We start from the raw sequence: 57,671 nt of genomic DNA on the forward strand, positions 1-57,671 counted from the left end.
GATCCATTCTCCGGCCATGAACCAGATGGAACCGCAGGAATTCATGGGCAATCTCGTGCTGCTGATCGTCGGTGGCAACGACACCACGCGCAACACCATGTCCGGGATCATCCATGCCTTCGACCGCTTCCCGGATCAGCGCAAGCTGTTCGAGGAACAGCCCGATCTGATCCCGAACGCGGTGCAGGAGTGCATCCGCTACCAGACGCCACTCGCCCACATGCGCCGCACCGCCAAGGAGGATGCCGAACTGTTCGGCCAGCAGATCCGGCGCGGCGACAAGCTCGTGCTGTGGTATCTGTCGGCCAATCGCGACGAGGAGGTGTTCGACGAGCCGGACCGGCTCGACATCACCCGCGAGAACGCGCGGCGGCATCTCGCCTTCGGATACGGAATTCACCGCTGCGTGGGCGCGCGGCTGGCCGAACTGCAATTGCGCATCCTGCTGGAAGAGATGCACGCCCGGCGGCTCAGGGTCCATGTCGCCGGCGATGTCGAGCGGGTCCGTGCGAATTTCGTCCATGGGTTCCGGCGGCTGGAGGTGGAGGTGACGCGCTTCTGACCGCCTCCCGCCGGCGGCGCATCCTCAGCCTTCGCGAAAGCGGTGGGCACCTGCACCGGCTGGTTTGACCGCACTGCCATCCATTCCGGTCCGCCTGACAGGCAGCGGCGGGTGCACTTCGCGCGATTGGGACGCGTCGGGAACTACGGCCGCGCCGCAGGCGCCGACGCGCGCCGCCAGAGCGTGAACGGCGGCGCCACGTCCACGCGCTCCCAACCCGGCGGGGTTCGGCTGTGATGGACCATGGCTGCCAGCGAGTCCGCGTGCCCGTTCGTGAGGTAGATCTGCATTTCGGTCATGGGCATGCAGGCCAGCACGTAGTGTGCGCCTGTTGTTGCAAGGCGGCTTGCTCCTTCTGAACCGGGATCAGTAAAGGTGCGGATGACGGCGTGCATCCCGGCATCCCCGCGGTGGTGCCCGGTCGCCATGACATCGTGGCGTGTGTGCGCGAGGACGTGGGGCCCCAGGTCGATCTGCGCCAGCACCATGCCGGGCGGCAGGCGGTTCAGCGTCGCGGCGATGGCGGTCACGTCACACCCCTTCTCCAGCTCTTCGCGGTTCTGGTGCTGCTGGTTCGACGCGGCGAGCACCGGTTCCGCCATCGCGACCGGTAGGGCGGGGAGGAGGATCAGCGGCACGACCGCCGTGCAGGCGAGTTTCGGCACCGGGCGCTTGATCTCGGCCGCGGCGAGAAAGGCCCGCGACGCCAGCCACCCGACCGGCACCGCCGCCAGCACGGAGGCATAGAGGATCGACCGCGACGTCAGCAGACCCGCCACCGTCGCCATGACGAGCACGAACAGGTATTCGCTCCACCACCGCCGCAGCCAATCGCGCGACCGCGCCGCCAGCATGGCGCATCCGGCGATGCCAAGGATGACGGGCGGTAGCGCCAGGAGCACGAACTTGGCCGGCTGCTCCCACAGCGGCATGCCTTCCTTGACGTTGAGGTACCAGTAGCGGTGCACGAGAGGGTCGAGCTGTCCGAACGGAGAGCCGACGCACTGAGGCGCGGCGGCGGCGAACACCGCGCCTGCGGCCGCAGCCGTGAGTGCAAGCGCGCCGACCTGTCCTGCGAGCGCGAGGTGCTTGAGGCGGACCACCACGCCGACGCCGAGCGCCACGACGCTGAACAGCGCGAGATGCGGTGGGGCGATGGCATCGCAATGCGGAGCAAGGTCGGCAACGCCGCGTGTCAGCAGGAACAGCAGCACCAGTCCGGCGGCAAGCGTCTGCAGATAGGCCAGCAGGTGTGCGCCGTCGCGCCGGGAGCACATCCACCGGCATGCGAACACGGCGCCCACGACAGCAGCCATGGGAAGAAGTTCAAGCGAGATGCTCGTTCCGGCCGCCATCGCCGCACCGGCGGCGAAGGCGCCGCGTGCCGCGTTGCGCCAGGAGAGCGCCCACGTCGCGGCCAGGAGGAGAAGCGCCTGCCAGCCATGGTGGTCGATGCGCAGCGGTCCGAACTGCAGGAAGACGATGGGCATGGCGGCCAGGGCAATCGCGGCGGCGACAGCGGCCGCGGTGTCGAGGAACTGCGAGGCAATCCGCGCCGCGATCGCCATCGTGGCGAACAGCAGCAGCAGCGGCACGAGCGTCGCAGCCATTCGTTCAGCCCCCCCGGCGCCGAGGAGTGGCGTCAGGCCGGCCACGGACGCGGCGAGCGGCAGGTCGACCAGTCGCGACCAGTGCATCGGCCCGTCGCCAAGGCCCACGATGCGCGTCTGCCGCAGATCGAACCACGCTTGCCCGGACAGCAGATCGCGGACCTGCACCATGCGCAAGGCATCATCCGTGTCGAAGAACCGGAGCGAGCCGATCGCCTCCCAGCGAAGCAGGGCATAGGCGAGGGCGGCAGCAACCCAGACCACGCAGACGGCCAACCACGGCATCTGCCGCCACCGGATCCGCCGCTCGATCATGCACGCTGACGGTCGGAGAAGACGAAAACGGCGCGCAGGAGATAGGTCGCGCAGAAGCTGACGGCCACCGCCACCGCCTTCGCGGCCAGTGGCGCCCATCCGGCCCACTCCGCCAGAACCAGGACGCACGCGGTCAGCGCCAGCCCGATCAGGGCCGACAGCAGGAAGAGGCTCATCTGGACGATCCGCTGCGCCGGTTCGCGCGACACGCGGTCGGCCCACACAAGGCGGCTCGAGAGCTGCCAGTGCGCGGCGATGCCGGCGCTGTAGGACAGGACGCCGGCAGCCGGAGCGGAACCGAGCACCTCGACCAGCACGACGAAGCCGGCCAGATCAACGCCGAGCGCCGCCACGCTGGCAAGAAGGTAAGGCGCCGTCCGGGGCAACCGCAGCATGGCAGGCACGTCCGGCAGGCGCACCATCATGCCGCCTTTCGCGCCGGATCGACGCGCGCGGGCACATCGCGAACCGACGCAAGCGCGGCGACCTGGTCGGCATCAAGGCGTGCCCGCGCGGGAATCCGCACGTCACCCCCTTCCGACCCTTCCTCGTGATATTCGGCATCTTCGTTGACACACCACGTGTCGTAGATGCGCTCGCCGGCGATGATGTTCTCCACCGTCAGCATGGCGGTCATCATGGCGTGGTCCTGATTGTTGTACCGATGCATGCCGTTGCGGCCGACGAGGTGCAGGGTCGGATGCTTTTCTTCCAGCTCGCGGCGCATCGCATCGACATTCGACGCATACTCCTCGTCGTAGACCGGATAGGCCTTCTCCTGGCGCACGACGAAGCCGCCCTCCACATCGTCGCGCCGGCACAGGCCGAGGATCTCCATCTCCCTGGTGGCAAGCGCTACGAGTTCGGCGTCTGTGGAGGTCCACAGATCGTCCCCCTCGAAGCAGAAATACTCGAGGCCGACGCAGGCGAGGTTCTGATCCGGCACCATCTCCGGCGACCAGGAGCGGAAGTTCTGGATCCGGCCGACCTTCACCTTGCTGTCGTGAATGTAGATCCAGTTGTCGGGAAACAGATCGGCAGAGCGGATCTTGAGTGCGACGGTCAGGAAGTCGCGGTAGCGCAGGCGATCGGCCTGCATGGTGCTTTGCGGCAGCGGATGCAGCCGGAGCGCAAGGTCGCGCATGGGTGCCGAGCTGATCACATGATCCGAGCGGATCGTGATCACGCCCGCGCCGGAGCGCGCCTGAAGGCGCCACGCCGCGCCGTCGGCGGAGAGCCGTTCGAGCGCAGTTCCCATGTGGATCTGCCCCCTGCCGCTCGCCAGGACACGGTCGCGCGCCGCTTCCCACATCATGCCCGGTCCCAGCCGCGGATAGCGGAACGTCTCCAGCAGCGTCTTGACGGCCTGTCCGTCATTGGGGCGCCTGTTCAGACCGAGCGAGCGCTTCAGCCCGTCGACGACCGCGCCCCACAGCGACAGCCCCTTGATCCGCTGCGCCGCCCAGTCGGCGCTCATCTCGTCGCAGGGCATTCCCCACACCTTCTCGGTGTAGGTCTTGAAGAAGATGGAATAGAGCGTGCGGCCGAACTGGTTGACGGTCCAGTCCTCGAACGAGCGCACGTCCCGGACCGGGCGCACGCGGTAGCGAAGGTAGCTCGCCATGCAGGCGACCGATCGCAGAACACCGAGGTTCCGGAGAGCCTCGAACGCCCGCAAGGGGTAGGAGTAGAACTTCCCCTCGTAATAGATGCGGCTCATGCGCGGCCGCTGGATGAAGTCGTCGGGCAGGATCTCGTTCCACAGGTCCACGACGGCCTTGGACTTCGAGAAGAACCGGTGGCCGCCGATGTCGAACCGGAACCCTTCGTGTTCGACCGTGCGGCTGATGCCGCCGACATAGGTGGCATCCTGCTCGATGATGGCGACACTGCGCCCCGCCTTGGTCAGCAGATAGGCTGCCGTGAGGCCGGCGGGGCCGGCTCCGATGATGGCGACATCCACGTCCGCATCCACGCCCGTCCCGCTGTTCACGATCGCAATCCCCCTACTGGCCTGAGGACTGTGTGGCGCCGAATGGTTAACAAAGCGCCAAGGCGCGGCTCGGCGGACCTCGGAGAGGTCAGACGATCTCCGGGCACTGCACGCGCGCCGCGAGCAGGGCGATCTCGGCCAGGCTGAAGGTGTTCTCGAACACGAGCCCCGAATGCCCGTCCCGGTGCCAGCGCACCTTGGCCATGATCACGCCAAGCTCCGCACCCTCGATCCGCAGCAGCTGGTCCACCGCGAAGTCGCGGTCGAGAACAAGCCGCGCGCCTTGCTGGGAGATGTTGTCGAGCCTAGCTGACCAGCACTCCGCGGCGCGGAAGACCTCGACCGGCAGGGTCATGTTGAGGCGGAACTGCCGCTTGGGATGCGTCCAGTGTTCCCGGATCAGCCGTTCCACCGCCACCGGGGCATTGAAGGCGAAGCTTGCCTCTCCCTCGCCATGGCGCACGAGGCGGAGCGCGAACCGCTCGCCGTTCTGGAGTTCCAGTGCGGGCGCTCTGGTCCCGAGACGCGGTGGAAGCGGGTGGAACAGCTTCACCTTCACCCCCGTCTGCGAGACGTCGCGCACCACGCAGACGAATTCTCCTGCCTCGGTAACGAGTTTCGCCGCGCGGATCAGCGAAACGTAGCGCGGCGCGGCGCGCTGGTTCGGGCGTGGATCGCCGGCCGGTCCGGCTTCCGTTCGGTCATGAGCTGAGTGCGCCACCGCGTGCGGATCCCCTGATGCTGCAAAGCCGGATGGATGACTGGCGGCGTCGGTCATGCTGACACCTGAATAGAAATCTACGCGTTAATGCGAAGATAAAGCCGCGCGGCTCCTGACCTGTGTGCCACGCGGGCGGTTCGGCACTTGGGACATCTCCCTAGGCGGCTGTTCGTTCCTGATGAAAACCTGATCGCGCACCCTTCTCCCGAACACACCTGGCAATCCAGCCGGGCAGGAGGTGCGGCGACATGATCACGATGCGCGGTCTGGGCTGCTCCATTCTCGGCGGTGGAGCGGTTCTGAGCCTGACAGCCTGCGGCGCGAGCCCTGCGCCGCCTGCCACCGCGGCACCGCCGCCGCCGCTGGCCGTTGTGCCCCCGCCTGCGGTCCTGGCCACCCCGCCGCCACGGTCCGGTGCGCCGCTTGTGACGCCCGAGGCGCAGCAGCCGAGCCGGTCGCGCGAGGACGACGCCGAATACCGCAGCAACTATGTCGCGGCCGAAACGATCGGGCTTCTGTGGGCGCGGGAGAATGGCCTTGGCGGGCGGGGCGTGCGCGTGGGCGTCATGGACGGCGGGGTGGCCGAGATCCCGGAACTGGCCGGCAAGGTGCTGACATGGGGCGGCCACGCCGCGACGGCCAGTGCCACCGGACAGGCGCATCCGCACGCGCCACCAGCACCGAACGGCGATGAGGCGTCAGCCCGGGACCACGGCACCCGGATCGCGGCGGTCATCGCCGCGCGGCGGAACGGCACGGGGGTCCAGGGCATCGCGCCCGAGGCGCAGATCGTGTCCCTGCCCGTGCCATATGGCGGCACCCCCGCGGCTTCCGGCCTCGACGCCGTCATGGCGGCGCAGTTCACCCGCGCCGCCGACGCGCGTCTGCCGGTCGTCACCCGCGCCATCGGCCGCTCTGTTGCCGCCGACCAGGCTTCGCTGCTTGCCCATGCGGTCGCCGCCTACGGGTTGACCGGCGGCCTTGTCGTCCAGTCGGCCGGCAATGCCGGCGCTGACGCGCCGGGGGAGAGCGGCGAGGTGACTCCCGCCAACAGGGCGGCGTGGCTGTTCGTGTCCGCGGTCGAGTGGCAGGGCGGCGCCCTCCTCCCCGCGCCCTACGCCAACCACTGCGGCTCCCTGGCCGACCGGTGCGTCGTGGCCCCCGGATCGGTCGTCACCCACGATGCCACCGGGAGCGCCGTCACCTTTTCCGGGACGAGCGCCGCGGCGGCTCAGGTCGGCGGGCTCGCGGCGCTGATCCTCGAGCGGTGGCCGCACCTGAGCGGACAGGACGCCGGCCGCATCATCCTTGCGAGCAGCCGCGATCTGGGTACGCCGGGGCCGGATCCGGTCTTCGGCATGGGCCTCATCGACGTGCAGGCGGCGCTGTCCCCAGCCGCACCGAAGCTGCACACCGCCCGGCACGCGACGGCGCTCGCCGGCGCACACATGATCATCGGCGACCTGTTCCCCGCCGACCGCCTGCGCCAATCGTTGAGCGGGCTGACGGTCGTGGACAGATGGGGGCGCGACTTCACTCTTGGCGACGAGGCGCTTGGCCTTCTGACGCCGCAGACATCAAACCGCTTCGCACATGACTGGCATCGAAGCCTGTCGCTGTCAGGCACCATGCACATGGATGGCAGCGGGGCCGGGCTTGCCGATGCCCTTGACACGCTGATGCCGCCACACACCGGCGGCGGAGAAGGAACCGTGACGCGCACAGCGGGCGCCTGGCACCTCGATGTCCGCGCACCAGCGGCACCCGGCTCCGCATCGACGGCCTTCGGATTGACGCGCACCGGCGCCGGCGGGGCGCTCGGCCTTGCCCTGATCGACGAGGACGGCCGCGTGCTGGGCACCCCGGCGGGGGCGGGAGCCCTGCGGCTCGCCACAGGGGCGCGCACGGCCGTGTTCGACGCGAGGCTCCAAGGCGCGCGAGGAAGGCTCGCTGTGCGCGGCTATGCCACACTGGCGCTTGCCCGGCTTCGCCTCGCCCCCGACCAGCTGGTGCAGAAGGCCACCCTTCTCGTCGGTGCACGGGGCGGAGCGGAGGTGCGCGTCACGCACGGCCAGGATGTCCTCGTGGTCCGGGTGGACCATCCCTTCACCCTGATTGGCGGGTCGCTCGCCATGGAGGTTCCGGTCGGGTTCGACCGCTCGACCGGCGCGGTGCGCGTGACGCGGCGGACCGTTCCGCTCGGCGGCGACTTCGCTCCGCGCCTCGGCTTCGGCTGGGAGCGGGTCGGTTGGCACGGCGGGCTGCGCTTCGACGCCGCCGGCGGGCCGGAAGACGGGGAGTTCAGCTCTTCCTTGCGGTGGTGGACCCGCCTCGGGCCGCGCCGTGCGGCCGGGTCGCGGTTCCCGATCAGCGAATGACGGCCCGGAACTCCAGCCGCAGTGTGCCGCCGGGCGCCAGCTCCCCCTGCGGCGCGATCCGGATGGCGCCAACCTCGGGGTCCGCGTCCGGGGACGGCACGTAGGTGAAGGCGCCGCCCGAACGCCGCCGGTAGCTCAGCCCGGCCGCCGTCAGCGTGGTGCCGCCGGCGCTCACCACCTTGACCGGCAGGGTCGTCGTGCCGTCGAACGGCTGATTGAGGAAATTGACCTGCACGGGCAACACGTCCGCGAGCGTCAGGGAGGAAGCGTCCACCGGGCTCCCTCCCGAATTGGTGACGATCAGCGCGTAGGTGACCTGTGCGCCCGGCAAATTGTAGGCGCCCAGCCCGCCGTTCACCGCCGTCGACGTCTTGGTCACCGTCAGGGCCGGCATGGGGCAGTAGGCGATCCCGCTGATCCCCACCGCCTGCTGACTTGTCTGCGTCTCGCCTGCGGTGAGGGGCGCGTTGCCATAGGCCAAGATCACCTGCGTCACCGGCTGCGCGAACGCGACGTTGATCGTGCCGGTGTCCGAACTGTTGGGCGAATCGGCGTTGCCGAACGCCTGCGCCGCCAGGGTGCCGGCCGGCTGGAAGGTGACGCTCGACCCGGCGGCGGTCGCCGGCTGGCCGGTCTGGTTGCCGTTGCCCGCTGGCGAGACCAGGGCCGGCGTGTACCTGCTCCCGCCGGCATCCGTGCCCCAGATCCCGATCCAGTCGCGGAACTGGTCGGGTGCCGCATCGACATCGAACAGGGTCATCGAAAAGCTGCGGACCGGCTGGGAAAAGGTGAATACGGCGCGGATCACCCGGCTCGAGCCGGTGATGTCGCCCGTGCGTCCCACGAAGACGCCGCCCAGATTCAGTGCGTTCTGCATCGCGGGTCCGGTCACGACGGTGCCGATCCGCGGCATGGTCTGCCCTCCCGCGGCCGTGCTGCTCAGCCCGTCCTGCGACAGGGCCATGGTGAACGTCTGCTGCGTGCCGCCTGTCGTCCGCGCGCTGTAGGGATAGGTCGAGCCGTAGCTCAGCTGCTGGGTGGCATAGCTGGCGAAGCTGAAGCGGAACTCGTTGGCCGCGGGACAGGTGGCCATCGCCGGTCCGGCCGCGCCAAGCGCCGCCGCTCCCGCTGCCAGCGCCGCGCAGACGAGCCGGCGCCCGCTCACCGCTGTCCCAGTCCCAGAAAGCCGAACGTGCCGGTGTCGAGCGTCATCTTGGCCGATGCGAACAGTCCTTCTTGCGTGACCCGGGCGGCGGCGAAGTCGCGGTCGGTGAAGCCGGCCAGATTGTAGCCGACCAGCAGCAGGATGCCGCCGCCGGGCGTGAAGCCGATCTGCGGACCCACGGCATAGACCAGCGTGCCATTCTCCAGATCGCCCCGCACTGTCGCGACGCCGCCGATCTCGACCCGTTCGGCGAGCGAGAAGCGCAGGTCGAGACCGGCAAGCAGGCTGCTGCCCTCCAGCGATGTGCCGCCCTGCTGCTCCAGCGCGTACCGCCCGCCCACGAACAGGCCGATCTCCGCCTCGCGCGCGGCGCCGCTGCTGCCCGGCTGGCGCGACCAGTTGGCCGAGAGGCTGGCAATCAGCCGCCGCGACAGCGCGTCTCCGTCGATGGTCAGCGCAGTGATGTCGGGCGAAGGCGTTCCGGGGACCGCGCGGACCTCGTCGCTGCGGAAGGCAAGCTTGCCGAGAAGGGCAAGAGACGAATCGGCCGGACGCAGCGCGCCGGCCGCGCTGATGTCGAGAATGGCCGCCACCGCACCCGTGTCCGCCGACGCACGGGTCCACAGCAGACCTCCGCCCAGCACCCGCCCCTCTCCCAATTGCCGCAGAATGCCCGCCGTGACCGCGCTGCGGTCGGCGTCCTCGCCGGCGCGATGCTCGGCGCGGACCGATGCGGTCCACCGCTCGTGGTGCCAGGTGGCTCCGAGCGTTGCGGCCGTGAAGGTCTCGAAGAGCGCACCGTCCGCACCCAGATGACCGCCACTGGCGACCGGATGCAGCGGCTCGGGCACAGCGGCGTCGCGACCGCCAAGCGCGCGGTTGTGGTCAAGCGTCGCGTCGAGCGTGAGTGCCGGGGTGACGGCGAGGGTCTGCGCCAGACCGAAGGCGGCAAACTGCCGCGCGCCCGTGTCGTCGGCACCCTGCGTGCCGAAGGTCGACAGCAGGCGTGCGCCACGCCACGGCGTGACCTCCACCCCCGCCCGCAGCGTGCGGGCGGAAATCGCCTCCCCCTCGGCAAGTTCGTAGCTGGCCACCAGCCGCACGTCCGGCAGCAGGGCAAAGCGCGCGCCAAGGCGGTACTGCGCCGGAAGGTCGATCGCCTCCGCTTCGCCGAGGGCCACCGACGCGCTGGCGTCCAGCTCCAGCCGGTTGCCGAGCAGGCGGCGTGTCGCCCCGGCCTCCACCACCGTCGAGCGGGCCGTGTCACCCGTCGCCAGCCGGTCCTCTAGCCGCGCAAGGCCGAGCCGGACGTCGTTGTCTCCGGTCCGCCACACCAGCCCGAGGCGGGCGGCGCGCCGCCGGGCCGCGCCGGACAGCTCGTCCGCCTGCCACAGGCTGCCGACGAGCGACACGGAGTCACTCGCGGAGAGGCGGGCATCGAGGCCGATCCTGCGCCAGCCCAGTTCGGCGCCGTTCTGCTGACCGACACCGTATGCGGCGTCCACGGACCGGACATAGCCGAGCAGGTCCATGCTGCCCGTCCGGTGCTCCACCTCCGCCAGCCAGGCCGACGCCGTCTCGGCCCCGCGCGCGGTGACGCCGAATTCGGCCCGCACTTCGGTCGCATCGCCGAGCGATGCCCGCAGGTCGGCGGCGGCGAGGCGCACGTTCTCTGCCCCGTCGCTCTCGCTGAGGACGGTGACGCCGAGACGCACATCATCGACCGGCGCGATCGTCGCCCTGGCGCCGCCGGTCCAGTCACCCGATCCCGCCAGCGTGTCCACCTCGTAGTCGACCACCAGGAACTGCGGGTTGAGATCCGCGTCGCGCGACAGCAGGGGAGCGGCGAGACGCAGCGTGCCGGCCGCAAGGTCGATGGAATAATCGGCAAAGCGCACCAGCTCGCGCCGGGCGATGACGATCTCGGGCCGGATCCGGTCGCGCACCTCAATCACCACCCGTTCGCTGTTGGCAAGGATGGCGCGGCTGCCGAGCCGGTAGGGACCGGACAGGCCGTTGCCTTGAATGTCCTCGCGCCGGGCGCGGCTCTGCGCCTCGGCGGCGAAGGCCTGGACCTGCGCGTCACCGACCAGCGCCTCGGCCTTGACGCCCGTCAGCGTGCGCACATAGCGGCCGAGCAGCGTCTGGTCGAAGGCAGCGACAAAGTCGCCATACAGGGCATAGAAGGTGCGCCCCTCCAGCCGCACGTACAGCTTCTCGCGGGATGGTGCGTCGAAGCCGCGTCCCGAGCCGTCGGCGTAGACGGTGTAGTAGGCCTTGGGATCGATGCTGCCGAGCAGGCGTCGATCGGCGGCCCTGCCCGCGCTGTCGAAGGCCGCGGTCAGCAGCAGCGAGCCGAGCACCCGCCCCTTGGCGTAGAAGGCGATCCGTCCGTGGTTCTCGCCCACGGCGCCAAGGTGCCCGGTCTGCGCCCCGCCATCGAGAGCGTCCGCGTGCAGCGTCCCTTCGGCCAGCCCGACAAGGGTCCATTCCTGTTCCCCCGGAACGATCCACCCCTCAAGCTGCTGCTGACGCGACATGTCGCCGTCGACGAAGGTGAAGCGAAGGTGCAGCGGGCCGCTGACCATCGTCGGCGCAAGCTCGATCAGGGCCACGCCGTCGTCGTCCGCAACCGACCAGGTCGGCGCAGCCGCACCGTGCATGGCAGGACCGATGCCGGCGCTGCTTGCCCTGTCGAGCGCGGCGGCGCTTTCATACGGCGCGTTGATCGCCACGGTGCCCGACACGCCGGCGCGGACGGGGCGTCCCTGCCGGTCGGTCAGCTTGACCGCGATCACCGGGCGGCTGGCGCCGTCGGCGATCAGGCGCGAACGGCCGGGCAGAAGCGCGGCACGCCACGGGCCGCCGGTGTAGAACACCTCCCGCTCAAGCGTCGTGACCGCTGTTCCATCGGCGGCGCGGATGCGCGCGGACAGCGCCGTGCGCCCCGCTGCGAGCGGCACGCCGCGCCAGACGCTCACCGCGAAGGTGTCGTCTGCCGCCGCCACCGTCCCGTCGAAGGCGAGGGCGTCGACCGGACGCCCGTTCGCCAGCAGCTGCACCGATTCGCGCGGACCGTGCCGGACCGCGACGCGGATCGCGGGCGCACGCGGATTGTGGCCGGCATCCGGGAACAGGAACGCCGGCGGTCCGGCGCCGGCGGCCAGCCAGTCGGCGTCGGCTCCGGCGGCTTCGCGCGCGGCGGCGCGCTGGCTTTCGGCATCGGCCTCGGCCGCATCGGCCGTGGGCGGTGTCCAGCCGGGCACCTCGGCAACGAAGTCGGCCACCACCAGGCTTCCGCCCTGACCCGTCACCAGGCGTGATGCGGACTGGCCGGCGGTGCGGGTGGAGGAGGCGCACTCCACGAACCGGCCGGCGACGGGCAGCGTCTGCACTTGCGGCTGCACGACATGGGTGCCCGGCTCCAGCCCATCGAAATGATACCGGCCGTCTCGGTCGGTCACGGCGAAGCTGCCGTCCTGCAGGACGACCCTGACATTCGGAATGCCCGCGCCGGTCCTCGACTCACCGCAGGCTCCGGCAGTGATGCGCCCGATCACCGTCATCCGGCTCGCGATGGTGTCGCGTTCGATCATGAGCGCGTGCGTTGCGGCGGCCGCCGGCGCGCGTCCATCGTCCGCCGTCGCCGTGTTGACCGCCTCGCCCGCCGGCGCACCCGGCTGCACGCTCATGGCGTAGGTCACACGCGCCCGCGCCCGGCCCGGCAGCGGCGGGAGAGCCAGCCGGAAGCCGGGACCGCTCCGATCCAGTGTCAGCGCACCGGGCGCCAGCGTCTGCCCGTCGAGCCGCAGGGTTTCTGCGCGCAGCCGCAGCGCGGGGCCGGCCGCGTCCGTCAACACGATGCCGCGACGCTCGGCAGCGTCGGGGTTGCTGATCTCCACCGTGTAGAACACCGCATCGCCCGGCGCGGCGCGGGCGCGGGATGCCGATTTGCTGATCCGCAGCCCTGCCTGCTGACGATCGAGCGGCACGTCGAGCAGCAAGGCCTGCCCCGCTGCAAGGGTGAAGGCCGCACCCCACGACCCGTCCGCCAGATGCAGCGGACCGCCGTAGGGGTGCTCGAGCCGCGCGAGGTCGGCCGCGCGCGCGCGCGAGGGCGCGGCATAGCCTGCGGGCGGCTCGACGCGGAGCCGGTAGGCACCGGCCGGCAGCTGCGGAAAGCTGAACTCGCCTGGCCGCATCGCGACCGGTCGGCCGGCGCCGTCCGTCACCTCCCGCCCCGTGACGACGGTGCTCGGCCAAGGGGTGACGCCGTCCTGCGCGAACACGGCCGCCGGCTGTCCGGTGGCGGCGTCCACCACGGTGATCCTGGCACCGTCCACGGGTGCGCCGGTGGCGCTGTCGAAGGCGATCGCCGGCATGGGCGTGTCGGCGAAGGCGATGGCCGCGCTCAGCACCGTCGTGCCGCCCCCCCGGGCGAGCGCGGCCAGCCGGACGATCTCGCCCGCCCCGACCGCCAGACGGCAATCCCCGGACACCGCCGGCGGCGGTGCGGTCGCGATGGCGCCGATGAACACGCCGCTGTTCACGGTGGTCTCGAAGACGGAAAGCGTCTCGCGATCGCCGCCCCCGCCGGTGAGGGAGACGTCCACCACGTCGATGGCGTTCGGGTCGATGTTGGCCTGCGGCAGGGTCAGGGTGAAGTAGAGGGTCTCGCCGACGCGGTAGCCACGCGTCTGCGCGAGGGTGATGGAGGCGGCGCTGTGCGCGGCGATGTCCGGCAGGCCGACCGCCCCGCCTCCGCACTGCGGCGTGCGCCATGCGAGGCTCTGTCCCGCCGTCCGGCTCCGCGCGAGGAACGCGATGGCCGCCGCCGGGCGCTCCACCTCGATGCGCACCGTGTTCGAGCGGGTGGTCGCCGGCCCGCCGCTGCCGGTCCACCGCGCCTCGGCGGTGTTGGTGATCGTCTGCGCCAGGGCGGACGCGCCGGGCAGGGGCAGCAGCGCGCCCAGCACCGCCGCCACCGCCGCCGCGAGCCTCCGGCCCGAACGCAAGACGATCACCTCTCCCCCTCCCGTCCGGATCGCGTCAGTTGATCTTGGCGCGGAACCGGAGGGTGCGGGTCTCCCCGGCACCGATGCTGCTGAAGGTGTGGCTGACGGTGCGGGTGCCGGCGTTGTAGTTGGCGCTGTCGCTGCCCGCCGTGCCGCCGGTCGCGGCGCAGGTGTCGGGCGCGGTGAAGGCGCCGTTGAGGTACACCGTGCCCGGTTCGTAGGTCATGGCGGCCGGCACGACGTCGGTCAGCGCCAGGGCATTGGCCGCGGCCGCGCCGCTGGCGTTGGTCACGACGATGCAGTATTCCACCAGCGCCCCTGGAACGGACCGCGGGCTGCTGCTGCCCAGATAGTCGTCAATGACCCGGCTCACCTTGGTCACCGTCAGCGCCGCGCCGCTGACCCGGTAGTCGCTGCGGGCGGAATGACGCCCGTCGCGCGCCGTGTCGCCGGTGGCGACCCCCGCGAGGTCGGCAAAGATGGTTTCCACCGTCGTCCGCCCGTTCGGCGTTGTGCTGGGCGTCTGGGTGATCGCCGTTCCGCCCGATGCCGCCGTTGCCGACAGGATCACCGTTGCGATGTCGCCATTCGCCGGCAGCACTGGCGGGGAGCCGGGCGTGATGATCATGTCCGAGACGACATAGACGGTCGCCGCATCGCCCGACGCAAGGTTGCTGAGCGACGTCACCAGCTGGTCGCTGGCGTCGAACCCGGCCGTTGTCCCGGTCTCGCGGAAGATGCGGATGTTGGTCACATTGAAGTTGTCGTTGCCGCCGAAGGTCGCCGCACCGCTGGCCTGATTGGTGGCGGCAAGCAGGAAATCGAGCGTGGCGTTGGAGTTGTTCGTCACGGTGAACGTCGTCACCGCGTTCGTCTGTCCCGGCGACACGGTCACCGCCGCCGTGTCGAGCGTCGCGACGGTGACGTTGATCCGCCGGTCGACCTTGAACGTGTCGGTGGCGGTGATCTGGTTCTGCGCCACGCCGCCCACGGTGTAGTTGACCTGGACGGTGTTGGTGATGTCGGTGCCGGAGGCGGTGCCGACCGGCGCGGACTGCGCCGCGATGGGCGTGCTGACCAGCGCCAGCCCGCTCACCGCAGCGAGCCAGGTGCTCGTGCGTCTCATGTTTCAGCCTTTCTGTTGCCCCGCGTCAGATCCCGACCGCCTGCGAGGCCTGGCGGTTTCCCCCGGCGAGCCGCGCCTCAGCGCACGGTCGCGAAGTAGCTCAGCTCTCCTTCCGCCCCCGGCTCGAGCCGGGCGACCGTCCAGCGCACATGCGACACGTCGGCGAGCGTGGCCGGACGGACCGCGCCGTTCTCGGTTAAGGTCCGGCTGGCGAGTGGGCCGAACTCGGTGCCCCCGTCCACCGACACCTCGAACGGGCCGTCCGCGGCGAGCATAACCTGCGCGGGCAGCGGATTGGTGACGACGAACCCGTCGACCGCGACGGCCTGCGTGTTGCGGTAGTGGGTGGAGAAGACGAGCTTGTCCCCCGGCACGACCTGCTCGGGCGGCTGCCGCGTTTCCACCCCGTCGACGACACGTACGACATGGACCTCGCCGCGAAGCGCGACCGGGCTTTCCTGCGCCCTGAGCGGCGTGGCCGCGAGCAGGGACGCGCACAGGCAGGCGATCAGTGGACGATGAAACATGGTTCGGCGCTTTCTAGTCGATGGTGACGGCAAAGGTGACGGTTCGGGTCGCGCTGACGGGCACGGAGCCTGCGTCGACGCGGACGCTGTTGCCGATGAAGGCGCCGGCATCGCCGTCGCTTGCGTCGGTGAGCGGTGCGTTGTCGAGGCGCAGGCTGCCCGGGCGGTAGGTGGTGCCGGCCGGGATTGCGTCGGCAATGACCAGCGCGTCGGCCGCGGCGCCGCCGCCGACGCTGGCCACGATGCTGAAGGTGACGGTGGCGCCCGGAACCGGGCGGCTGCCACCGAACGGATCGGCGATGGTGGCGCTTTTCACGAGCGAGACGGCGGCGACCTGTGCCACCAGCCCGCCATTGCCGAGCGCGCTGGCACCGGACGTGCCGACCACCGCCGCGCCGCCGCCATGACCGGCCCCGGCGAACAGGGTGCCGGGCGCGCCGGTGCCGGTCACGGCCTCCGCGCGCAGCCGAACCTGGCTGGTGGCGCCGTTGGCGAGGCCTGTCGGCGCGCTCACCAGGACGAACACGACCTGGCTGGCATCGGCCGCAAGGACCGGGGTCGCGCCGCCATTGATCAGCGGCAGGTCGACCCCGGGCTCGTAGGTGCCGTTCCCGTTGGTGTCGAGGGCAAGGCCGCTCACCGAGGCGGCAAACGCGTTGCCGCCGACGTTCGGATCGGCGAGCAGGGTGAAGGCTTCGGGTCCGTTGCCGGTGTTGGTGACCGTGAAGGCGAGCACCGCGCTGCCGTTGATCGTCACCGGCCCGGCATCGTTCGAGACGGTGGTGACGTTGAGCAGCTCGTCCACCCGCACGGTGACCGTGTTCGACGTGACCGACTGGGGATGCCCGCCCGTGGTGAACGTGGCGGTGGCGGTGTTGCTGATCAGGGTGCCGGCATCCACCCCGCCCGCGGTCAGCGGCGCGGCCGACAAGGCGGCGGCGGCAAGAGCAGCGCCGGCAAGGGCGGCGGAACGGAGCGGGAGGCGCGGTGTCGTCATGCGCCGCTCTATAGGGTTAATTAATTAACGAGCCGTGCGCGCGCCGGCGGGTTGCCGTGGATCCGCGCCTCAACGGCGCACGGGCCGATGCCAGGCGCCGCCGCCGGCGCCCGGCCGGGCGGCGAAGGCGGCGTCCACCGACCGCGTGAACGGCCGTTCGGTGACACTTGAGACGGCGATGAACTCGGCGCGAGCCTCCTGCGGCGTCAGCGTGAGCAGGGTGTAACCCTTGGCGTCCTGATTGCAGTAGGCCACCTCCGCGTTGGCCGCGGCGAGCACGCGGCCGAGACCCGGCAGCACCGAGCCGTAGGACGGGCTGGTGATCGCGGTGCAGCCGGCCTCGAGCGCGCGCAGCGTTCCGGCGGCATCGTGAAGGTTGTTCGCCCATGCCGCATGGCTGTCGCCGGAGACGACCACGGGACGGCATCCGGCACGCGCGAACAGGCGGTAGAGCCGCTCGCGCGCATGCGGATAGCCGTCCCACGCGTCGAGGTTGAACGGCACTCCGGCGCGGTAGGCGGCCTGCGCCTGCTCGAGACGCGCGCGGAACTGCTCGGGCACCCGGGCCAGCGCGGCGCGGTATCCGTCCTCCCCCAGCGCCCGGCGCAGGTCGGGTCCGTCCACCCGCGCCATGATCGTCTGGTTGCCGATCACCTGCCACGGCTTGCCCGCGCGCGCCGAGCGGGCTAGCACGCCCTCGAGCCAGCGGCTTTGCGCAGCGCCAAGCAGTTCGCGCCCGGGCTCGTCACGGATCCGCAGGACGCGGGCGATCTCGTCGGCTCCGGGCACATCGCCCTTGAACGCGGCCTGCTCGTCACGCGCCAGCAGGCGGGTTTCCACCATGGCCAGCGTGGCGAGGTCTCCGAACTCGAAGGCACGGTAGATCGCCGTCTGCGACCGTCCGGCGGCAGGATCGCGGATCGGCATCCACTCGAAATAGGCCTGCATCGCCGCGGCCTTGCGCGCGGCCCAGCTGCCCTGAGTCTCCGCCCGGTGGTTTTCGGCGCCGCCGATCCAGCCGTCATTCGTCACTTCGTGGTCGTCCCACACGCAGATGAAGGCCGCGCGGGCATGCGCCGCCTGCATGTCGGGGTCGCTCTTCACCTGCGCGTGGCGCCGCCGGTAGTCCGCCAGCGTCACCGTCTCGTGCGCAGGGTCGGGCAGGCGGCCGAGGCGACGGCCGATGTCCGCTCCGTACCCGTCGACGCCGTACTCGTAGATGTAATCGCCCAGCATCAGCACCGCGTCGAGGCGCGGCAGGGCAGCCATGTCGGCATAGGCGTTAAAATAGCCGCCGGGGTAAAGCTGGCACGAAGCGACCGCGAACACCGTCTCGTCGACGGGGCCGACCGGCAGGGTGCGGAACCGCCCTTCGGGCGACACGCTGCCGTCCGGCGCGACGAAGCGGTACCAGTGGTCCCGCCCCGCGGCGAGGCCCGTGACCTCCGCCTTCGCGGTGTGATCGGCCGCGGCGCGCGCCATGACCGTGCCGCGCCGCACCGGCGCACCTCCCGGCGCGGCGGAGACGGTCCAGCGCAGCGGCACATCGCCGCCTGCGCCGCCGCCGGACCGGGTCACCCGGGTCCAGATCACCGCCCCGTCCGCCGCAGGGTCGCCGCTGGCGACGCCATGGTCGAAGCGCAGGGGTCCGGCGGAAGCCGCCGTCGTGGCGCAGCCGGGCAGCACGCTGGCCGTGCCCGCACCGACAAGGCCCAGCACGCCGCGTCGGTCGATCGGCAACGTCGTCATGGAACGTCTCCCCGCAGCTCAGCGACCGACCCGGGCGGTCAGCTGCACACCATAGAGCCGCGGTTCGGCCGGAATAAAGGTAGGAATGCCGAAGGCGCCGCCGGTGTTGCCGGCATCGAGGAGGTAGCGCTCGTTGGTGGCGTTGCGAATGAAGGCGGCAACCTCGAACCGGTCGCCGGCAAAGCTGACGCCGCCGCGGGCGTTGACGAGGGTGACGGCCTCCTGCGCGATCAGCGGATTGTTGGGCAGCTCGAAGAAGATCCGGCTGCGGTAGGTCACGGAAGGCGTGGCGAACACCCGCATCCCCGCCCCGAGAGGCGCGTCGAGGGTGAACCCGGCTGCCGCCTGCCATTCCGGCTGCAGCCGGAAGCGCGCGCCGGAGAACTGCGGCGCGAAGCGGCTGTCCTCGTCAATGCCGCCATCGATGTAGCCCACAGCGGCGAACAGGTCGACGCCGCGTGCCGGCCGGATGCTCGCTTCCGCTTCCACGCCAAGGTTGCTGGCCGTTCCGGCACTCTGCGTCACCGTCGTGCCGTTGGGCTGCACCACGCTCACCTGGAAGCCGTCGTACTTCTGGTAGAACACGCCGAGCGATCCCGAGAGGAGCGGCGTGGCCAGCTTCACCCCGCCCTCGTAGTTCCACACCGTCTCCTCCGGCACCAGCTGAAGGTTTGGCGCCGGCGCGCCGGAGGCAAGCCGCCGGGCGTTGAGCTGCACCACGGGCGAGCGGCGGCCCTTGGAGACGGTGCCGAACAGGTTGGCCGAATCGCTGAGCCTGAACAGGACGTTGAAGCGCGGCAGCACAGCGGTGTACGAGGCGCGCGCTGCGAAGACCTGGCCTGCGGTGTCGATCTGGCCGGGGATCAGCGGCGCCCGCGACAGCACGGCGTTGGGAACGGTGGCGGTGAAGCCCGAGCGGCGTTCCTCGATCAGCACCCGCGCACCCGCGGTCAGTTCGATCGCCGGGACGGGAATGACGGTGGCATCGGCAAAGAGCGACCACGCATCGTTCTCGCCCCGGTTCTCGAACACGGACCGGTAGGGAATCGCCGTCCGCGCGCCGCCCGTCGCCAGCCGGGTCACGGCCAGTGCCGGCACGCTGCCGTCCGGCGCCACGCAGGCGATGCCGGGGATCAGCGGCGCGCCGGTCACGAGAGATGTCAGGCACTGGAGAAACACGCCTTCCTCAGTCGAGAAGGGCACGTTCTGCCGTCCCTTCTCCTTGAAGATGTTCCAGCCCCACGCCGCCCGCCAGCGCGGATCGGCGTAGGCGAAGCGGCCTTCGTGGCTCACCTGCCAACCGTCCGCGATCTCGGCGAATTCGAGAAACGGCGCCGCTGAACCGTCGGCGTCGAAGACTTCCGCGCTGTCGAAACGGCGGTAGCCGTTGACCGTGGTGAACGTCAGCCTGTCGGTCAGGGCCGAGCTGGCCGTGAGGTTGAGGTCGTACACGTCGCGCTCCAGACCGAGCTGCACATTGCCGAGGGCCTGTGCCGAAAACGGGGATCCGCCGAGGTTGGCGGGGCCGAACGGGTCGCCGGGCGGCAGCCGCCGCGAGATGAACGGGGTGCCGCCGTTGCGCTGCCGGTCGTAGGTGCCGATGAGGTCGATCACTGTCCGCTCGTCCGGCGTGTGGCGCAGCGAGGCCCTCAGTCCGAGCTGGTTCTGCGCGTACAGGTCCCGCTCCTGCGAAGGCGCGAGATTGACGACGTAGCCGTCGCGCCTGCGCCACTCGCCGGCCACGCGCAGCGCCAGCACGTCGTCGCCGGCGTTGACGAAGCCCGACAGCAGGGTCTGGTCTAAATTGCCGACACCGCCGGTCAGCGCGGCCGAGACGCCCGGCCGGGGCCGGGCCGACACGAGGCTGATCGCGCCGACGGCCGACGCGGTCCCAAACAGGGTCGCCTGCGGACCCTTGATGACTTCGACCCGCTCGAGATCGTAGATCGCCTGATAGCTGCCGCGCGAGCGGGAGATGTCGACGCCGTTGTAATAGAGCGTCACGCGCGGTCCCTGCTGGGCCGAGCCGGAGTCGGAGGTGATGCCGCGGATCACGACGCCCGGATTGTTGGCGCTCTGCTCCTGGATGTTGAGCCCGGGCACATAGGCGGACAGCTCGTCGAGGTCGCTGACGCCCAGCGCCTCGATCCGCGAGCCCGTCAGGGCGGAGATGGTGATCGGCACGTCCTGGGCGCGCTGCTCGATCTTCTGCGCGGTGACGATGATCTCGTTGACCGCCCCCTCTCCTGCCGTGGCGGTGTCGGGCTGCGCGGCCGGCTGCGCGTGCGCGGAAACGGCGCAGGCCGGGGCGGCGGCGAGGAGAAGGACGCGAGGCAGGCGACGAGGAAACATGAGGTGCTCCGTTGCTGTTCGCGGCGGCCCGTGACAGGCACAGGTTCAACGCGCGCGACAGAACGGTTGCAGCTTCGTGACCTCGAGAATGACGGGCAGAAACTGGTGCGGGTGGCGGGACTCGAACCCGCACGAGCAAGGCTCAGGGGATTTTAAGTCCCCGGCGTCTACCATTCCGCCACACCCGCGACCGCCGGTGCGAGAGACCGGCGATCCGGGCCTGCGCTAGACGGGCGCGACCGGCGCGGCAATCCCGGCCGGAACGCCTGGCGAGCTCATTCGGGATCGGTGTTGAGACGCTTGCGCATCTCCTTGCCCGGCTTGAAATAGGGCACGCGCTTGGCGGGAACATGCACCTTGCCGCCGGTGCGCGGATTGCGGCCTTCCCGCGCCTCGCGGTGGCGGGTCGAGAAGGCGCCGAAGCCGCGCAGTTCCACCCGACCCCCCTCGGCCAGCCGCTGGGTGATCTCGTCGAAGAAGATGTCGACCACCTTTTCGACCTCGTCCGCTCGCAGCCCAGGGTTTTCCTCGCCAATGGCCTGCAGCAGCTGCGATCTGATCATGGGGTGCCCTTTCGGAAGCGTGCGCTGCGCCGGCGCGGCACGCGGACTCAATCTTACCGCAAGTTTAACAAAGATGCCATAGCTAACGGCAAGTCGCGCGTGCGCCGACTTCGCGCGGAGAGCCGGACTCCACTTCGGCCGCGTGGAGGAGATCGCGCGGCGCGATGCCCAGCCGGCGCATCCGCGCGCGCACGGCCGGCCACTCCTCCTCGAGGAAGACGCGCCGCTCCGCCGCGCGCAGCGCCTCCGCCGCGCCGGGCTGCACGAACATGCCGACGCCGCGGCGCACCTCGATCAGCCCGTCAGCCTGAAACTGCTGGTACGCCTTGGCGGCGGTGAGCGGATTGGCGCCCTCGTCGGCCGCAAGCTGGCGCACGGAGGGGAGCAGCGCGCCCTCTGGATACACGCCGTCCATGATCGCCGCGGCGATCTTGTCGCGCAGGCGCAGATAGACGGGGCGGGTCTCCTCAGGTCGGCTTGTTGGCGGCACTCGCGGCTCCGGCTGACACACGCGCGACGCGACGGGCGCGTCGGTGCATCATTGCCATAATACAGCACCGCGCGCAAGCGGCGCGGCCCACCGGAAAAGAGCGCTTCACAAGATGGAAACAGCCGCTAGGGTGCCGCGCACACCGGCCCACCGGGGACAACGCCCGGAAGGCCTCAGGGTTCACCAGAGGGTTACTCGCACATGGCCACCCACTCCCTGCCTCACGGGGATTCCGCAGGCACGTTCCTCGGACATCCCAAGGGCCTGTTCATGCTCTTCTTTGCCGAGATGTGGGAGCGGTTCTCCTACTACGGCATGCGCGCGCTGCTGATCTTCTACCTCACCAAGCACTGGCTGTTCTCGGACCGCGAAGCCGGAGTGATCTATGGCGCCTACACGGCGCTCGTCTACATCACGCCGGTCGTCGGCGGATATCTGGCGGACCGTTATCTGGGTCAGCGCAAGGCGGTGCTGTTCGGCGCCGTGCTGCTGACGCTCGGGCACTTCTTCATGGCCTTCGAAGGTCAACCGGCAGCGGGCAACACCGGCAATCCGGTCATCTATGTCTTCTGGCTGGCCCTGGCACTGATCATCGTCGGATCGGGCTTCCTCAAGGCGAACATCTCCGTCATCGTCGGCCAGCTCTACCCGCGCACCGACGTGCGCCGCGACGGAGCCTACACGATCTTCTACATGGGCATCAATCTGGGGGCCGCGGCCGGGTCGCTGCTGTGCGGCTACATCGGCGAAACCTATGGCTGGGCCTACGGCTTCGGCCTTGCGGGCATCGGCATGCTGGCGGGACTGATCGTCTTCATCCTGGGCAAGCCCCTGCTGCTCGGGCGTGGTGAACCGCCGGCGCCGCTGGCGAAGGGACGCGAATTCTCCCTCTACGGTGTGGGTCTGGTGCTGGTGGCGGTGTGCTGGGCGCTCGTCCAGTACCAGGCGCTGGTCGGCGGGCTCCTGGCCGTGTTCGGCGCCATTCTCGTCAGCTACGTGCTGCTGACCGCAGTCAGAAGGCTCGAGCCGGAGGAGCGCGACCGCATCTTCGCGGCGCTGTTCCTCATCCTGACGTCCATTGTGTTCTGGGCCTTGTTCGAACAGGCGGGTTCGTCATTGAACCTGTTCACCGACCGCCATGTCGACCGCGAGATCTTCGGATTTCTCGTTCCCGCCTCGGTGTTCCAGTCGATCAACGCCATCTACATCATCCTGCTTGCCCCTGTCTTTGCCACACTGTGGACCGCGCTGGGGCGCCGGGGCGCGGAGCCGTCGACGCCGCTCAAGTTCGGTGCCGGGATCGTTCAGGTCGGGCTTGGCTTCCTCGTGCTGGTGTGGGGCGCGCAAAGCGTCGGCCTGAACCTCGCCACTCCGGTGCTGTTCATTTTCCTCATCTATCTGCTGCACACCACCGGCGAGCTTTGCCTGTCGCCTGTCGGCCTGTCCGCCATGAACCGGCTCGCACCGGCGCACATGGCCTCGCTCATCATGGGCACGTGGTTCTTTGCCTCGGCGACCGGCAACTTCGCTGCCGGCCTCATCGCTGCGGCGACCGGGGCAGAGGATGTCGGCGAGGCCGCGGGCAAGCAGGTGGTGCTGGACGTGTACTCGACCGTCGGCTGGACCGCCGTCGGTGTCGGCGTGGCCGTGATGGTGATCAGCCCCGTCATCAAGCGCATGATGCACCTCGACACCTTGCGGGACGACGATGTCGGCAGCAACCTGCACGGCCAGGCGCAGGCCGGCATCGAGGCGCAGGAGGGCGGCGTGCATCCCTCCGCAATCGGGCAGGCGCCTGGAGTTCACCCGCAGAACCGCCCCGGCAACGTCTGACCCTCGCCCCGTGACGACGTCTTCCCTTCAGCAAAGGATGCTCATGTCCCGACGCCTCGCTCCTGTTCTGCTTGCCGCCGTCGCGCTGCTGCCGGCCTGCACCGCCGTCCCGAGCGAGCGCGGGACCGAGCGGCCTGCCACGGCCGGCGCAAGCCGCGCGCCCCTCGGCGCCGACGGACGCCAGCCCTACGCCTCCACCTATCGCGCCTATCCGGGAACACCGACCGCGCTGGTGGGGGCCACGGTGTTCGACGGGACGGGGCGGCGGATCGACAACGGCACGGTGCTGCTGCGCGAAGGCAAGGTCGTGGCGGTCGGCGACGCCACGCTGTCCACGGCGGGCTACGAACGGATCGACGCGGCGGGCAAGTTCGTGACCCCCGGCATCATCGACATCCATTCCCACCTCGGCAACTACCCCTCGCCCGCGGTCGAGGCCCACTCCGACGGCAACGAGGCGACCGACCCCACGACGCCCGAGGTCTGGGCAGAGCATTCCGTCTGGCCGCAGGATCCCGGGTTCAGCCGGGCGCTGGCGAACGGCGGCGTCACCGCGCTGCAGATCCTGCCCGGTTCGGCGAACCTGTCGGGGGGGCGGTCCGTCACCCTCAAGAACGTGCCCGCGCGCACCGTTCAGGCGATGAAGTTTCCCGGCGCGCCCTATGGTCTCAAGATGGCCTGCGGGGAAAACCCGAAGCGCGTCTATGGCAGCCGCGGCCGGATGCCGTCCACCCGGATGGGCAACATGGCGGTCAACCGGCAGACCTGGCTGGACGCGCGCGAGTTTGCGGACGGTGACCGCAAGAAGCGCAATCTCGCCAACGAGACGCTCGCCGGCGTGCTCGACGGCGAGATCCTGCTCCACAACCACTGCTACCGCGCCGACGAAATGGCCTTCGTCATCGATATGGCGAAGGAGATGGGCTACCGCGTGGCCGCCTTCCACCACGCGGTCGAAGCCTACAAGATCGGCGATCTGCTGCGCGACAACGGCATCTGCTCGGCCATCTGGGCCGACTGGTACGGGTTCAAGATGGAATCCTATGACGCCATCCCCGAAAACGCCGCCTTTCTCCAGCGCGAGGGAGCCTGCGTCGTGATCCACTCCGACGATCCCAACGGGATCCAGCGCCTGAACCAGGAGGCGGCCAAGGCGCAGGCCGCCGGCCGACGGGTCGGGATCGACATTCCCGACGCGCAGGTGATCCGCTGGATCACCCTGAACGCCGCGACGGCGATGGGCATCGACCGGATGACCGGCAGCCTCGAGCCGGGCAAGATGGCCGACGTCGTCCTGTGGAACGGAAATCCGCTGTCCGTCTACTCGCGGCCGGAAAAGGTGTGGATCGACGGCGCGCTGATGTACGATGCGCTCACCCGGCGGCGGCCGGTCAGCGACTTCGAACTGGGGCAGCCGGGCGAAGGAGACGCGAAATGAGCCGCGCTGGACGCAAGCAGCCGCGCCTGAGCGTGGTCATCGCGCTGGCCTGCGCGCTCGCCGGGTGGCCGGCGGCGGCACAGGATGTCGCCATCACCAACGCGACGCTTGCCGTGGGCGACGGCAGCGAACCGGTGCAGGGGGCCACGGTGGTCATCCGCGGCGGTCAGGTCGTGGCGGCCGGGCCGGGCGTCGCGCCGCCCGCGGGGGTGCCGGTGATCGACGGCACCGGCCGCTGGGTCACTCCGGGCATCTTCGCGTCGGTGTCCACCCTTGGGCTCGTCGATGTCGAGGGCGTCGGCGATGGCAACGACGAGCGCGCGCCCTCCTCGCCCTTCAGCGCGGCCTTGGACGTGCGTCCGGCGCTCAATCCGGCCTCGCAGCACGTGGCGGTCGCCCGCACCGGCGGCATCACCCGCGCCTCGGTCGTGGGTCAGCCGTCGGCGTCGATCTTCGCCGGCCAGGGTGCGATTGTCGATCTGGGCGCCGATGCCGACATGGTGACGCGCCCCCGGGCCTTCCAGTACGTGTCCCTGGGCGAAATGGGCGCCCGGATCGCCGGCGGCAGCCGGACCAGCGCCCACGCCCTGCTGCGCAACGCCCTGCGCGAAGCGCGCGAGGTGGGCCGCTCTCCGGAAATCGCCGGCGGCGGGGGACGTCCGCCGGCGCGCGAGCGGATCGAGGATCTCGCACCCGATCCGCGCCTCGTCGACACAGCCTCCGAGCGGCGCAGCGACGTGCTCCTGTCGCGCTTCGATGCGGCGGCACTGGTCCCGGTGGTGAACGGGCAGCAGCCGCTTTACGTCCATGTGGAACGGGCATCCGATATCCGTGCGGTGCTGGCACTGCGCTCGGAGTTCCCAGCCCTGCGCCTCGTTCTGGTCGGCGCGACCGAAGGATGGATGGCCGCGCGCGAGATTGCGGCCGCGAATGTCCCGGTGATCGCCTTTCCGCTCAACAACCTGCCCGCCCGCTTCGAACAGCTCGCGGCGACGCACAGCAACGTGGCCCGGATGCGAGCAGCCGGGGTGACCGTTGCCCTCGGGCTGTACAGCGGCGGCACCGACGAACAGCCGCGCAACATCACGCAGCATGCCGGCAACCTCGTCGCCTTGTCCCGGATCCCCGGTGCCGACGGATTGAGCTGGGGTCAGGCATTCGCGGCCATTACCTCGGTCCCGGCGGCGATTGCGGGCTTCGACGGCAGGCTGGGCGTGCTGCGGCCCGGAGCGGCCGGCGACGCGGTCATCTGGGACGGCGATCCGCTCGAACTGTCGTCGGTGCCGGTGGCCGTCTATGTCGCCGGGGTGGAACAGCCGCTGACGAGCCGGCAGACGCGGCTGCGCGACCGCTACCGCGATCTGGACGAGCGCGACCAGCCCAAGGCGTTCGACTTCTGATGTCGCGGCCCGGCGCAGCGCAGAGGTCTGCCTGTGCAGCGCTGCTCCTTGCCGCCGGGGCGGTGCTCGCCGCGAGCGGTGCGGCAACGGCCGGCCAGAACGGAGCCGGCGCGCCGGCGGCAAAGAGCACCGCCTGGCACAACGCGCAACGGGCGCATCTCGCCGGGCTTGCTCCTGCCGACGGGTGGCAGACGCTGGAGGGCGGATTGAAGTGGCGCCGCATCGCAGGCGGGGGAACGGGCGAGCGCCCGACCCCCGAAAGCATTGTCACCGTGCATTACACGGGCCGCTTCATCGACGGGGAAGTGTTCGACAGCTCCGTCGCGCGCGGCGAGCCGGCGACCTTCCCGCTGGCCCGGCTCGTCAGGGCGTGGCAGATCGCCATTCCGCAGATGGCGGTGGGCGACACCATCGAAATCGCCGCGCCGGCTGAGCTGGCTTACGGCGCTTCGGGGCGCGGTCCCATTCCCGGTGGCGCGACGCTACTGTTTTCGATCGAACTGCTGCGGATCGAGTGACGGGGGAGAGGACGGGATGTCGCCGCTGCTGACACTTGCCCTCGCCTCCGCCACTCTCGTCGCCACCCACCTCACGCTCTCGCATCCGTTGCGGCCTCCCCTCGTGCGTCTGCTGGGCGAGCGCGGGTTTCTGCTGGTCTATTCGGCTATTGCGCTCGCAGCCGTGTGGTGGATGGCACGCGCCTTCCGCGCCGCGCCTGCGGGCGATCTGGGGCAGGCGAGCGGTGTGGCCGGGTGGGTCGCCGCCAGCATCCTGACCGTGCCGGCCCTCGCGCTGTTCCTCGGTTCCCTGCGCGCGAACCCGGCACTGCCGCGAGGGGCTGCTGCCGACCTGGCCGGCCGGAGGGCGCAGGGCGTGTTCCGTGTGACCCGGCACCCGATGATGTGGGGCTTCGCGCTTTGGGCGGCGGCACACATCGCCCTGCTGTGGAGCTGGCGGACGATGATCGTGGCCGCCGCCGTGATGGTGCTGGCGCTCGTCGGCGCGGCGGGTCAGGATCGCAAGAAGCGCCGCCTGCTCGGCGATGGCTGGCGTGCTTGGGAAGAGCGGACGACCTTTGCGCCGCGTCTGCGGGCGCTGCCGGCGATCGGCTGGCCGTTGTGGATCGGCGCGACGGTGCTGTGGCTGGCCGTCACATGGGCGCATCGCCCTCTCGGCGGCGTGCCCGCCGGCCTGTGGCTCTGGACGGGCTGAGGACGAGGCTGCGACCCGTCGCCGCAGCCTCGCCGATCCCCGTGCCTCAGCCGAACGCGAACCGCACGCGCTGCGTGTGCCGCGTGCGGCGCAGCGCCGCTCCGACCGCGCCGAAGCCGAGCAGCATCAGCGCCCAGGTCGACGGCTCGGGCACCGCGCCGCTTGGCGGCGTGACCACCGGCCCCGTGCCCACATTGATCAGACCGCCGGCCACGCCTTGGGTGAAGTCGAAGAAATTGTCGTTCGGATCGTCGTCGAACAGGGTGAAGCGCATCTCGCCCGTCGCGACGAGACTGTCGAACAGGCTCGTGAGCTTGGCGATGTCGGTCAGGCTGAAGAAGCCGGTCGACAGGATGTTGTTGCCGAAGCCGGTGCTGGTGGAGAGGAGCGTCGTCCCGTCGGCATTGGTTTCATAGGTCACGACATCGGACCAGTTTCCGACCAGGATGCCGTTGACGCTGAAGGTGTTCTGGTTGAAGTCGAAGTTGCCGGGCGAGGTGTCCCCGTCGAACAGGGTGATGCGGAACGAGGCGCTCTGCAGGCCGCTGGCCAGATTGGCGAGCACGGCGGGCGTAAAGCCGGTCTGCGTGCCGAACAGCAGCGGGTTCCCGGTCGCGACGCCCGGCACCGGATTTTCGGACACGTTGGCAAAGCCGCGGTACATCTGGGACGCCGACAATTGCGAGACGACGCGCGTTCCGTCGTTGGCCTTGAGATCGACCACCACGCCGCCGACCCGCGTGACGCCGCTTGGCAACGCGCCGCCATTGGGTGAGGTCGTCGTTTCGGGCGTCGCGGAGGCCGGCACCGCCATCATCAGCGCCAGAGCGAGGCCGGTTACAGAAGCTGTTGAGAGTCGCAGGGTCATGAGGCGCGTCCTTCCTTGGAGAAGAATCAAGGTTCAAGGTTCCTGAACTGCGCCCGGCTGTTAGATCTTATGATCAGGAACGACTCGCCTCTTATACTAGAATTAACTATAGGAGAGTAGCTCTAAGTTGTCTTTTCGATCAAAGTGATAGCAAAAAGATGTTATATTGCAAACACTTGCAGATTTTTATTTCCGGCCAGACGCGCGGACACCGAAATAAATCATCAATTTAAGGCTCTTGTTCCGCAAGCGTGTCGAGGAAGGCGCAGATCTGCTGCTGCACGACGGGCTTGGCGATCAGGTCATGCCCGGCGTTCGGATCCACGATGAGCACCGCATTCCCGCTGGCCGCCGCCAGTCGCCGGGCCTGCTCCACCGGGATCAGCGTGTCTCCGGCGCCGTGGAGGATCAGGATCGGCGCGCGCACGGACGGGATCAGCGCGCCGTTGTCGAAGCGGTCGCGCAGCAGGAGCCGGACCGGCAGCCAAGGCACTGCCGCACGCGCCGTCTCGGTCAAGCTGTGAAACGGAGACACCAGCACGAGCGCATGCGGCCGCGTCTCAGCCGCTACGCGGACCGCCACTGCCGACCCGAGAGAATTGCCGATGATCACCACCTCATCGGGCGACACGCCCGCCGCCATCAGCATGCGCCAGGCGGCGCGCCCATCCTCCGCCAATCCGGCTTCGGAGGGACGACCGCCATTGCCGGCATAGCCGCGGTAGCTGGCGGCAAAGATGCCGAACCCGGCGGCCGCGAGCCAGTCGGTGACGAAGGCGGTGGATTGCCAGTCGGCGCCGTTCCCGTGGAAGAACAGCAGCGTCTTGCGCCCCGGAGCAGCCGGTCGCCAGCCGGCGCCGAGCGTCAGACCGTCCCCGGTCGCATAGTGGACCCGCACGAAACCCGGCGGCACGTCCGCGCGCGCCGGCGGTGCAGGATAGATCAGCCGCCCCTGCGCGAGAAACAGAACCGCCAGCACGGCGGCATAGGCCCCCGCCGCGAGCGCCAGCATGATCACCGCGGCGCGCATGGCCGCAGGCCGCGCGTCAGGCGCGCGCCTCCTCCACCCCGACCGAATTGTGGCGCAGCGCGTCGAGGGCCCGCGCGACCATGTGAGCGGCGTTCAGCCCCGCCTCGTCATACTGGCGCACGGGGTCGTCGTGATCTTGGAAGATGTCCGGCAGACGCATCGTCCGGATCTTCAGCCCGACATCGGTCAGTCCATGATCGCTGGCATAGGTCAGCACATGCGCGCCGAGGCCGCCGATCGCCCCTTCCTCGACCGTCAGCACCACCTCGTGCGTGCGCAGCAGTCGGTCGATCAGCTCCTCGTCGAGCGGCTTGGCGAAGCGCAGGTCGGCAACGGTCGTGGACAGGCCCTTGGCGTCGAGCTGGTCGGCGGCCTTGAGCGCCTCGCGCAGCCGCGTGCCAAGCGACAGAATGGCAACCTTGCTCCCTTCGCGCACGATCCGCCCCTTGCCGATCGGCAGCCGTTCGGGCGTCTGCGGCAATTCCACCCCGACACCGTTGCCGCGCGGATAGCGTACCGCGATGGGGCCGGAGTCATGCTCCGCGGCCGTATAGGTCATGTGCACCAGCTCCGCCTCGTCGGCGGCCGCCATGACGACGAAGTTGGGCAAAGTCGCAAGGTAGGTCACGTCGAAGCTGCCGGCATGGGTCGCGCCATCGGCGCCGACCAGCCCGGCCCGGTCGATGGCGAACCGCACCGGCAGGTTCTGGATGGCGACATCGTGCACCACCTGGTCATAGGCACGTTGCAGGAAGGTGGAGTAGATGGCGCAGAACGGCCGCATCCCCTGCGCCGCCAGGCCGGCGGCGAACGTCACCGCGTGCTGTTCGGCGATGCCGACATCGAAAGCGCGGGCCGGATGGGCCTTGGCAAACTTGTCGACCCCCGTGCCCGAAGGCATGGCGGCGGTGATGGCGCAGATCCGGGGATCATCCTCGGCCAGCTTCGCCAGGGTCTCGCCAAAGACGTTCTGGTAGGCAGGCGGGCCGCCGGCGGACTTCTTCTGCTCGCCGGTGATGACGTCGAACCGCTGCACGCCGTGATACTTGTCGGCCGAGGCTTCGGCGGGGGCATAGCCCTTGCCCTTCTTGGTCACGACATGAACCAGGATCGGACCCTGCTCGCTGTCGCGCACATTCTCAAGCACCGGGATCAGGTGATCGAGGTTGTGCCCGTCGATGGGGCCGACGTAGTAGAAGCCCAGTTCCTCGAACAAGGTGCCGCCGGTGGCAAGGCCGCGGGCATACTCCTCGGCCTTCTCCAGCCCCGAATGGACCTTCGAGCTGAGCTTGCGCGCGACCTTGGAGGCGATGCTGCGCAGGCCGAGATATTCGGACGACGACACCATCCGCGCGAGATAGGCGCTGAGCCCGCCGACCGGCGGCGCGATGGACATGTCGTTGTCGTTGAGGATCACCACCAGCCGGTTGCCCGCGCCTTCGGCGTTGTTCATCGCCTCGTAGGCCATCCCTGCGCTCATCGCCCCGTCTCCGATGACGGCGATGGCCTTGCCCGGTGCGCCGGTCAGCTTGTTGGCGATGGCAAAGCCCAGGCCGGCGCTGATCGACGTGGAGGAGTGTGCGGCGCCGAACGGGTCGTATTCGCTCTCCGACCGCTTGGTGAAGCCGCTGAGCCCGCCGCCCTGCCTCAGGGTGCGGATGCGGTCGCGGCGCCCGGTCAGGATCTTGTGCGGGTAGGCCTGGTGGCCGACGTCCCAGATGAGCTTGTCGTCAGGCGTGTCGAACACGTAGTGGAGCGCGACGGTGAGTTCCACCACGCCCAGCCCGGACCCCAGATGCCCGCCGGTCGAACCGACCGCGTCGATCATCTCGGCCCGCAGTTCGTCGGCCAGCTGACGGAGTTGCTCGCGGGGGAGGCGGCGCAGGTCGTGGGGCGTGTCGACCAAGTCGAGCAGCGGCGTCACCGGTCTTTCGTTCATCTCCCCAGCCTTACATTGCCTTCGGGGGCATGTCGATGCAGGTGTGCCGCCATGGCGTCGGCGCCGCGCCCCGCGCGAAGGGATTTGTCAGGACGCACAGCCCGCGCACCGGCCGCGCAGCTCGACCACCGGCCGGACGGCCGCGAACCCGTGCTCCGCGCCCCGCTCCCGCAGCGCCTCGGTGATCGCGCGGTCGTCGATGTGGCCGGCCCTGCCGCACGTGTCGCAGATCATGAAGATGCAGTCGTGACGGCAACCCGGGTGGTTGTTGACGAGGTAGGCGTTGGCGCTCTCGATCCGGTTGGCGAGGTTCGCGCGCACGAAGAGGTCGAGGATCCGGTAGACACTGTTTGCCGCCACCCGCTTGGCGCGCGCCGCCGACAGGCTGTCGGCGATATCATAGGCGGAGACGGGGCCGCCGTGCCGGGCCAGCTCTCGGAACACGGCTTCACGCATCGGGGTCCAGTTTTCGCCTGCGCTTTCCATCACGGTCTGCGCCGCCGCCACCAGCGCGTCACCCGCCAGCTCGCGATGGGGATGAACATCAGCACTCATGCCGCGGACGCTAGGCGCGTTGCCGCGGGCCTGCAACCATGGCCCGGCAGGTCAGGTCGGGGAGGACGGCGCGGGCCGCACCAGCCCCGAGCGCTCCAGTGCGGCGAGCTTCGGCGCGATCCATTGCTGCACATAGGGGTGTGCGGGGTTGCGCGCGGCGAAGTCCTGGTGCTCCGGCTCGGCCGGATAGAAGGTCCGGCCGGGCACGAGCGGCGTGACGATCGGATCGCGCCAGCGTCCTGCGCGGGCGAGCTGGTCGCGATAAGCCGCGGCGACGGCCTCCTGCTCCGGGGTGGAGACAACGACCTGCGCGTCGTACTGGGCACCGCGATCCGGGCCTTGGCGGTGCCGCACGGTGGGATCTATGGCGACGGAGAAGAACACGCGCAGCAACTCGTCATAGCGCACGATGGTCGGGTCATAGCGCACCTCGACCGCTTCGACATGCTCGGTAAGTCCCCCCGACACCAGCGCGTAGGTGGCCGCGCGCCGCGACCCGCCGTGGTAGCCGGCCCTCACGGTCAGCACTCCCGGCACTCGGCTGAACACGGCCTGCGTGCCCCAGAAGCAGCCGCCGGCGAAGACCGCCAGCTGTTCGCCGGCCGGCTCGGCCGCGATGCGGATGGCGGGAGGCGCCGCAATGGGTGCGGCAGGCTGATTGCCGGCGGGCGCACAGCTCGCCAAGGCAATCGCCGCCGCCGGCAAAAGGGCGGCGGCCCCGCTCACCGGATGAAGGCGATCATCGCCTCCGCAGGGACGAGACCCCAGCTCTCCGGGCCTGACGCCACCAGGATGCCGAAGGCCCCGATGAGAAATCCGATGGCGATGTTCGCGACAAGCTCGTGACGGCGGGTCATGGTGCAGGCTCCCTGACTGGTTGCAACATCCATGCCTCATGACGACTTGCGTGCCGCTGAAACCCGCGTTGGGCGATGTTCATGTTCAGCCAGCGAAATGTTAATGACGGAAGTGACGCATGCCGGTGAACACCATGGCCAATCCGGCGGCATCGGCGGCTTCGATGACTTCGGCATCCCGCACCGAACCGCCCGGCTGGATCACGGCCGTCGCCCCGGCCTCGGCGGCGGCGATCAGCCCGTCGGCAAAGGGGAAGAACGCATCGGAGGCAACCGCACTGCCACGCGTGCGCGGCTCCGCCCAGCCGTGACGCTCGGCAGCTTCGCGGGCCTTCAGCGCCGCGATCCGGCTCGAGTCGCGACGGTTCATCTGCCCCGCGCCGATGCCGGCCGTGACGCCGCCGCGGGCATAGACGATGGCGTTCGATTTGACATGGCGGGCGACGGTCCACGCGAACAGGCAGTCGCTCAGCTCCTGCGCGGTGGGCGCGCGCCTCGTCACCACGCGCAGGTCGGCCGGCGTGACGGCGCCGTTGTCGCGCCCCTGCAGCAGGAGGCCGCCCGCGATGACCGCCGATGTCAGTCCCGGACGGCGCGGATCGGGCAGTTCGGGCACGAGCAGCAGCCGCAGGTTGCGCTTGCGGGCGAACACGGCTCTCGCCGCCTCGTCAGCGCCGGGCGCGACCACGACTTCGGTGAAGATGGAGCACACGGCTTCGGCAGTCGCCGCATCAAGGGGCCGGTTCACCGCGACGATTCCGCCGAAGGCCGACACGCTGTCGCATTCAAGCGCGGCAGTCCAGGCGGCGGCGAGACTGTCGGCACTGGCCACGCCGCACGGATTGGCGTGCTTGACGATGACCACGGTGGGCTGCGCGTCCCGGAACTCGGCCACCAGCTCGAGCGCGGCGCTCGCGTCGTTGTAGTTGTTGTAGGACAGCGCCTTCCCTTGGACCTGCTGGGCCTGCGGCAGCCCGGCGGCGTGCGGACCCTCGGGAACGTACAGCGCCGCGGACTGGTGGGGGTTCTCGCCATAGCGCAGGATCGAGTGCAGCCGGCTGGCGACGATGTGCCGCTGCGGGAAGAGGACGCCCTCATCCGCATGCGCGAACCACTGGCTGATGGCTGCGTCGTAGGCGGCCGTCGCCGCGAATGCCTTGGCCGCCATCCGGCGCCGGAATGCGGCGCCGACGGCGCCGTCCTCGCCCATTTCCTGAAGCAGGCCCTCGTAATCGGCAGGATCGGTCAGCACGGTCACCGCCGCATGGTTCTTCGCCGCCGACCGGATCATCGCCGGACCGCCGATGTCGATGTTCTCGATGATCGCGGGACGCCCCGCACCGGCCGCGACGGTCTGCTCGAAGGGGTAGAGGTTCACCACCACGAGATCGATCGGCGCGATGCCGTGCCGGTCCATCGCCTCCAGATGCGCGGCATCGTCGCGGACAGCCAGCAGGCCGCCATGCACCCGGGGGTGAAGGGTCTTCACCCGGCCGTCCATCATCTCCGGCGCGCCGGTCAGATCCGCCACGTCCCGCACCGTCAGTCCGGCCGTGCGCAGGGCCGCCGCCGTGCCTCCGGTGGACACGAGTTCGACCCCGCGCCGCGCCAGCGCCTCGGCCAGCGCCACCACGCCGCTCTTGTCCGAGACGGACAGCAGGGCGCGCCTGATCGTCACAGCATCCATTGGCGGGCTCTCACATCATCCTCTTGAGGAGCCACGGGAACGCGCCACCGCTGCGCGATGTGAGGCCGGTGACGACGATCTGCTGGGTGGCGCGCGGCCGGCCCCCGCCGTCGATCCACAGGCTGTCTTCGAGATGCAGGGCCAGCTCCTCCTCGGCCGCGCCCATCCGGAACTGCCACAAGGCGCCGTCGGGGCTGACGAGGCTTGCCCCGCGCGCGTCCTGGGAGAGGGTCGCCGCGATCGCCGGGCCGAGGTGGAAACGGATGGCAAAGCCGATCTTGCCGCGCTTGCCTCGCCGGGTTGCCGGCACCAGCACATCCTCGCCGCGCAGTTCCGTCCCGTCGTCACTCAGCACCAGGACGCGGTGGTGAAGCAGGCCGAATCGCGCGGCATAGCCGTCGTGGCTGGCTTCGATCTGCACGCCGCCACGGCCCTTCTGCTTCAGAACGCCCCGGCTGACCGCGACCTGCTCCACCCCCTTGCCAAGCTGCCCCTTGATCAGCACGGCGGTCGAGTTCGCTTCATCGAGCACCAGCGTGGAATGGGCGGCGGTGGCGCGCAGCCCCTGCTCGATCCTGACCGGGGTGGCGCCCCCGGCCGCCGCCGCCCCGCCGCAGTTCACGATCAGCCGGTGCGCGCCCGAGGACAGCTCGAATGCGAGAGTGGAGGCGCAGCCGGAACGCGCATGCTGCGGGCGTGGCGGCGGCGCCGCATCGAATTGCAGCACCGTGCCCTGCGCCTGCACCCGGTGGTAGCCCCACGGACGGCTGTCCTTCAGCGGCCGTGTCCGCACGCCGCTGGCGCCGACGAGCTGCGACAGCTGCTCGTCGGCGATCGCCGGCGCGCCCTGCCAGCTGCCGAGCCCCCCGTCCCCGTGGCGGAGCGTCAGCAGCGGCGGCACGAGCAGCGCCAGCATCCGCCCGAGCATGTCCGGCGCGTCGCGGCCGACCGCCTCGTAGCAGGCGCGCAGATCGACCAGCAGGGCGATGGCATCCATCTGCGCCAGCGGGCTGCGGGACAGCACGCCGCCATCCTCCCCGACCAGCTCGCCAAGCGCCGCCAGCAGGCCCGCCTCCGCATAGAGGCGGCGGGGGCGGCCGCCGCTCATCAGCAGCCCGGTCGCCACCAGAGCGCACCAGCCGGCCATCTCGCCCAGCTTGTCACCCGCCGAGCGGACGTGACGGTCGAGCCAGCCGGCCGTGCGGTCGAGCTCGGCGAACAGGCGATCCGCCCGTTCGGGATCGCGCTCGGAAGTCAGCAGCGAGGCGAACAGCAGCCAGTTGAGCTGCCGATGAGCCGTCAGCTCCACATCCCAGGCCGGCCCGCGTCCCGGCTGCGCATTGAGCGACAGCCAGCGCGCGAACAGGTCCGACGCCGTGTCGCGGCACTGCTCGCGCGAGGCGCAGCTGGCGAGATCGCGCAGCCAGCCGAAGCCATGGATCGCCCGCAGGAAGGGCGGCGTCAGACGCGATGCAGGGCCGATGTCCACCTGTCCCAGCGGCGCCTTGATCCCGGCAACGCGGAAATAGCCCGCGCGTAGCGCCACGCCCGCGGTGCGATCTCCCGTCAGCGGCGTGCGGACCTCGGCCAGCAGGCGCGGCGCCTGCCGGGCGGAAAACGGCGCATCGAGCAGGTGGCCGGGAACGCCGAGGCGGTAGGCAAAGCGGGTGAGCGCATCGAGAGGCCGCGCCCGCGGCGGCGCCAGATCGGCAACGGCCAGCGCGCGCCCGCCGTCCTCCGGCAACGCGGCGGCGGTGCCGGTCACGGGCAGCCGCGAAACCGGCTCCACGAGATGGGAGTCCTGAGTGCCGGGTCTCAGCGGCAACGCGGTCTGCACCGGCACGCCGGGACCCGTCGCCGTGTCCGGCGCCGCTGTGTCCGCCTCGGGCTCCACCGGCGTCACCGCGCCTGCTCCGCGCTCGTCTTCATGCCCGCCCCGCCCGTCTCGCTCGCGCCGCCCGTCTCGCTTGCGCCGCGAAGCGCGGCGATGTTGGCGGCATAGGCCGCCGGACCCCCGGCGAACACGGCGGACCCGGCCACCAGCACATCGGCGCCTGCCGCCACGCAGGAGCGCGCTGTCGAAGGGTCGATGCCCCCGTCGACCTGGAGGTGGATCGGCCGTCCGCAGGACTCGATGGCACGGCGGACCGCCTCGACCTTGCGCAGTTGCGAGGACAGGAAGGCCTGCCCGCCGAAACCGGGATTGACGCTCATCACCAGAACAAGGTCGATCTCGTCGAGCAGGTAGTCGAGCATCTTTGCCGGCGTGGCCGGGTTGAGCGCGATCCCGGCTTTCTTGCCCAGCGCCTTGATCCGCTGCACCGTGCGATGGACATGCGGCCCCGCCTCGGGATGCACTGTCAGCATGTCCGCCCCCGCCTCGGCGAAGGCGCACAGGAGCGGATCAACCGGAGCGATCATGAGGTGGACGTCGAACATCCGCGCACTGTGCGGACGCAGCGCGCGCACCACCGGCGCGCCGAAGGTGAGGTTGGGGACGAAATGCCCGTCCATCACATCGAGATGGATCCAGTCCGCGCCCGCGCTCTCGATCGCCCGCACCTCCTCGCCGAGCCGGGCGAAGTCGGCCGACAGCATGGAAGGGGCAATCAGCAAAGGACGGGTCATGTGCGGATCGGGCCGGTCCGTGACAGGTGTGTTCCAGTTTCTGCCGCGCGCCAGCGAGAACGGGACGCACAGTCGTGTGCAGCCCTACCGTCTCGCCGCAGCCGTGGCTAGGGTGAGGGGCACGCCTTATCAACACCGGCGTTCGCTGCCCGCGTCTCGCAGCAGCCCGGGTGGCGTCGTTTTCAGTCCCGGTTCAGCAGCAACCCGGATACGGGCAGGCCGCTTGACAGGCCTGCCTGTCACTTTCGAGGAGCCCGCCGTGCCGATCCGCCACGTTCTGAGTTGTGTCCTGCTGCTCGGGTCCGTGCTCACCGCCGCACCAGCCGCCGCGGCGCCGGCGGGCCGCCTCGTGTCCGATGATCCCGCCCGGTGCCGCGAAGGGGCGGGCAGCGCGGTCGCGCTGACCCTCACGGATGTGGCGGAGAGCCGGGGAACCATCCGGGTCCAGACCTACCGCGCCACGGCCGGCGAGTGGCTCGTGAAAGGGCGCTGGGTGTCGCGGCTGGAAGTGCCTGCCCGCGCCGGCGTGATGCGCCTGTGCGTGCCGTTGCCGGCCGCGGGCAGCTATGCCATCGCCGTCCGGCACGACCGCAACGGCAATGGACGCACCGACTTTGCCTCCGACGGCGGGGGGATGTCGAACAACCCGGCCGTAAACGTGCTCAATCTCGGCCGGCCCGACGTCTCCAAGGTCCGCTTCGCCGCCGGCAACACGCCGGTCGCGATGACGATCAGGATGCGTTACCTGCGCTGACCGGCCTGCGCTGCCGGTGGCGCCGCCGACGCAGCTCCAGGGCAGCCCCGGGGATGGCGAGCAGCGGATGCCGGCGCCGCCACGGCGTGACGGTCAGCGCCACGCCCGTGTGCCGCTCCAGCTTCCACGCCGCGTAGTCTGCCGCTCCGTCGAGCATCCACGCCGCCTTCAGCAGCCGGATCAGGTTGAGGGGCCGCCCGACGCGCCGCCGCCGCGCCCACCAGCGGCGCCGCGCGGCGCGTTCCGCCTCATCGAGCAGCAGCCGGTAACGCCCATCTGCCGCCGCCTCGAAGGGGATGCCGCCAGCCTGCCATGCCAGCGGAAGGACTGCCGCGAAATGCGCGGCATGCGTGGCAACGATCTCCTCGCCGCGTCCGCGGCGCTCCACCCGCAGTTCCGCGCCGTAGGTTTCCCGGAACAGCGCGCACCAGCAATCCTCCCACGCTCCCTCCCGAGGGCCGAGCGCGGCGGCCGTCGCGGCGGCGGTGCGCACAGCCATGGCCACCGCGGCGCGGACCTGCGCCGCCGCTTCGGCGTCACGCACCCACACCAGTGCGGAGGGTTGCGAGAACCGGGTCCAGATCGTCGTGTCGAGGCCCTGACCGCCTGCCGCACGCGCGAACTGTGCCAAGCTCATGGTCGCGGTCTTGGCGCGCAGCACACGGCCCTCGACGTCATGCTCGGCCATGGCGATGCGGGGCCAGATCCGCTCGCGCTGCGGGCCGGCGGTGAGAAGGTAGAAGTCGAGCACGCCGTCGAGCGTGCCGGTGCGCAGGTTGGAGCCGTAGAACAGCACGGCGCATGCCGCGCTGCTCCTCGCCAGCAGGGCCGCGAACTGCGTCACCGCCGGGTCGACCGGACGCGCCAGCATCGTTCGCACATACCCGTCGAGATCGGGCGTCATCCGGCCACGAACTCCAGCGCCGGCCCCGTCGAGATGCGCCAGTGCCCCGGCGGAAGGATGTCGCCGTCGAGCACGATCGCACTGTCGCAGATCAGCTCGACCTCGCCCGGATCCAGCCGGTGCACGCCCCGCGCCGTCAGCCAGCCCGGCAAGGCCCCTGCGAGGAGCAGAGGCGCCGCCGCGTAGATGGCGCGCGAGGCCCGGTCCACGACCAGAAGCTTGAGACCGGCACGCTCGGGGCCGAAGGGACGCAGTCCCAGGGGCAGGCGCCGCAGGGTTGTCGCCACCAGCAGGCTGCGCCGGTTCGTGTCTCCCCCGCCCCGGTGAACCAGCCTCTCTCCGCCCGGCAGGGTGACGGTCATGCCGCTCCCCTCGCGCCAAGCCGTGTTGCCGCGGCCGGCGATCACGCGCACCACCGACCAGGCCAGGGTGGCGCCGACCGCAAGGTCGCCGAACATCCCCATCTGATGCGCGCTCTGCGCCGCCTCGATGCCGCTGGCAAACGTTCCCGCGCCGACGATGAACCCCAGCACCGTGTCGGCAGGCGCGCCGACCCGCTGGAGCAGCAACGGATGACGCAGGACGGTCTGTTCGGCGCGGACGGCCGCCAGAACCTCGGGCACACCCCAGTGCCGGGGGAGGCGCAGGTCATTCGCCAGCGCATTGGTCTTGCCGCGGGGCAGCACGGCGAGCGCCGGCCACGCGGAGCCGAACACGGCCGCACCGGCAGTCAGCACGTCGCGGATGGTGCCGTCGCCGCCGTCGATGATCAGACAGTCGGTGCCGGCGGCGTGGCAATGGGCAAGGGCTGCGGCCGTGTCGCTCCGGCGCGGCGGCGCCACGACCTCGATGCCCGGCCATCCGGTTCCCGGTTCCCGGCCGAGATTGCGACGGCTGCGCGGGTTGCGCAGGATCCGCACACGACCGCGGCTCAGCGCCTGCGCCAGCGGTCCGCGAGATCGTTCCGGTGCGTGTCCACTCGCATCGCTCCGCCCGCTTTCCTGGTGCTCCCGCCTCATGATCATCGGGCGCATAGCGGAGGCAGGCGTACTTGCGCCAGCCCAAAGCCGGATCGCCCGGCCTCCAAGGGCAAGGCCGCCGATCATCGTCCGTTCACGCGCGACAGGGGAAACTGGACACGCTGCGCGGCATGGCGCAAGACGCCGGCCGCACATGATCTGCTAGGAGTCTGCCGGGGTGTTCACGCGTTTTCTCATCGCCGTTTCCGCCAGCACGCTGGCCATCTGCGCGGCCGGGACGGCAAGGGCGCATGACGGGACACATGACGACCTGCACGCCAAGGTGCAGCACGCGCCCGCCGGCACCGGCCAGCCGGCGCAGGTGCCCATGCCGACGATGACCTTCGGCACATGGGGGATCGACACCTCGCTCCTCGATCCGTCGATCGCGCCGGGTGACAATTTCTTCGCCTACGCCAACCAGCGCTGGATCGATGCCAATCCGCTGCCGCCGGAGTTTGCCCGGTTCGGCGCCTTCGACGTGCTGCGGGAGAAGGCGACGGAAGATGTGATGGGTGTCGTGCGCGAGATGCAGGCGCGTCGCGAGACGCTGTCGCCGTCGGACCGGCGGATCGTGGATGCCTACGATGCCTTCATGGACACGGCCGCCATCGAGGCGGCCGGCCTGTCGCACATCCAGCCGCGGCTCAACCTCGTCGCCGCCGCGCCGTCGCTCGAGGAGCTGGCCCGCTTGTGGGGTGCGCCGGCCATGCCGGCGCCGCTAGCCTTCGGCATCGGCGTCGATGCCAAGGAGCCGACCCGTTACTCGGTGAGCTTCGACATGGGCGGACTGGGTCTGCCGGATCGCGATTTCTATCTCGACACCTCCGAGCGCGGGCGGTCCATCCAGCAGCAGTACAGGGTGTTCCTCGCCGCCATGCTGGCCGAGGCGGGCTACACCGACCCGCAGGGCGCGGCCGAAGCCGTGTACGCGTTCGAGGACCGGATCGCCCGGACGCTGAGCTGGGACCGGGCCGTGCGCCGCGACCGCAACCTCACCTACAACGCGCACACCCCGCAGGAACTGGCCGCCATTGCGGGAAGCTTCCCGCTGGAGGCGTTCCTCGCCGCCGGCGGCGTAGCCGGGACGGACCGCTTCGTCGTCGGCCTGATGCCGCCCACGGCCGAGGAGATCGCCACCTACGGTCTGACGCCCGAGACGCTGGGCAAGATCGGCCAGGGTGTGCCGGGCATGTTCGCGCTGCTCACCGAGACGCCGCTCGCCACCCTCAAGGCGTGGACCGCCAAGGAATTGCTGCGCGCCAACGCCGCGGTTCTGCCGTCGCGGATCGACGAGGCCAGTTTCGCCTTCTACGGCCGGGTGCTCACCGGCCAGCAGGAGCAGCGTCCGCGCTGGAAGCGGGCCATCTCCGAGGTCGAGGGGCTGCTCGGCGAAAAGCTTGGCCGCGCCTATGTGGAACGGTTCTTCCCGGCCGAGAACAAGGCCGCCATGGACGAGCTGGTGGCCAATGTCCGCCTCGCCATGGCGCAGAGCATCGCCGAAAACACGTGGATGGGCGCGGACACCAAGCGCGAGGCGCTGGCCAAGCTGGACGCGTTCACGCCCAAGATCGGCTACCGCGACAATCTCGAGACCTACGAAGGGCTGGCCATCGCCGCCGGCGATCCCGTCGGCAACCGGCATGCGGCGGCGCGCTGGCGCTGGCAGGACCAGCTGGCGAAGCTTGGCGGGCCGATCGACCGGACCGAATGGTTCATGCTGCCGCAGACGGTCAACGCCTACTACAACTCGACCAAGAACGAGATCGTCTTTCCGGCAGCCATCCTGCAGCCGCCGTTCTTCGGCATGTCGCACGACCTTGCCGTCAATTACGGCGCGATCGGCGGCGTCATCGGCCACGAGATCGGCCACGGCTTCGACGATCAGGGATCGAAGTCCGACGGTTCGGGCATGCTGCGCAACTGGTGGACGGACGCCGATCGCGCTGCCTTCGACCGTCTGGGCGACGCACTGGTGGCGCAGTACAGCGCCTTCTGCCCGTTCGACAACGGCACCACCTGCCTCAACGGACGGCTTTCCCTGGGCGAGAACATCGGCGACGTCGGCGGGCTGAGCCTCGCCTGGCGCGCCTACAAGATCGCCACGCAGGGGAGGGAGCTGCCGGTGATCGACGGGCTGACCGGGGACCAGCGGTTCTTCCTTGCCTGGGCGCAGGTGTGGCGCTCGATGCAGCGGGAAGAGAATGCGCGCCAGCGCCTGCGCACCGGGCCGCACAGCCTCGAGGAATTCCGGGTCAACGGCGTCGTGCGCAACATGGACGCCTGGTACGAGGCGTTCGGTGTCACCCCGGACCACGCGCTGTACCTGCCACCGGAGCAGCGGGTCCGCATCTGGTAGCATGCCCGGTCCGGGCGTGACGCGCAACGTGACGCCCGGAAAGCACCTCTTGTTGCGCGGTCCGCAACATCTGTTTTGTTTTTCGCGCTGGCGCGTCGGGGGCGCACGGACTAGCTTCCCGGGCGATGTTCGACGCGTTCGACGCCTTGATGCTGGCCCGGATCCAGTTCGCCTTCACCGTCAGCTTCCATTTCTTCTTTCCCGCCTTCACCATCGGCCTGGCCAGCTATCTGGCCGTGCTTGAAGCGCTGTGGCTGAAGACTGGCAAGGCGCTCTACCTCGACCTGTTCAAGTACTGGGTGAAGATCTTCGCCATCGCCTTCGCCATGGGCGTGGTGTCGGGGATCGTCATGTCCTACCAGTTCGGCACCAACTGGGCGCGCTTCTCCGACATCGCCGGGCCGGTGATCGGCCCGCCCATGGCCTACGAGGTGCTGACGGCCTTCTTCCTCGAAGCCGGCTTTCTCGGGGTCATGCTGTTCGGCATGGAGCGGGTGGGCAGGAAGCTCCATTTCGCCGCCACCTGCATGGTCGCTCTGGGCACCTTCGTGTCGGCGTTCTGGATCCTGTCGGTCAACAGCTGGATGCACACGCCGACGGGTTTCGTGCAGGGCGCCAACGGGCAGCTCCTGCCCGGCGAGAGCTGGTGGGCGATCATCTTCAATCCCTCCTTTCCCTATCGTCTCGCCCATACGGTGCTCGCCGCCTACATCACCACGGCGTTCGTCGTCGGCGGCGTGGGCGCGTGGCACCTGCTGCGCGACCGCACGAACCAGCATGCGCGCACCATGTTTTCCATGGCCATGTGGATGGCGGCGCTGGTCGTGCCGGTCCAGATCGTCGCCGGCGACCTCCATGGCCTGAACACGCTGGAGCACCAGCCGCAGAAGGTCATGGCGATGGAGGGTCACTTCGAGAGCCATCCCGACGGCGCACCGCTGATCCTGTTCGGCATACCCAACAGCGCCGAGAAGCGGGTGGATTACGCGCTCCAGATCCCCAAGGCGTCGTCGCTGATCCTCAAGCACGATCTCAACGCGCCGCTTGCGGGACTGGACACCATTCCCGACGACGAGGAGCCGCCGGTCGGGATCGTGTTCTGGTCGTTCCGGGTCATGGTCGGCATCGGCTTCCTGATGCTGGGCGTGGGGCTGTGGAGCCTGTGGGCGCGGTGGCGCGGGCGGCTGTATGACACGCCCCTGCTGCACCGGGCCGCGCTGGTGATGGCGCCGTCCGGCTTCGTCGCCGTCCTGGCCGGGTGGATCACGACCGAGGTCGGCCGCCAGCCTTATGTCGTGTACAACGTCCTGCGCACCGCCGACGCGGTGAGCCCGCTCGACGCGCCGGCGGTCGCCACCTCGCTGCTGGCCTTCATCATCGTCTACTTCATCGTGTTCGGCATCGGGGTGTGGTACATCCTCCACCTGATGCACAAGCCGCCCCACCCGCACGAAAGCGACCTGCGGGACGGCGATGTGGGGCCGATCCGCACAGCTGGCATCACCCCCGGGCTGACGCAGGGCCGCGATGCGCAGCCCGGGCCGGAGCAGACGGAGCTGGAGCGGCAGGACTGATGGCGGTCAACGTGGACCTGACCACCGTGTGGGCGTTCATCATCGCCTTCGCCGTCTTCGCCTATGTCGTCATGGACGGGTTCGACCTGGGCATCGGCATCCTGTTCCCCACCTTCGAGGTCGGGCCTGAACGCGACCGGGCGATGAATTCGGTCGCGCCGGTGTGGGACGGCAACGAGACCTGGCTGGTGCTGGGCGGCGGGGGGCTGTTCGCCGCCTTTCCGCTCGCCTACGCAGTGATCCTGCCGGCAACCTATCCGCTGGTCATCGCCATGCTGCTCGGCCTCGTGTTCCGCGGCGTGGCGTTCGAGTTCCGCTGGCGCGATCCGGCGCATCGCGGCTTCTGGGACTGGGCGTTCACCGGCGGCAGCCTCGTCGCCGCGATGACGCAGGGCATGATCCTCGGCGCGCTGCTTCAGGGGGTGACGGTGGTGGACCGCGCCTATGCCGGCAGCTGGTGGGACTGGCTGACGCCCTACACCCTGCTGACGGGACTGGGCACCGTTGCGGGCTACGCGCTGCTCGGCGCGACATGGCTGGTGTGGAAGCTCGACGGAGAGAGCCAGCAGCACGCCCGCGCCCTCGGCAAGCGCGCGGCCTGGACGACGCTGGTCCTGATGGGCGCGGTGAGTCTCTACAACGTCGCCCTGCGGCCCGAATATGCCGAGCGGTGGCTTGGCACGCCCGAGCTGTTCTTTGTTGCGCCGGTGCCGATCCTGACCGGCATCATCGCCATCGCCCTGCTGCGCGCCCTGTCGGTGGAACGCCACTCCAAGCCGTTCTGGCTCTCGCTTGCCCTCTTTCTACTCGGGATGACGGGGGTGGGCGTGACGATCTGGCCCTATGTGGTGCCGCCGGGCATCACCATCTGGGACGCGGCCGCGCCGGAGCGCAGCCAGGTGTTCATGCTCGTCGGCGTGGCCATCACCATGCCGCTGATCATCGCCTACACCGCATGGACCTACTGGGTGTTCCGCGGCAAGGTGGGGCACGAAGGCTACCATTGATGCTGGCGCCGGCGAACGGGGAGCCCGAGCGTCCGCTGTGGCAGAGGCTGGCCTGGATGGCCGGCATCTGGGCCGCCAGCGTCGCGGTTCTCGCCGTGTTGGCCTACGGCATCCGCTGGTGGCTCGGCCTGGGCTGAAGGGATCGGCAGGCCCGCCGCTCGAAACCCACGGCCGCCATCTTCCCGTGGTTCTTCCCCCGGCATTCTTCTATAAGGGTGCCGACACAGCGGGGACGGGGGATCACTTGGCACAGCAATTGCTGCTGAAAAGCGCGGATGCGCGGGCGCGACTCGCGCTCGAAGCAGGCTCCATGGGCAGCTTCGTGTGCCTGCTCGATCAGCAGCTGGCGGCGGGCGATGACACCGTGTGCGCCCTCTTCGGCGTGCAGCCCTCGGACGTGCTGCGTCCGGTGGCGGACTTCACCGCCCGCATCCATCCCGACGATCTTTCCCGCGTCGAGGACGCGATGGCGCGGCTCGGCCGGCCGGGCGACGAGTATTTCGAGGATTTCCGCGTCCTGCGCGAGGACGGCGAATACCACTGGATCGCCGGGCGCGGCAAGATCATCGAAAATGACGACGAGGGCGCGTCCGCGGTGCTGGTGGGCGTCAACTGGGACATCGGCCACCGCAAGGCCGAGGAGGAGCGGCTGTCGATCCTCGCCAAGGAGATGAACCACCGCGTCAAGAACGCCTTCAGCGTCATCAACGCGCTGATCCGGCTGGGATCGCGCTCCGCCTCCTCGATCTCGAGCTTCGCCGACACGCTGACCGCGCAGATCCGCGCCATGTCGGACGCGCACCGCATGAGCGCGCAGACGGCGCAGCGCGAGGCCGGGGCCACCGTGCGGCTCGAACAGATCGTGCGCATGGCCGTGGCGCCCTGGCTCACCGGTGCGGCCGAACAGGTCCGGATCGACGAGCGGGAGCCGGTGGAACTCACGCTGACGCAGATCTCGCCGTTTGCCATGCTGGCCTACGAACTGGCCACCAACGCGGCCAAGTACGGGGCGCTGGCGTCGGCGGACGGGCGACTGCTCATCACCATCGACCGCGACAACGGCACGCTGCTGTTCACCTGGGACGAGCAGGTCGGCCACCCCCTGACCGCGCCTGCGCAGGAAGAACGGGAGAAAGGCAGCCGGAGCGGGTTCGGAACGACCCTGCTGCAGCACTGCGCCGCCACGCTGAAGGCGCGGATGAAAAGGGAACTGCGCCCGCAGGGCCTGCTGCTCGAGCTGCGCGTCCCCTGACCGGGTGAGGAAAAGCTTTGGTTGCCCCCGCGATGCGCAGATGGCACGGTGCCGCTGCCTCGGCGGGAGGCAGCCAAATGATCACGGGGTCGCTGTCCGGTAATCCGAACGTGTTGAAAACCATTCCAGTTTCAGTCGCCGGCATGGCGGACCAAGGCCGCCGTGCAGCCTTCCGGCGCTGGCTGCTGTGCGGCCCGGTCCTCTGCGCGGGCATGGCTGTCATGGCGAGCGGCGGACCTGCGGCAGCGCAGGATCGCCTCCCCGAAACCGATCGTCCGGAGCCGGTCATCCCTCTGCCCCCGCCGGATGCCGATCTGCCCGAGGTCGAAGAGGTTATCTCGCGCGCGGAACTGGCGGATGCCGTCCCGCCGCTGCCGCCCGTCGGCGAGGACGACTGGCTGGACCAGCCGCTCGAATCGATCGCCGAGTTCGAGCGGCGTCTCGCGGCCGAGGAGGGCGCCGCCGAAGCCGACCCCGCACCGCTGGGCGACGTGCGGCTCGCCGATGGCGATCCGGTGGAGGAACTCGCCGACGCTCCGGTGCGTGATCCAGAGCTGGCAGTGCCGCTGCCGCCGCTCGAGGCGTTTGAAGTCGATCCGGTCGAGTTCGTCGAGGGGCCGGACGACACTCAGGCGGTGACGGTCACCTACGCCACGCGGATCGAAGGGCTCGAGGGACCGGACGAAGAGGCGGAAACGAGCCTGCTCGGAGCGTTCAACGCGCTGTCCGCGCTCCGGGCGGGCCGCGGCGAGGCGGCCAATCTGGCGCAGGTGTCCGCCCGGCTGACCGAGGACGCGGTCCTCCTCCAGCGGCTGCTTGCCTCCGAAGGCTGGTTCGCCGCCGAGACGCGGACCCGGATCGAGCGCGGCGACGCTCCCGATCGGCCGGCGGCGACCGCGATCATCACTGTCGTGCCCGGACCGCGCTTTGCCCTTGGCCAGATCGACATCGTGGCCGAGCCGACGCAGCCGCCCGACCTCATCGCCTCGGCGCTCGCCCTGCGGGTCGGCGAGCCGATCGTCGCGGCGCGCGTGCAGGGGGCCGAAGCGCGCGTGGCGGTGACGTTGACGGAGAACGGCTATCCCTTCGCCGAAGTGGGCCAGCGCGACATCCTGCTCGATCCCGCGACGGCCGAGGGCGTCTACACGCTGCCGGTGACAACGGGCCCGCGATCCGCCTTCGACGGGATCGTCACCACCGGCGAACTGGCCTTCGGCGTGGATCATGTCCGCACCCTGGCACGGTTCCGCCGCGATCAGCTTTACGACAGCCGCCTCGTCGACGACCTGCGGCAGGCGCTGGTGGCGACCGGGCTGTTCAGCACGGTGGCCGTCCGGCCGGAGCCGACCGAGGAGACCGTGCCCGGCACCGACCTGCGCTACACCACCATCGTGGTGGAGCAGAACGCCGGGCCGCCGCGCACCCTGTCGGCAAGCGCGGGCTACGCGACCGGCCAGGGGTTCCGCGTCGAGGGAAGCTGGCAGCACCGCAACCTGTTCCCGCCGGAAGGCGCGCTGATCGTCACGGGCGTTGCCGGCACGCAGGAAACGGGGGCCAGCGCCATCTTCCGCCGCTCCAATGCCGGGCGCCGGGACCGGACCTTCCAGACCGGTGTGGAGGCGCTCTACAGCACCTATGACGCGTACGAGGCGTATACCGGCCGGCTGTTCGCCCTGTGGAGCTACGACTCCACCCCGATCTGGCAGAAGACGCTGACCTACGCCTTTGGCGGTCAGGCGATCGCCACGAACGAACAGGATTACGATTTCGCCGCGGCCGAACTCGTCCGCCGGACGTTCTTCATCGGGGGCCTGACCGGGCAGGTCGGGTTCGACCGGTCGAACAGCCTGCTCGACCCGACCAGAGGGTTCCGCCTCACCGCTCTCGTCCAGCCGGAAGGCTCGCTCCAGGGCAGCTTCTCTCCCTATGCACGGGCCATCCTCGACGGCGCCGTCTACGTGTCGCCCGCCGATGCGCTGGTGATTGCCGGCCGGGTGCGGCTTGGCACCATCCAGGGAACGCAGCGGTTCGACATCGCCCCCTCGCGGCGCCTGTATGCCGGCGGCGGCGGGTCAGTGCGCGGCTACGGCTTCCAGCAGCTCGGCCCGCGCGTGATCCTGCCGAACCCCGAGTTCGACCCGGACGACGAGGACAACGACGCCGATCCCTTCATCTACCGGCCGATCGGCGGACGCAGCGTCAACGAGGCCGCCCTGGAGGTGCGCTACCGGTTCGGCAGTTTCGGGGCGGTTGCCTTCGTCGATGCGGGGCAGGCCTATGAGGCCACCACCCCGCAGTTCAACGACCTCCAGTTCGGCGTCGGCGTCGGGGCGCGCTATTACACCAATTTCGGTCCGCTGCGCCTCGACGTCGCCACCCCGCTGAACCGCCGGCCCGGCGACAGCCGGATCAACATCTACGTCTCAATCGGGCAGGCGTTCTGATGACCGGCGACACCTCCTCCGCGGACGGCACGGGCATGGCCGCCGAGACGGCGGTGGTGGTGGTGGAGGAACGCGCGCAAGCGCCGGCGGCGCGGCGTGGCCGCGGCTGGCAGGTGCTGAAGGGACTGGCGCTGCTGGCCGGCGGCCTTGCTCTCCTGCTGGCGGCCGTGCTGCTCGGCCTGAACACCGCGCCCGGCAAACGTTTCATCGCCGACCGCATCGGCGCCCTGCAGTTCGAAAACGGCCTCGAGATCGACATCGGGCGCATCCAGGGCTCCATTTATGGCGAGATGATCCTGCGCGACGTGACCCTGTCGGATCCGCAGGGGGTGTTCGCGACCTCGCCCGAGATCACCGTCGACTGGCGTCCGTTCGCCTACATCCGCAACCGCATCGACGTCCGGGCGCTGACCAGCCCGCTCGTCACGCTGCAACGGGTGCCGCAGTTCGCCGACACCCCGCCCAGCGAAGACCCGCTGCTGCCCGACCTCGACATCCGCATCGGGCGCCTCGCCGTGGCGCGCTTCGTCGCCGAGCCGCCGGTCACGGGCGAGCGGCGCGTGCTCACCCTCGCCGGGGCCGCCAACATCGCCGATCGTCGCGCCCGCGTGCGCCTTGACGCGCGCACGCTGGAAGGCGCCGGCGCCGGGGGCGGCGACCGGCTGGCGTTGTGGCTCGACGCCGTGCCCGACGACAACCGGCTCGCCCTCGACCTCGCTCTCGACGCGCCGGCCGACGGCGTGGCCGCCGCGCTCACGGGGCTGACCGAACCCCTGCGCCTGCGCGTCAACGGTGCGGGAGACTGGGCCCGCTGGTCCGGACAGGCCGATGCCGACCTTGGCGGCCGCGAACTGGCCCGGCTGGCGATCGCCTTCGCCGACGGCACGGTGCGGATCACCGGTCCGGCGCAGGTCGCGCGTCTGCTCGAGGGTCCGTCGGCGCAACTGCTCGGGCCGGTGCTTGCCATCGATGTCACCGGCACCATGGACGAGCGACGCGTCGAGCTGTCAGGCACCGGCGCCAGCGACGCGCTGAGGCTCACGGCCAACGGTGTGGTTGATCTGGGCAACAACAGTTTCACGGCGATGCGCGTCGGTCTGGTGCTGCTGCGCCCGGCGGCGCTGGCGCCGAACCTAGCCGGCAGCGGCATGCGCGCCCAGCTCGTTCTCGACGGCCCGTTCGCCACCCCCCGGGTCCGGTACGCGGTCAACGCCGCCCGCCTGCTCATTAACGACATCGGCGTGCAGAACCTTGTCGCCACGGGCGACGCGCGCATCCGCACCGACCAGATCCTCGTGCCCGTCAGCGCCCGGGCCGACAGGATCACCGGGCTGGATACGGTCGCCGGCGGCACGCTCACCAATGTGCGGCTGAACGGCGATCTCGCGATCGACGGTGCGCGCATCCTGTCCGACAACATGCGCATCCGCTCGGACCGGATCGACGCCGGGCTGATCCTCGTCGCGGACACGGCGCGCGGCTTCTACACCGGGGCGATCGATGGACGCATCGACCGCTACCGGGTCGAGAGTGTCGGCATCTTCAACATCGTCACCGATCTGGACCTGCGCACGGTGCCGTCGGGCGGCTTTGCCATGGTCGGCCGCATCCAGGCGCGATCGACCAGCCTGTTCAACGAAAGCGTGCGCAACTTTCTCGGTGGCAATGCCAGCGGCGCGGCGAACGTGCGCTACGGACCCGACGGCATCATCCGCTTCAGCAATCTGTCGGTCCGCGCTCCGGCCGTGCGGATCACCACCGGCGACGGTTTCTACGCACCCGACGGCCGGCTCGCATTCAACGCCAGCGGAACCACCACCGCCTACGGGCCGGTGGGCGTGCGCGTCGCGGGAACACTGGCCAGCCCGCGCGCGACCGTCACCGCCACGCGCCCGGGTCTCGGCGTCGGACTGGCGAACCTCGCCGCCGACATCACCACGGTTCCCGCGGGCTACCGTCTGCAGGCGCGCGGCGACACCGACTACGGACCCCTGACGGCGGATGTGGTGGTGGGCACCGGCGCACAGCTGACACTCGACATCGCCCGCGGCACCCTGGCCGGGATCGACTTCTCCGGCTCCCTTCGGCAGAGCCCCGCCGGGCCGTTCACCGGGCGGCTCGACGCGGCAGGTCAGGGGCTGGCCGGAGTGGCGCGGCTCGAGGCGGCCGGACAGTTCCAGGAAGTGCTGCTCAACCTGCGGGCACGTGACACCGTGCTGCCGGGGCCGGCCAATGTGGCAGTCGGTTCCGCCGCGATCGACGCGCGCGCCATTCTCTACGAGCAGCCGCTGGTGATTGCCGACGTCCAGCTGGCGAATGCCACATACGGGTCCACGAGCTTGTCGGCATTCCGCGCGCTCGTCGATTACCAGAATGGCACGGGCAGGGCACAGCTGCTCGCGGAAGGGGTGAGCGGCGTGCCCTTCCGCATCGCCGCCAATGCCGAGATGCAGCCGGAGCTGTGGCGCGTGGCGCTTCAGGGACGCGCACGCGGCGTCGCCTTCCGCACCGCTGCGCCGGCACGCATCCGGCCGGACGACGGGCGCTACGAGCTGCTCCCAACGCAGATCGATTTCGGCCAGGGATCCATGCGTCTCGCGGGCGTCTGGGGCGACGGATTGCGGGTGCAGAGCCGGCTCGATCGCATGGACCTGGCGCTTCTCAATGCTTTCATGCCGGGCTACGGACTTGGCGGGCGGGCAACGGGCAGCCTCGACTTCGACCAGCCTTCGCCCGACGCCTTCCCCCGCGCCGACGCGCGGCTGCAGATCACGCAGTTCAGCCGCACCACTGCCGCCCTTGTCAGCCAGCCCGTCGACATCAACTTCGTCGGCCGTCTGCTGCCCGACGGGGGTGAGGCGCGCGCGGTCATCCGGCAGCGCGGCGCCGTGATCGGCCGGGCGGTGGCCTCGTTGCGGCCGCTGGGCCCGGGCGCCGGCCCGTGGACCACCCGCCTGCTGGCCGCGCCGCTTGGCGGCGGCATCCGCTACAACGGCCCGGCCGACACGCTGTTTTCCTTCACCGGAGTCTCGGATCAGCGGTTGTCGGGGCCGATCGGACTGGCGGCGGATTTCACCGGACGGGTGGGACAGCCAGAGCTTGGCGGGATCGTCCGGGGAAGCAATCTCACCTACGAGAACCTGACCTACGGCACCCGCCTGACGAACCTTGCGGTGGCGGGCCGGTTCTCGGGCGAGCGGCTCGAGATCGACCGCCTCACCGCCACGGCTGGCGAGGGACGGGCCAGCGCCAGCGGCTTCGTCTCGCTCGCCGCCGCGCAGGGGTTCCCCATGAACATCGCCGTGGAACTGGACAACGCCCGCATCGCCCGTGGCGATGCCCTGTCCGCGACCGCCACCGGCTCCTTCCGGCTGACCAAGGCCCCCGGAGAGACAGCGCTGGTGCGCGGCGAGCTGGCGCTGCCCAACACCCGCTACACGCTGGTGCGCCAGGGCGCAGCCGAAGTCCCCCAGCTCACCGGCGTCCGCTTCCGCGCGCCGCCCGGTCCTGCACGGGTGACCGGCAACGAGCCGGCGCTGGCGGGCGGCGGACTCTTCGATCTCGTCCGGCTCGACATCGGGCTGCGCGCGTCCGAACGCATGTACATTTCGGGCATGGGTCTGGAATCCGAGTGGGAGGCGGATGTCCGTCTGCGCGGCACCACCGCCGACCCGCGGATCGTCGGCGAGGCGAACCTCATCCGCGGCACGCTCGGCTTCGCCGGGCGTTCCTTCGAACTGGAGCGCGGCCGCGTCGCCTTCCAGGGCGGGACGCCGATCAACCCGACGATCGAGATGGTTGCGAGCGAACAGATCGAGGACATCACGGTCAACGTCAACGTGACGGGCCGCGCCTACAACCCGCAGATCGTCTTCAGCAGCGTTCCCGGCCTCCCACAGGACGAGATCGTGGCCCGCATCCTGTTCGGATCCTCCATCGGCAACCTGTCCACGATCCAGGCGGTGCAGCTCGCCGCGTCGCTCAACGCCCTGCGCGGCACCGGCGGAGGCCTCAACCCGCTCGGCCAGCTGCGCGCCGCCACCGGCATCGACCGCCTGCGCATCCTCGGTGCGGACGAGACCACGGGCCGCGGGACCGCGCTCGCGGCCGGGGAATATCTGTCGGACGACATCTATCTCGAATTCATCACCGATGCGCGCGGCTTCACCGCGACCCAGCTGGAGATCAGCCTGACCCCTGCCCTGTCGATCCTCAGCCAGGTGGGAGGATCAGGGCTGTCGAGCATCAACGTGCGGTATCGGCGGAACTATTGATGCGCCGCGCCCTGCCCATCGCTGCCCTGGCGCTCATGACGCTGGCCGCGTGCCGGCAGGAGCCGACCTTCGACGAACGCTACGCCGCGACTCACGCGCGGATCGAGGCCAAATCGCAGGAGATCGATTCCGACCTGCATGGCAGGTCCGGGGCCGCCGCTCAGTCCCCGGCGCCTGCCGCCCAGCCGGAGCGCTGAACCGGCCCACCACGCCGCCCTGCGCCTGTCAGCGCGGACAGCCAGCCGGCTGTGCCTGCGGTCGCCGCCGTGCACGGCCAGCCGAGCACGGCCGGACAGTCGTAGGGATGCGCCTCGGCCACGGCCTGAACCACCTCTTCAAGCAGCGCCGCATCCGTCTTGAACAGCACGCCCACCTCGTCGGCCGCTCCGCGCTCGCCGTTCCAGACGAACAGCGACTGCATCCCGCCGATGATGTTGGCGCAGGCGACAAGGCCGCGGTCGAGCAAGCGGTCCGCCGCAGCCTCCGCGCTGCCGCGATCCGGGAAGGGGCACCAGACGAGCGCCGTCATGCCGGACCCGGCAGCGGCCTCGCCGCAGCCGTGCCGCGCTGACGGAGGGAAGGCACATCCTTCCCGGCAGCATGGGCACCCCAGGCGACCGCCGCAACGAGCAGCGCCCCGACAAGCTGATGCGCCACGGCGAGCCACAGGCTGACCTGCGTCATGACGGTGGCGATGCCGAGCAGGATCTGCACGCCCAAGGTGGCATTGATGGCGATCGATGCCCGGCGATCGACAGTCCGCGCCCTTCGTGCGAGCACGATCACGGCGGCCGCCGCGACGAACGCCCACCACCGGTGGAGAAAATGCAGCAGGAACGGATCATGCGTCAGCGTCCACCAGAGACCCCCGCTCCAGGCGATCTCCGGCACCAGTCGTCCGTTCATCAGCGGCCAGTCGCTGGCCGCCAGACCGGCGTTCAGACCCGCGACCCAGGCTCCCAGCAGGAGCTGGATGAAAAGGATCAGCGCCGCCGCCCCCGCCAACCCTGTCAGCCGGGCCGGACGCCCGCTTGTGCCGCGAGCCAGGGCCCGCATGTCGAGCGCCGTCCACACCAGCAGCGCCAGCGTGAGCAGCGCCGTCAGCAGATGGACGGACAGCCAGAAATGGCTGACATCCGTCATGTCCTCGCCCAGACCCGAGCGCACCATCAGCCAGCCGAACACCCCCTGCATTCCGCCCAGCGCGAGCAATCCGAGCAGGCGCGGCTTGTAACCGGCGGGGATGGCACCCCGGACCCAGAACCATGCCAGCGGCACCGCATAGGCCAGCCCGATCAGCCGCCCGAGCAGACGGTGGAACCATTCCCAGAAGAAGATGAACTTGTAATCGTCGAGCGTCATGCCGGCAGGCCCGGCATGATGGATGTATTCGCCCGTTTGCCGGTACTGGGCGAACTGCGCCTCCCACGCGCTCTCGCTCAGGGGCGGCAGGATGCCGGTGACCGGTTGCCAGCGCGTGATCGACAGGCCCGACTCGGTCAGTCGCGTGATGCCGCCGACCGCCACCATCAGGAGAACCAACCCCGCCACGACGAACAGCCACAGGGCGATGGCGCCGGGTCGCGGTCCGCGCATGCCTGTCGCCGCGCTTGCCGTCCTGTCGACGGCGACGGGCCTGCCAGAGTGCTCAGCCATCCCGCCTTCTTGCGCATGCCCGCGCCGGTTTTCAAGGCAAGGCGCCCGTCGGTGCGCGGCGGCGTATCCGAACGGGCGGAACCCGTTCGCGGCTCTTGCGTAATGATACTATGTCACATAAGAGCGGCGGCGACATGACGGATCGGTCCCCCTTGATGTTCGGACGCCTGGACCGGGCGGGAATCGTGCTTTCGGGCCTGTGCGCCGTTCATTGCCTGATGACGATCGTGCTGGTGTCGGTGCTTGGTGTCGGCAGCCAATTCCTGCTCGCCCCCGCCGTGCACGAATACGGCCTCGGGGCGGCCGCGCTGATCGCCGCCGTGTCGGTCGGCTGGAACGCGGCCAGCTACCGCCGGCGCGCTCCCCTAGTGACCGGCCTTGCCGGTCTTGGCTGCATGAGCGCGGCGCTGCTGGGGCCGCACGGCCTGAGCGAGGCGGTGCTGACACTGGCAGGCGTTGCGCTGGTCGCGCTGTCGCACGTGCTGAGCTTGCGCGCCGCGCGTTGAGGTCTATCTGGCGGGAATGGCATCCCCCATCACAGTGACGGTCAACGGCGAAGCGCGGCGCACGGCGGCCGGCGACCTTGCCGCCCTGCTCGGCGAACTCGGGCTCGACGCCGCGCGCGTGGCGGTGGAGCACAACGGTGCGATCGCGCCGCGCTCGGCCCTCGCGTCACGGACGCTCGAGGATGGGGACGTCGTGGAGATCGTCCATTTCGTCGGCGGCGGCGATCACGCATCGCCGGCCGACGAGGACAGCTGGAGCGTCGCCGGCCGGACCTTCCGATCGCGCCTCATCGTGGGCACCGGCAAGTACAAGGACTTCGAAACGAACGCGGCGGCCGTGGCGGCAAGCGGCGCGCAGATCGTCACCGTGGCGGTGCGCCGGGTCAACATCTCCGATCCGGCGCAGCCGCGGCTGACGGATTTCCTCGACCCTTCCGTTTACACCTATCTGCCGAACACCGCCGGCTGCTTCACCGCCGACGAGGCGGTGCGGACCCTGCGCCTCGCGCGGGAGGCAGGCGGGTGGGATCTCGTCAAGCTGGAGGTCCTTGGCGAGGCGCGCACGCTGTATCCCGACATGCGCGAGACGTTGCGCGCCACGGAGACGCTCGCGCGGGAGGGATTCCTGCCGATGGTCTATTGCGCCGACGACCCCATCGCGGCGCGGCAGCTGGAGGAGGCGGGCGCGGTGGCGATCATGCCGCTGGGCGCCCCGATCGGATCGGGGCTCGGCATCCAGAACCGCGTCACCATCCGCCTGATCGTCGAGGGGGCGAAGGTGCCGGTGCTCGTCGATGCGGGCGTGGGCACGGCTTCCGATGCGGCGGTGGCGATGGAGCTGGGCTGCGACGGGGTGCTGATGAACACCGCCATTGCCGAAGCGCGGGAACCGGTGCGCATGGCCCGGGCCATGAGACTGGCGGTGGAGGCGGGGCGCGAGGCCTACCGCGCCGGCCGCATGGCTCAGCGCCGGTACGCCGACCCGTCAAGCCCGCTGGCCGGGCTCATCTGACCTGCCGCCTTTGCACTCGGCGGACGCGCCGCTCACCGCGCGTTAACTATATTGGCGGACACTCCTTCCTGACGACGGAGGAAGGGACTCGGATCAGATGGCTACGACCCGCTGCGCATCGATGATGATCGCCGAAATGCGCGAGTTTGCGGCCTTCGCGCCGGAGGAGCAGCGCTACATCAGCTATGCGCTCGACATCGGGCTGGCGCGCCGCGACGCGTTTCGCAACTGGACCGGCGTGGAGGGCGACAGCGAGGCCATCCGCCGGCACTATGTCGTCTACAACGACCTTCCCTGTCTGCGCGCCGCGATGCCGAGCCGGGGCGACCTGCACGGTTCCGAGGCGTTCTTCGTCACCCTGCTGGGTGTCGTGGCGCACGACCTCGGACGCGAGCGGATCGGCTCGTTCTCCGCGCTGCGTTTCCTTTACGAACGGCTCCTGGGTTCCGCGGTGCGGCCCTGGCTTCCGGCCGCGTTCTGCGCCGCCGCCGCCCTGCCGCAGATCCCGCCGCACCGGCGCAAGCTGCTGCTGCACTCCCTGAGCGAGGCGGCGGCCACCGCAGCCGGCTGGTCGCTGCGCGAGCCGGTGTTCCTGCCCGACGCGGTGGCGGCCGAGGCGGCCTGAAACGCCATGCGGCACGCCGCGGCCGCGGGTGCACGAGAGGGCAAGGCAGGGGACGCGAAAGCCGCTGCGGACGGATCAGCTCCTGTAGAGCGCGTCGAGGCGGTCGCCGTACCGCTCCCGGATCTTGTGCCGGCGGATCTTCATGGACGGCGTCATCTCCTCGTTCTCGATCGAGAACGGCTCGTCGGCGATGGCGAAGCTGCGCACCTTCTCGATCACCGACACCTCCGCGTTGACGCGGTCGACCGCCGCGCGCAGGGCTGAACGGAAGGCCGGATCCTCCTTCAGCGCGGCGAGGTCCGCCGCCTTCCCCCGCGCGCCGGCCCATTCCGCCATCCATTCGGCATCGGGAACGAGCAGCCCCACCACGTAGGGCCGCCGGTCGCCCGCAACCAGCGCCTGCCCGATCTCCGGCTGCAGGGTCAGCATGCCCTCGAGCTTCTGCGGCGCGACGTTGTCGCCCTTGTCGTTGACGATCATGTCCTTCTTGCGGTCGGTGATGACGATGCGGCCCTTCTCGTCGAGATGGCCGATGTCGCCCGTATGCAGCCATCCGTCCTTCAGCGCGCGGGCGCTTTCGGCCGGATTCTGCCAGTAGCCCTGCATCACCAGCTCTCCGCGGCACAGGATCTCGCCATCCTCGGCGATGCGCACCTCTACCCCGCGCAGCGGCGGACCGACCGAGGCCATGGCAATGCCGGCGCGCGGCCGGTTGCAGGAGATGATCGGCCCCGACTCCGTCTGGCCGTATCCCTGCAGGAGCGTGATGCCCATGGCCTCGAAGAACACGCCGACCTCCGGGTTAAGGGGGGCGCCGCCGGACACCATGGCCTTGATCCGTCCGCCGAACCTGGCGCGGATCTTGGGCCTGAGCAGCCGTTCGAGGATGAAGTTGAGCGTCTTGTCGCCGAGCCGGTACCTGCCCGCAGCGCGCCGCTGTCCCAGCGCCAGCGCCTCGTCCATGAGCCGCTTTGCCGCGCCGCCCTGCTTCTCGACCTGCTTCATGATGCGTGTGCGCAGCACCTCGAACAGGCGCGGCACGACGACCATCACGGTGGGGCGCGTCTCCTCGATGTTGGAGGCGAGTTTCTCCAGCCCTTCGGCGTAGAAGATCTGCGCCCCGACCCCGATCGGCAGATACTGCCCCCCGGTGTGCTCGTAGGCATGGGAAAGCGGCAGGAAGGAGAGGAAGCGGTCGTCATCGTCGAGACCGAAATCGTCGATCAGCACCTCTGCCGCACCCGCCACATTGCACAGGATCATGCCATGGTGCTG

The 57,671-nt window shown here is 70.1% G+C and carries 46 protein-coding genes and 1 tRNA gene (2 of these 47 only partly in view); 19 read left to right on the plus strand and 28 right to left on the minus strand.

Annotated elements, in window-relative coordinates:
* On the plus strand, positions 1 to 562 hold the 3' portion of the coding sequence (locus tag ETO60_RS02395) for a cytochrome P450 (protein WP_130002348.1). Its footprint begins 773 nt before the window's first position; 562 of the gene's 1,335 nt are visible here — the last part of the coding sequence; the start codon falls outside the window, past its left edge; it ends in the stop codon at positions 560 to 562.
* Positions 563 to 705: 143 nt separating this feature from the next.
* On the opposite strand, the gene ETO60_RS02400 is transcribed toward ETO60_RS02395, so the two are convergent.
* The 4 genes from ETO60_RS02400 to ETO60_RS02415 form a co-directional block, all read right to left on the minus strand.
* Complete coding sequence (locus ETO60_RS02400) at positions 706 to 2,487, minus strand: hypothetical protein (RefSeq protein WP_130002350.1); 1,782 nt, start codon at positions 2,485 to 2,487, stop codon at positions 706 to 708.
* Complete coding sequence (locus ETO60_RS02405; RefSeq protein WP_130002352.1) at positions 2,484 to 2,912, minus strand: GtrA family protein; 429 nt, start codon at positions 2,910 to 2,912, stop codon at positions 2,484 to 2,486. Before ETO60_RS02405 ends, ETO60_RS02400 begins: the two co-directional genes overlap by 4 nt.
* Positions 2,909 to 4,480 carry an NAD(P)/FAD-dependent oxidoreductase gene (locus ETO60_RS02410; RefSeq protein WP_130002354.1) on the minus strand — a complete coding sequence of 524 codons (1,572 nt, stop codon included), beginning with the start codon at positions 4,478 to 4,480 and terminating at the stop codon, positions 2,909 to 2,911. Before ETO60_RS02410 ends, ETO60_RS02405 begins: the two co-directional genes overlap by 4 nt.
* Before the next feature lie 88 nt (positions 4,481 to 4,568).
* Positions 4,569 to 5,258, minus strand: a complete 690-nt coding sequence (locus ETO60_RS02415; RefSeq protein WP_130002356.1) for a PilZ domain-containing protein — start codon at positions 5,256 to 5,258, stop codon at positions 4,569 to 4,571.
* Positions 5,259 to 5,449: 191 nt separating this feature from the next.
* On the opposite strand from ETO60_RS02415, the gene ETO60_RS02420 reads away from it, so the two are divergent.
* Positions 5,450 to 7,579, plus strand: a complete 2,130-nt coding sequence (locus ETO60_RS02420; RefSeq protein ID WP_130002358.1) for a S8 family serine peptidase — start codon at positions 5,450 to 5,452, stop codon at positions 7,577 to 7,579.
* On the opposite strand, the gene ETO60_RS02425 is transcribed toward ETO60_RS02420, so the two are convergent.
* From ETO60_RS02425 to ETO60_RS02470, 10 genes are all read right to left on the minus strand, one after another.
* Positions 7,569 to 8,744, minus strand: coding sequence for a hypothetical protein (locus ETO60_RS02425; protein ID WP_130002360.1), 1,176 nt, complete (start codon positions 8,742 to 8,744; stop codon positions 7,569 to 7,571). The two genes, ETO60_RS02420 and ETO60_RS02425, sit on opposite strands and share 11 nt — an antisense overlap.
* Complete coding sequence (locus tag ETO60_RS11180; RefSeq protein ID WP_165362090.1) at positions 8,741 to 13,768, minus strand: carboxypeptidase-like regulatory domain-containing protein; 5,028 nt, start codon at positions 13,766 to 13,768, stop codon at positions 8,741 to 8,743. The genes ETO60_RS02425 and ETO60_RS11180 overlap by 4 nt, the downstream gene beginning before the upstream one ends.
* 25 nt (positions 13,769 to 13,793) lie before the next feature.
* Positions 13,794 to 14,885 carry a DUF11 domain-containing protein gene (locus ETO60_RS02435; protein ID WP_130002362.1) on the minus strand — a complete coding sequence of 364 codons (1,092 nt, stop codon included), beginning with the start codon at positions 14,883 to 14,885 and terminating at the stop codon, positions 13,794 to 13,796.
* 77 nt (positions 14,886 to 14,962) lie between these two features.
* Complete coding sequence (locus tag ETO60_RS02440; RefSeq protein ID WP_130002364.1) at positions 14,963 to 15,412, minus strand: hypothetical protein; 450 nt, start codon at positions 15,410 to 15,412, stop codon at positions 14,963 to 14,965.
* Between the two features lie 13 nt (positions 15,413 to 15,425).
* Positions 15,426 to 16,409: a hypothetical protein gene (locus ETO60_RS02445; RefSeq protein ID WP_130002366.1), complete on the minus strand. Its 984-nt coding sequence runs from the start codon at positions 16,407 to 16,409 to the stop codon at positions 15,426 to 15,428.
* A gap of 69 nt (positions 16,410 to 16,478) precedes the next feature.
* Positions 16,479 to 18,158: an alkaline phosphatase D family protein gene (locus ETO60_RS02450; protein ID WP_130002368.1), complete on the minus strand. Its 1,680-nt coding sequence runs from the start codon at positions 18,156 to 18,158 to the stop codon at positions 16,479 to 16,481.
* Positions 18,159 to 18,176: 18 nt separating this feature from the next.
* Positions 18,177 to 20,510, minus strand: coding sequence for a TonB-dependent receptor (locus ETO60_RS02455; protein WP_130002370.1), 2,334 nt, complete (start codon positions 20,508 to 20,510; stop codon positions 18,177 to 18,179).
* Positions 20,511 to 20,613: 103 nt separating this feature from the next.
* Positions 20,614 to 20,698: transfer RNA gene (locus ETO60_RS02460), tRNA-Leu, on the minus strand.
* A gap of 87 nt (positions 20,699 to 20,785) precedes the next feature.
* Positions 20,786 to 21,073 (minus strand): integration host factor subunit beta, encoded by a 288-nt coding sequence (locus tag ETO60_RS02465; protein ID WP_130002372.1) that lies wholly within the window; start codon positions 21,071 to 21,073, stop codon positions 20,786 to 20,788.
* A gap of 82 nt (positions 21,074 to 21,155) precedes the next feature.
* Positions 21,156 to 21,563: a GntR family transcriptional regulator gene (locus ETO60_RS02470; RefSeq protein ID WP_255416983.1), complete on the minus strand. Its 408-nt coding sequence runs from the start codon at positions 21,561 to 21,563 to the stop codon at positions 21,156 to 21,158.
* Between the two features lie 201 nt (positions 21,564 to 21,764).
* Here ETO60_RS02470 and ETO60_RS02475 point away from each other — a divergent pair, with 201 nt between their 5' ends.
* From ETO60_RS02475 to ETO60_RS02495, 5 genes are read left to right on the plus strand one after another with little or no spacing between them, the layout of a single operon-like run.
* Positions 21,765 to 23,396 (plus strand): peptide MFS transporter, encoded by a 1,632-nt coding sequence (locus ETO60_RS02475; protein ID WP_130002373.1) that lies wholly within the window; start codon positions 21,765 to 21,767, stop codon positions 23,394 to 23,396.
* 37 nt (positions 23,397 to 23,433) lie between these two features.
* Positions 23,434 to 24,834: an amidohydrolase gene (locus tag ETO60_RS02480; protein ID WP_165362091.1), complete on the plus strand. Its 1,401-nt coding sequence runs from the start codon at positions 23,434 to 23,436 to the stop codon at positions 24,832 to 24,834.
* The gene (locus ETO60_RS02485; protein ID WP_130002376.1) at positions 24,831 to 26,234 is read left to right on the plus strand and encodes an amidohydrolase family protein; all 1,404 of its coding nucleotides are present in this window, start codon (positions 24,831 to 24,833) and stop codon (positions 26,232 to 26,234) included. Before ETO60_RS02480 ends, ETO60_RS02485 begins: the two co-directional genes overlap by 4 nt.
* On the plus strand, positions 26,234 to 26,752 hold the full coding sequence (locus tag ETO60_RS02490; RefSeq protein ID WP_130002377.1) for an FKBP-type peptidyl-prolyl cis-trans isomerase: 519 nt from the start codon (positions 26,234 to 26,236) through the stop codon (positions 26,750 to 26,752). The genes ETO60_RS02485 and ETO60_RS02490 overlap by 1 nt, the downstream gene beginning before the upstream one ends.
* 16 nt (positions 26,753 to 26,768) lie before the next feature.
* Complete coding sequence (locus ETO60_RS02495) at positions 26,769 to 27,446, plus strand: NnrU family protein (protein WP_130002378.1); 678 nt, start codon at positions 26,769 to 26,771, stop codon at positions 27,444 to 27,446.
* Between the two features lie 46 nt (positions 27,447 to 27,492).
* Here the strand turns inward: ETO60_RS02495 and ETO60_RS02500 are convergent, their stop codons facing one another.
* The 9 genes from ETO60_RS02500 to rpe all read right to left on the minus strand — a co-directional run bounded on the left by ETO60_RS02500 (position 27,493) and on the right by rpe (position 37,010).
* Positions 27,493 to 28,314, minus strand: a complete 822-nt coding sequence (locus ETO60_RS02500; protein WP_130002380.1) for a PEPxxWA-CTERM sorting domain-containing protein — start codon at positions 28,312 to 28,314, stop codon at positions 27,493 to 27,495.
* Positions 28,315 to 28,543: 229 nt separating this feature from the next.
* The gene (locus ETO60_RS02505) at positions 28,544 to 29,344 is read right to left on the minus strand and encodes an alpha/beta hydrolase (RefSeq protein WP_130002381.1); all 801 of its coding nucleotides are present in this window, start codon (positions 29,342 to 29,344) and stop codon (positions 28,544 to 28,546) included.
* Between the two features lie 16 nt (positions 29,345 to 29,360).
* Positions 29,361 to 31,283: a 1-deoxy-D-xylulose-5-phosphate synthase gene (gene dxs / locus ETO60_RS02510; protein ID WP_130002383.1), complete on the minus strand. Its 1,923-nt coding sequence runs from the start codon at positions 31,281 to 31,283 to the stop codon at positions 29,361 to 29,363.
* An 87-nt stretch (positions 31,284 to 31,370) separates the two neighbouring features.
* A complete protein-coding gene (locus ETO60_RS02515) occupies positions 31,371 to 31,838 on the minus strand; it encodes a Fur family transcriptional regulator (protein WP_130002384.1) in 468 nt (155 codons plus the stop codon).
* 51 nt (positions 31,839 to 31,889) lie between these two features.
* Positions 31,890 to 32,564: a peptide-methionine (S)-S-oxide reductase MsrA gene (gene msrA, locus ETO60_RS02520; RefSeq protein ID WP_234026277.1), complete on the minus strand. Its 675-nt coding sequence runs from the start codon at positions 32,562 to 32,564 to the stop codon at positions 31,890 to 31,892.
* Positions 32,561 to 32,695: a hypothetical protein gene (locus ETO60_RS11445; RefSeq protein ID WP_255416985.1), complete on the minus strand. Its 135-nt coding sequence runs from the start codon at positions 32,693 to 32,695 to the stop codon at positions 32,561 to 32,563. Before ETO60_RS11445 ends, msrA begins: the two co-directional genes overlap by 4 nt.
* A 100-nt stretch (positions 32,696 to 32,795) precedes the next feature.
* On the minus strand, positions 32,796 to 34,382 hold the full coding sequence (purH, locus tag ETO60_RS02525) for a bifunctional phosphoribosylaminoimidazolecarboxamide formyltransferase/IMP cyclohydrolase (protein WP_130002388.1): 1,587 nt from the start codon (positions 34,380 to 34,382) through the stop codon (positions 32,796 to 32,798).
* A 10-nt stretch (positions 34,383 to 34,392) separates the two neighbouring features.
* A complete protein-coding gene (locus ETO60_RS02530) occupies positions 34,393 to 36,285 on the minus strand; it encodes a heparinase II/III family protein (RefSeq protein WP_234026278.1) in 1,893 nt (630 codons plus the stop codon).
* Entirely contained in the window at positions 36,282 to 37,010 is a 729-nt protein-coding gene (gene rpe / locus ETO60_RS02535) for a ribulose-phosphate 3-epimerase (RefSeq protein ID WP_130002390.1), read from the minus strand. The genes ETO60_RS02530 and rpe overlap by 4 nt, the downstream gene beginning before the upstream one ends.
* A gap of 259 nt (positions 37,011 to 37,269) precedes the next feature.
* Between rpe and ETO60_RS02540 the strand changes: the two genes are divergently transcribed.
* Entirely contained in the window at positions 37,270 to 37,764 is a 495-nt protein-coding gene (locus tag ETO60_RS02540; protein ID WP_234026279.1) for a DUF2141 domain-containing protein, read from the plus strand.
* On the opposite strand, the gene ETO60_RS11545 is transcribed toward ETO60_RS02540, so the two are convergent.
* Both ETO60_RS11545 and ETO60_RS02550 read right to left on the minus strand, forming a co-directional pair.
* Positions 37,742 to 38,668, minus strand: coding sequence for a hypothetical protein (locus ETO60_RS11545; RefSeq protein ID WP_130002394.1), 927 nt, complete (start codon positions 38,666 to 38,668; stop codon positions 37,742 to 37,744). The genes ETO60_RS02540 and ETO60_RS11545 overlap by 23 nt on opposite strands.
* Positions 38,665 to 39,693 (minus strand): diacylglycerol kinase family protein, encoded by a 1,029-nt coding sequence (locus ETO60_RS02550; RefSeq protein WP_165362092.1) that lies wholly within the window; start codon positions 39,691 to 39,693, stop codon positions 38,665 to 38,667. The genes ETO60_RS11545 and ETO60_RS02550 overlap by 4 nt, the downstream gene beginning before the upstream one ends.
* Positions 39,694 to 39,865: 172 nt before the next feature.
* On the opposite strand from ETO60_RS02550, the gene ETO60_RS02555 reads away from it, so the two are divergent.
* The 8 genes from ETO60_RS02555 (at position 39,866) to ETO60_RS11185 (ending at position 52,794) form a co-directional block, all read left to right on the plus strand.
* The gene (locus ETO60_RS02555; RefSeq protein WP_234026280.1) at positions 39,866 to 42,046 is read left to right on the plus strand and encodes a M13 family metallopeptidase; all 2,181 of its coding nucleotides are present in this window, start codon (positions 39,866 to 39,868) and stop codon (positions 42,044 to 42,046) included.
* 125 nt (positions 42,047 to 42,171) lie between these two features.
* On the plus strand, positions 42,172 to 43,620 hold the full coding sequence (locus ETO60_RS02560) for a cytochrome ubiquinol oxidase subunit I (RefSeq protein WP_130002397.1): 1,449 nt from the start codon (positions 42,172 to 42,174) through the stop codon (positions 43,618 to 43,620).
* Positions 43,620 to 44,627 carry a cytochrome d ubiquinol oxidase subunit II gene (cydB, locus tag ETO60_RS02565; protein ID WP_130002398.1) on the plus strand — a complete coding sequence of 336 codons (1,008 nt, stop codon included), beginning with the start codon at positions 43,620 to 43,622 and terminating at the stop codon, positions 44,625 to 44,627. Before ETO60_RS02560 ends, cydB begins: the two co-directional genes overlap by 1 nt.
* Positions 44,627 to 44,764, plus strand: coding sequence for a DUF2474 domain-containing protein (locus ETO60_RS02570; protein ID WP_130002400.1), 138 nt, complete (start codon positions 44,627 to 44,629; stop codon positions 44,762 to 44,764). The genes cydB and ETO60_RS02570 overlap by 1 nt, the downstream gene beginning before the upstream one ends.
* A 107-nt stretch (positions 44,765 to 44,871) precedes the next feature.
* A complete protein-coding gene (locus ETO60_RS02575; protein WP_145963471.1) occupies positions 44,872 to 45,879 on the plus strand; it encodes a sensor histidine kinase in 1,008 nt (335 codons plus the stop codon).
* 143 nt (positions 45,880 to 46,022) lie between these two features.
* Positions 46,023 to 48,323, plus strand: coding sequence for an autotransporter assembly complex protein TamA (locus ETO60_RS02580; RefSeq protein ID WP_130002403.1), 2,301 nt, complete (start codon positions 46,023 to 46,025; stop codon positions 48,321 to 48,323).
* A complete protein-coding gene (locus ETO60_RS02585; protein WP_234026281.1) occupies positions 48,323 to 52,597 on the plus strand; it encodes a translocation/assembly module TamB domain-containing protein in 4,275 nt (1,424 codons plus the stop codon). Before ETO60_RS02580 ends, ETO60_RS02585 begins: the two co-directional genes overlap by 1 nt.
* Positions 52,597 to 52,794 (plus strand): hypothetical protein, encoded by a 198-nt coding sequence (locus ETO60_RS11185; protein WP_145963472.1) that lies wholly within the window; start codon positions 52,597 to 52,599, stop codon positions 52,792 to 52,794. Before ETO60_RS02585 ends, ETO60_RS11185 begins: the two co-directional genes overlap by 1 nt.
* Here ETO60_RS11185 and cutA read toward each other — a convergent pair.
* A complete protein-coding gene (gene cutA / locus ETO60_RS02590; protein WP_130002404.1) occupies positions 52,758 to 53,126 on the minus strand; it encodes a divalent-cation tolerance protein CutA in 369 nt (122 codons plus the stop codon). The genes ETO60_RS11185 and cutA overlap by 37 nt on opposite strands.
* Positions 53,123 to 54,193 (minus strand): COX15/CtaA family protein, encoded by a 1,071-nt coding sequence (locus ETO60_RS02595; protein ID WP_130003034.1) that lies wholly within the window; start codon positions 54,191 to 54,193, stop codon positions 53,123 to 53,125. Before ETO60_RS02595 ends, cutA begins: the two co-directional genes overlap by 4 nt.
* A 215-nt stretch (positions 54,194 to 54,408) precedes the next feature.
* Between ETO60_RS02595 and ETO60_RS02600 the strand changes: the two genes are divergently transcribed.
* From ETO60_RS02600 to ETO60_RS02610, 3 genes are all read left to right on the plus strand, one after another.
* The gene (locus ETO60_RS02600; RefSeq protein WP_234026282.1) at positions 54,409 to 54,759 is read left to right on the plus strand and encodes a MerC domain-containing protein; all 351 of its coding nucleotides are present in this window, start codon (positions 54,409 to 54,411) and stop codon (positions 54,757 to 54,759) included.
* Positions 54,760 to 54,775: 16 nt separating this feature from the next.
* Positions 54,776 to 55,771 (plus strand): sulfur carrier protein ThiS, encoded by a 996-nt coding sequence (gene thiS / locus ETO60_RS02605; RefSeq protein WP_130002407.1) that lies wholly within the window; start codon positions 54,776 to 54,778, stop codon positions 55,769 to 55,771.
* Between the two features lie 97 nt (positions 55,772 to 55,868).
* Positions 55,869 to 56,396, plus strand: a complete 528-nt coding sequence (locus ETO60_RS02610; protein ID WP_130002409.1) for a hypothetical protein — start codon at positions 55,869 to 55,871, stop codon at positions 56,394 to 56,396.
* 75 nt (positions 56,397 to 56,471) lie between these two features.
* On the opposite strand, the gene ETO60_RS02615 is transcribed toward ETO60_RS02610, so the two are convergent.
* Positions 56,472 to 57,671: the 3' portion of an AMP-dependent synthetase/ligase gene (locus ETO60_RS02615; protein ID WP_130002410.1), read on the minus strand. Its footprint extends 603 nt past the window's final position; the window shows 1,200 of its 1,803 coding nt (coding positions 604-1,803); the start codon falls outside the window, past its right edge — the gene reads right to left on this strand; it ends in the stop codon at positions 56,472 to 56,474.

The sequence above is a fragment of the Qipengyuania thermophila genome, assembly GCF_004153605.1.
GTDB lineage: Bacteria > Pseudomonadota > Alphaproteobacteria > Sphingomonadales > Sphingomonadaceae > Qipengyuania_B > Qipengyuania_B thermophila.

Coding starts and splice junctions, on each gene's coding strand:
- ETO60_RS02400 (WP_130002350.1), bottom strand. CDS start 2,487: ATGATCGAGCGGCGGATCCGGTGGCGGCAGATGCCGTGGTTGGCCGTC.
- ETO60_RS02405 (WP_130002352.1), bottom strand. CDS start 2,912: ATGATGGTGCGCCTGCCGGACGTGCCTGCCATGCTGCGGTTGCCCCGG.
- ETO60_RS02415 (WP_130002356.1), bottom strand. CDS start 5,258: ATGACCGACGCCGCCAGTCATCCATCCGGCTTTGCAGCATCAGGGGAT.
- ETO60_RS02420 (WP_130002358.1), top strand. CDS start 5,450: ATGATCACGATGCGCGGTCTGGGCTGCTCCATTCTCGGCGGTGGAGCG.
- ETO60_RS02435 (WP_130002362.1), bottom strand. CDS start 14,885: ATGAGACGCACGAGCACCTGGCTCGCTGCGGTGAGCGGGCTGGCGCTG.
- ETO60_RS02440 (WP_130002364.1), bottom strand. CDS start 15,412: ATGTTTCATCGTCCACTGATCGCCTGCCTGTGCGCGTCCCTGCTCGCG.
- ETO60_RS02445 (WP_130002366.1), bottom strand. CDS start 16,409: ATGACGACACCGCGCCTCCCGCTCCGTTCCGCCGCCCTTGCCGGCGCT.
- ETO60_RS02450 (WP_130002368.1), bottom strand. CDS start 18,158: ATGACGACGTTGCCGATCGACCGACGCGGCGTGCTGGGCCTTGTCGGT.
- ETO60_RS02455 (WP_130002370.1), bottom strand. CDS start 20,510: ATGTTTCCTCGTCGCCTGCCTCGCGTCCTTCTCCTCGCCGCCGCCCCG.
- ETO60_RS02465 (WP_130002372.1), bottom strand. CDS start 21,073: ATGATCAGATCGCAGCTGCTGCAGGCCATTGGCGAGGAAAACCCTGGG.
- ETO60_RS02475 (WP_130002373.1), top strand. CDS start 21,765: ATGGCCACCCACTCCCTGCCTCACGGGGATTCCGCAGGCACGTTCCTC.
- ETO60_RS02480 (WP_165362091.1), top strand. CDS start 23,434: ATGCTCATGTCCCGACGCCTCGCTCCTGTTCTGCTTGCCGCCGTCGCG.
- ETO60_RS02485 (WP_130002376.1), top strand. CDS start 24,831: ATGAGCCGCGCTGGACGCAAGCAGCCGCGCCTGAGCGTGGTCATCGCG.
- ETO60_RS02490 (WP_130002377.1), top strand. CDS start 26,234: ATGTCGCGGCCCGGCGCAGCGCAGAGGTCTGCCTGTGCAGCGCTGCTC.
- ETO60_RS02495 (WP_130002378.1), top strand. CDS start 26,769: ATGTCGCCGCTGCTGACACTTGCCCTCGCCTCCGCCACTCTCGTCGCC.
- ETO60_RS02500 (WP_130002380.1), bottom strand. CDS start 28,314: ATGACCCTGCGACTCTCAACAGCTTCTGTAACCGGCCTCGCTCTGGCG.
- ETO60_RS02505 (WP_130002381.1), bottom strand. CDS start 29,344: ATGCGCGCCGCGGTGATCATGCTGGCGCTCGCGGCGGGGGCCTATGCC.
- dxs (WP_130002383.1), bottom strand. CDS start 31,283: ATGAACGAAAGACCGGTGACGCCGCTGCTCGACTTGGTCGACACGCCC.
- ETO60_RS02515 (WP_130002384.1), bottom strand. CDS start 31,838: ATGAGTGCTGATGTTCATCCCCATCGCGAGCTGGCGGGTGACGCGCTG.
- ETO60_RS11445 (WP_255416985.1), bottom strand. CDS start 32,695: ATGACCCGCCGTCACGAGCTTGTCGCGAACATCGCCATCGGATTTCTC.
- purH (WP_130002388.1), bottom strand. CDS start 34,382: ATGGATGCTGTGACGATCAGGCGCGCCCTGCTGTCCGTCTCGGACAAG.
- rpe (WP_130002390.1), bottom strand. CDS start 37,010: ATGACCCGTCCTTTGCTGATTGCCCCTTCCATGCTGTCGGCCGACTTC.
- ETO60_RS11545 (WP_130002394.1), bottom strand. CDS start 38,668: ATGACGCCCGATCTCGACGGGTATGTGCGAACGATGCTGGCGCGTCCG.
- ETO60_RS02550 (WP_165362092.1), bottom strand. CDS start 39,693: ATGATCATGAGGCGGGAGCACCAGGAAAGCGGGCGGAGCGATGCGAGT.
- ETO60_RS02560 (WP_130002397.1), top strand. CDS start 42,172: ATGTTCGACGCGTTCGACGCCTTGATGCTGGCCCGGATCCAGTTCGCC.
- cydB (WP_130002398.1), top strand. CDS start 43,620: ATGGCGGTCAACGTGGACCTGACCACCGTGTGGGCGTTCATCATCGCC.
- ETO60_RS02570 (WP_130002400.1), top strand. CDS start 44,627: ATGCTGGCGCCGGCGAACGGGGAGCCCGAGCGTCCGCTGTGGCAGAGG.
- ETO60_RS02580 (WP_130002403.1), top strand. CDS start 46,023: ATGGCGGACCAAGGCCGCCGTGCAGCCTTCCGGCGCTGGCTGCTGTGC.
- ETO60_RS02585 (WP_234026281.1), top strand. CDS start 48,323: ATGACCGGCGACACCTCCTCCGCGGACGGCACGGGCATGGCCGCCGAG.
- ETO60_RS11185 (WP_145963472.1), top strand. CDS start 52,597: ATGCGCCGCGCCCTGCCCATCGCTGCCCTGGCGCTCATGACGCTGGCC.
- cutA (WP_130002404.1), bottom strand. CDS start 53,126: ATGACGGCGCTCGTCTGGTGCCCCTTCCCGGATCGCGGCAGCGCGGAG.
- ETO60_RS02595 (WP_130003034.1), bottom strand. CDS start 54,193: ATGCGCGGACCGCGACCCGGCGCCATCGCCCTGTGGCTGTTCGTCGTG.
- ETO60_RS02600 (WP_234026282.1), top strand. CDS start 54,409: ATGTTCGGACGCCTGGACCGGGCGGGAATCGTGCTTTCGGGCCTGTGC.
- thiS (WP_130002407.1), top strand. CDS start 54,776: ATGGCATCCCCCATCACAGTGACGGTCAACGGCGAAGCGCGGCGCACG.
- ETO60_RS02610 (WP_130002409.1), top strand. CDS start 55,869: ATGGCTACGACCCGCTGCGCATCGATGATGATCGCCGAAATGCGCGAG.